Annotated in this window: 24 protein-coding genes and 1 pseudogene; 20 read left to right on the top strand and 5 right to left on the bottom strand. The window is 59.4% G+C overall.

Annotation, left to right across the window (positions count from 1 at the left end; translation table 11 throughout):
• Together BV911_RS15050 and BV911_RS15045 are read left to right on the top strand one after the other, a co-directional pair.
• The coding region (locus BV911_RS15050) for an IS3 family transposase (RefSeq protein ID WP_139840022.1) at window positions 1–201 on the top strand (201 nt) is incomplete at its 5' end.
• Window positions 202–314: 113 nt separating this feature from the next.
• Window positions 315–788: a hypothetical protein gene (locus BV911_RS15045; RefSeq protein ID WP_139840104.1), complete on the top strand. Its 474-nt coding sequence runs from the start codon at window positions 315–317 to the stop codon at window positions 786–788.
• A 459-nt stretch (window positions 789–1,247) separates the two neighbouring features.
• On the opposite strand, the gene BV911_RS15040 is transcribed toward BV911_RS15045, so the two are convergent.
• Window positions 1,248–2,072: an alpha/beta fold hydrolase gene (locus BV911_RS15040; protein WP_086054443.1), complete on the bottom strand. Its 825-nt coding sequence runs from the start codon at window positions 2,070–2,072 to the stop codon at window positions 1,248–1,250.
• 532 nt (window positions 2,073–2,604) lie between these two features.
• Between BV911_RS15040 and BV911_RS15035 the strand changes: the two genes are divergently transcribed.
• From BV911_RS15035 to BV911_RS15015, 5 genes are all read left to right on the top strand, one after another.
• On the top strand, window positions 2,605–3,915 hold the full coding sequence (locus BV911_RS15035) for a hypothetical protein (RefSeq protein ID WP_240512268.1): 1,311 nt from the start codon (window positions 2,605–2,607) through the stop codon (window positions 3,913–3,915).
• A 7-nt stretch (window positions 3,916–3,922) separates the two neighbouring features.
• A complete protein-coding gene (locus BV911_RS15030; RefSeq protein WP_139840103.1) occupies window positions 3,923–4,687 on the top strand; it encodes a hypothetical protein in 765 nt (254 codons plus the stop codon).
• A gap of 501 nt (window positions 4,688–5,188) precedes the next feature.
• On the top strand, window positions 5,189–5,485 hold the full coding sequence (locus BV911_RS15025; protein ID WP_086054441.1) for a PRC-barrel domain-containing protein: 297 nt from the start codon (window positions 5,189–5,191) through the stop codon (window positions 5,483–5,485).
• 47 nt (window positions 5,486–5,532) lie between these two features.
• Complete coding sequence (locus BV911_RS15020) at window positions 5,533–5,790, top strand: GlsB/YeaQ/YmgE family stress response membrane protein (RefSeq protein WP_086054440.1); 258 nt, start codon at window positions 5,533–5,535, stop codon at window positions 5,788–5,790.
• Window positions 5,791–5,841: 51 nt separating this feature from the next.
• The gene (locus BV911_RS15015; protein ID WP_086054439.1) at window positions 5,842–6,333 is read left to right on the top strand and encodes a YidB family protein; all 492 of its coding nucleotides are present in this window, start codon (window positions 5,842–5,844) and stop codon (window positions 6,331–6,333) included.
• A gap of 578 nt (window positions 6,334–6,911) precedes the next feature.
• Here the strand turns inward: BV911_RS15015 and BV911_RS15010 are convergent.
• Complete coding sequence (locus BV911_RS15010; RefSeq protein ID WP_086054438.1) at window positions 6,912–7,814, bottom strand: 5'-methylthioadenosine/S-adenosylhomocysteine nucleosidase; 903 nt, start codon at window positions 7,812–7,814, stop codon at window positions 6,912–6,914.
• A 548-nt stretch (window positions 7,815–8,362) separates the two neighbouring features.
• On the bottom strand, window positions 8,363–8,878 hold the full coding sequence (locus BV911_RS15005; protein ID WP_240512267.1) for a superoxide dismutase family protein: 516 nt from the start codon (window positions 8,876–8,878) through the stop codon (window positions 8,363–8,365).
• A 797-nt stretch (window positions 8,879–9,675) separates the two neighbouring features.
• Here BV911_RS15005 and BV911_RS14995 point away from each other — a divergent pair.
• Both BV911_RS14995 and BV911_RS14990 read left to right on the top strand, forming a co-directional pair.
• Window positions 9,676–14,742: a peptidoglycan-binding protein gene (locus tag BV911_RS14995; protein ID WP_086054435.1), complete on the top strand. Its 5,067-nt coding sequence runs from the start codon at window positions 9,676–9,678 to the stop codon at window positions 14,740–14,742.
• Between the two features lie 70 nt (window positions 14,743–14,812).
• Window positions 14,813–15,001: pseudogene (locus BV911_RS14990) on the top strand (hypothetical protein); the annotation flags it as partial.
• A 453-nt stretch (window positions 15,002–15,454) separates the two neighbouring features.
• Here BV911_RS14990 and BV911_RS14985 read toward each other — a convergent pair.
• Window positions 15,455–16,153 carry an OmpA family protein gene (locus tag BV911_RS14985; RefSeq protein WP_086054434.1) on the bottom strand — a complete coding sequence of 233 codons (699 nt, stop codon included), beginning with the start codon at window positions 16,151–16,153 and terminating at the stop codon, window positions 15,455–15,457.
• Between the two features lie 144 nt (window positions 16,154–16,297).
• Here BV911_RS14985 and BV911_RS14980 point away from each other — a divergent pair, with 144 nt between their 5' ends.
• The 3 genes from BV911_RS14980 to BV911_RS14970 are packed head-to-tail and all read left to right on the top strand — an operon-like array spanning window position 16,298 to window position 21,288.
• The gene (locus tag BV911_RS14980) at window positions 16,298–17,716 is read left to right on the top strand and encodes a TolC family protein (RefSeq protein ID WP_086054433.1); all 1,419 of its coding nucleotides are present in this window, start codon (window positions 16,298–16,300) and stop codon (window positions 17,714–17,716) included.
• A 39-nt stretch (window positions 17,717–17,755) separates the two neighbouring features.
• The gene (locus BV911_RS14975; protein WP_240512266.1) at window positions 17,756–19,972 is read left to right on the top strand and encodes a type I secretion system permease/ATPase; all 2,217 of its coding nucleotides are present in this window, start codon (window positions 17,756–17,758) and stop codon (window positions 19,970–19,972) included.
• On the top strand, window positions 19,969–21,288 hold the full coding sequence (locus BV911_RS14970; RefSeq protein WP_086054432.1) for an HlyD family type I secretion periplasmic adaptor subunit: 1,320 nt from the start codon (window positions 19,969–19,971) through the stop codon (window positions 21,286–21,288). The genes BV911_RS14975 and BV911_RS14970 overlap by 4 nt, the downstream gene beginning before the upstream one ends.
• A gap of 6 nt (window positions 21,289–21,294) precedes the next feature.
• On the opposite strand, the gene BV911_RS14965 is transcribed toward BV911_RS14970, so the two are convergent.
• Entirely contained in the window at window positions 21,295–33,303 is a 12,009-nt protein-coding gene (locus BV911_RS14965) for a hypothetical protein (protein WP_086054431.1), read from the bottom strand.
• Between the two features lie 398 nt (window positions 33,304–33,701).
• On the opposite strand from BV911_RS14965, the gene BV911_RS14960 reads away from it, so the two are divergent.
• The 8 genes from BV911_RS14960 (at window position 33,702) to BV911_RS14925 (ending at window position 43,089) form a co-directional block, all read left to right on the top strand.
• Entirely contained in the window at window positions 33,702–35,246 is a 1,545-nt protein-coding gene (locus BV911_RS14960) for an arylsulfatase (RefSeq protein ID WP_086054430.1), read from the top strand.
• A 98-nt stretch (window positions 35,247–35,344) separates the two neighbouring features.
• A complete protein-coding gene (locus BV911_RS14955) occupies window positions 35,345–36,334 on the top strand; it encodes a MoxR family ATPase (RefSeq protein WP_086054445.1) in 990 nt (329 codons plus the stop codon).
• Window positions 36,335–36,416: 82 nt separating this feature from the next.
• Window positions 36,417–37,322 carry a DUF58 domain-containing protein gene (locus BV911_RS14950; protein WP_240512265.1) on the top strand — a complete coding sequence of 302 codons (906 nt, stop codon included), beginning with the start codon at window positions 36,417–36,419 and terminating at the stop codon, window positions 37,320–37,322.
• Window positions 37,319–37,789: a DUF4381 domain-containing protein gene (locus BV911_RS14945; protein WP_086054428.1), complete on the top strand. Its 471-nt coding sequence runs from the start codon at window positions 37,319–37,321 to the stop codon at window positions 37,787–37,789. The genes BV911_RS14950 and BV911_RS14945 overlap by 4 nt, the downstream gene beginning before the upstream one ends.
• Complete coding sequence (locus BV911_RS14940; RefSeq protein ID WP_086054427.1) at window positions 37,786–38,769, top strand: VWA domain-containing protein; 984 nt, start codon at window positions 37,786–37,788, stop codon at window positions 38,767–38,769. The genes BV911_RS14945 and BV911_RS14940 overlap by 4 nt, the downstream gene beginning before the upstream one ends.
• Window positions 38,766–40,280: a VWA domain-containing protein gene (locus BV911_RS14935; protein WP_086054426.1), complete on the top strand. Its 1,515-nt coding sequence runs from the start codon at window positions 38,766–38,768 to the stop codon at window positions 40,278–40,280. The genes BV911_RS14940 and BV911_RS14935 overlap by 4 nt, the downstream gene beginning before the upstream one ends.
• A complete protein-coding gene (locus BV911_RS14930) occupies window positions 40,277–41,554 on the top strand; it encodes a BatD family protein (RefSeq protein ID WP_086054425.1) in 1,278 nt (425 codons plus the stop codon). The genes BV911_RS14935 and BV911_RS14930 overlap by 4 nt, the downstream gene beginning before the upstream one ends.
• Window positions 41,555–41,745: 191 nt before the next feature.
• On the top strand, window positions 41,746–43,089 hold the full coding sequence (locus BV911_RS14925) for an amidohydrolase family protein (RefSeq protein WP_086054424.1): 1,344 nt from the start codon (window positions 41,746–41,748) through the stop codon (window positions 43,087–43,089).
• Window positions 43,090–43,564 lie beyond the last annotated feature (475 nt).

Below are 43,564 nucleotides of genomic sequence, written 5' to 3'. Positions count from 1 at the left end.
ACGATAAACGGCCTATTCAAAGCTGAGGTCATTCATCGCCGTGGCCCCTGGCGCAGCTTTGAAGCCGTCGAATATGCCACCCTCGAATGGGTCGACTGGTTCAACAATCGCCGCCTGCTGGAACCTATCGGGAATATCCCGCCCGCTGAGGCAGAAGCAAACTTCTATGCTGCTATGGAAAGATCAGATATGGCCGCGTAACTAAGACAATTCAGCCTCCGGCAAACCCGGCGCGGTTCAGTACCATGGTCTGAACAGGTGATAAATTTACAGGGCGCAGTATGAAGCCCGGACAGCGCATTTGGAGGCGAGATATGTTGAGAATTTTGTTGGCCGCATTGATGTCGGTTGCTGCGAGTGCCGCCACCGCGGACGGTTCAGGAGAGGCAATTCTGACAATCGATGGGAGCAGCACGGAGCTTCAGGTCAATAGTTCGCAAAGCGATTGGACTGGGTCTCTTCAATATGCATCCGTCAGCATCTGGTTCGCTCCGAAAGGCGGCAACGGGTATAAAGACGTTGTTTCGCTCTCATTTGATGTTCAGGGGTCGGACGCAATCCTCGAAGAAATCCGGGCAGAGGTTGAGGGCGAAAAATTGTTTGGCAACGAGGACGGCGGTGTGCGCGTCGTCATTGAAGACATCTCTACGGATGGCGAAAGCTTGAAGTTAATAGGACGCGTCGAAGGTCGTGTCGGCCCCAGTGAGAACTACGGCAGAGATATTGATCTGAATGCTGCCATAGCCGTGTCAGGGACGTTCGATGTCCGACTTGAGCCATCCAACTAGGGTGAGGGCTCAGGTGCCGGGTTCGTCTCAGTCAAACCGTTTTTATCAAAGGGATTGATCCGCTAAAGCGATGCGTTCGGTTCTTATCCTGTCTGTCGTTTCGTTTCGTGCGGCCCTAGTCTGGGGCCGTTGGGCCCGTGCGTCGGTCTGTGGTCATCGCGGCTAAGGTACACTTCGCAAAACCGCGGCTTGGTGTCATCTGTTATTGTTCCTTTGCTGGGACTGGGCCGACCGACCAAAACACGCGGGGCCGGTCGCGCACAGGTCTCTTAGGGCAGAATTTGACCAGCTCCTGCTTGTCGGCTTCGGTATCCCGGCATCGATAGCACGCTGACCAACGGTCTTCGCCCTGTCGCCCACCGCTCGTGCCGTAGTCTCAGCCAGTTCATGATGGTCAGAGTCGGACTTGGAATTTTTGCGATTGTCGGTAACGCCGGTAACATCGTCCAACCATGAACCTCATGCCTCAGCGTCGACCGTGCGGATCAACGCGTTAATCTCTTCTGCGATCACCTCGGGAAAATCCTCCGGCGTGAAATGCTTGCCGCCTTCGATACGCCGCAACGGCGCTTTCAGGTCCGCAGCCAGCCGTTCGCTAAATTCAATCTTCTGGAAGTCGTCATCTGCCCCCCAAACGATCCGCGCTGGAATGCCGAGGTTCGGAAGCTGGCCGGCAATCGATTTGGTGTCATTGACATTCAGGGACTGGGCCTGACGCACGAAAGCCTCTGCGCCGCCGTTCTGGTCATAATGGGGCGCATGCGTAGTCAGGGCCGCGTCGGCTGCTGCATCGGTGACATGCCCCTTTGAGAACATCATTTTCAAGAGTTGGTGAAGCGATCCGTCTGGTGCATGTTTAAGGATGGACCCCGCCGCCGCGATCCCTTTGATCAGTGGCACGGGCCATGAATCATAGCAGATTGCGTTGGTAAGAAAGAGGCCGTTCACCATATCGGGATGGCGAACGGCCACCACCTGCACCACGCCGCCACCAAGATCGTGCCCGACGAGGATCGCGCGTTTGATCCCTTGGCTTTGCATCCAAGCAACGAGGTATTCAGCCTGCTTCGCGACGGATATATCCCGTGCCTCGCCCAACGGAATCGATGCAGCGTAGCCCGGCATTTCCCACGCTAAGACACGCCGCCCTTCAATTAAGGGCGCGACCTTACGCCAAAGCGCTGGCCCTGTCGGAATGCCATGAACCAGAATGACGGGGTCTCCTGTCCCGACCTCTTCCCAATGCATCTCCATTCCATCGACGTGTGCAGTATGACGTTTCATGGGCTTGCCTCTCTTTCTGTCGTTGTTTCGCCTCCCAACCCCGCGCGTGTCATGTTCGTTCCAAAGCCGCTCTCCGTCAAAAATGCGAAACCTCAGGCGCACCATGCAAACGCCCGCTAACGATCATCGAGACATGATCGGGAGGGTAAGGCATCCGGTGACCAACTGGGTTGAGGACAAAGAAGGCCGACCGCGACGTCGTGATCGGACGGGCTGGGTCAGTCAAGACGGGCGCGGCTTGTGATCGGCACCACGGCGCATAACGCCTAACCGGAGGTGGCGCTTCGCGGGTTTGGCGGTTGAGCTGTGCCCGGCGCGGGCCGGGTCCGAGATGGCGAAACACTGTTGATGCTCGACAAAACCGACGGCGCTGTCATGCAGGTGACTAGAGACGAGTAACGGCATGTCCGCTTCGCAGGGGGGCCGCTATTCCGACATAAAGTCGGTCAGCCGACAATTTGGAATGCGCGGCGACCGTGTTAAGTAGCTGTCAAATTGCTGCGAGTAGGAGATCAACAGTGCGAGGGCCAATATGACGCTGAGTGACAACGATGTGGAGCCGACCGCAACCTCTCGCGGCCTTCGAAGCGCACGCGAGCTTGAAGGCCATCTGCGGTGGTTGGATACATTCACGCCGGCGGCCCTCGGCGTGCTAGCGACGGCCTCGGGGATTTATACATATCTCGGGGTCAGTACGCTTCTCGAAGCGACGGGATCGATGAAGTTCTTCGCGGCTATTGCCTATTCGATCGCAGTTTCTGTCGGAATTTTCGTCTTCTGGTCCTATATGATGCGCCTGTTACCCGCGATGCGCACCGCGTCCGGTTTTCTGGGTCTGACATTGGCGATGTTTATGGGATCCTTGGCAATCATTGCCATGTCGTCTTGGCTGAATGCGGCGGCGTTGGCTGGCGGGGCTGCTGTGGAACAGCACCTCGCGAGTACCGTACAGGATTATCAGCGCAGCCTTGAGCGCGCCCATTTTGTTGCCGTTAGCGCCCAAGGACTGGAACGGGACGTTGCGCGCGCGCGACAAAGTTTCGAGGATCTGTCGGAGCAAGAACAATCCGGTAACCTGTCTGGCACTGCCGGGCAGGGGGCTGTTTTCCGGCTTCTTAATCAGAAGGCAGACGAGTTGCGCGCGCTTGAATTGCAGATCGCCGCCCAGAACGAGCCAATTGAGCGCGCCTTCAACGAGGGCAATGGTATTCTCAGCCGAATGCGGACGCTGATCGTCGATCCGGGGCCGGTGGATCAGCGGTCGGTTACATTTTCTGAAGAATCCGTACGGCTGGCGGGTGTGATCACGACGCTCCGGCAGTTACAGGTGGCCCAGCTTGTCGTTCGGGCCGCAGAAGATCTGAGTGCTTCGGTTGTTCTGCCTGAACTCGACGGTCGGACAGCGTCGATACGCGGTGATCAGCAGGCAACAATCGGTGCCTTCCTACAGGCGCTTAACAATCGCGCCACAACCTTGCGAGATGCCGCGGCAGAAGTCGCGGCAATGCCGCAGCCAGAAGAATCCACCTATACGCCGATATCAAGCGCAGACGCTGTGATCCGCTATGCGGGGAATTTTGTGCCCAGTTGGGCCGGTGCGATCGCCATCGACCTGCTGCCTGGTGTTCTTGTTTTCATTTTGGCGGTAACGCAGGCAGCGATCAGATCAGGACGGGAAGGAACGGCGGTTGAGGATACAATGACGGTTGCCGACCTGCGCCGCTCGATGGTGGCGTTCTCTGAGATCGAGGCGAGTATGGCCCATAAGTCAGGTAACGTGCCCAAGGCTGTCGAGAGCGGACAAGAGGGACCGACCGTCGTTAAGTCGAATCAGAGCGGCTGAGACCGCAATGGGTGTATTGAACCGGCTTCCGTCAGCGAAATCAGCGATCCGAGGCTGTATGGTCCTGCAGGTGGTCGTCGCTGCGCTGCTGTTCACGGATGATATCGCCAATGTTCTGATCTACGGCACAGACAGACAAGCCCCTGTGACCGGTCCGGTGTCGCCGGGCGACCAGCGGCGCGACTACCGGCCTCGCTACGCTCCGTTCGACCCCGACCGTCGTGGACCCGGAAACCGGACCCAGACATTGCCACGCCGGATGGAGTTCAGCCTTGCCGATGAAGAAAACCCTGTGATCATCGCGTCGGGGCAAATTGATGACGGAGCGGCCGACAGGTTCGTGCAGTTCCTCGCGGACCACCCCGAGGCGCCACAATTGATCGCGCTGAATAGCGGTGGCGGTGAGGTACGGGTGGCACTTGAATTGGGTCGACAGATTAGAGATGGTGGCTTCGCGACGACTGTAAAGTCACAGGCGTCTTGCCTATCCTCCTGCCCTTATCTCCTTGCAGGTGGGACGGATCGAACGGTTTCGCGCGAGGCTTGGGTCGGCGTTCATCAGCACTACTTTGATGAGAACGCGGTCATGCCACTGTTCATCGCCGTCAACGGGATACAACAGGGGCAGGCCGACACGCTTGTCTATCTTGATGCGATGGGCGTCGATCCGATGCTGACCGCCATTGCTATGCGTACCCCGCCTGAAGACATCTATATTCTGGTGGAAAAGGAATTGTTGGACTTTGCTCTTGCCACGGAAGTGGTTGACTGAGCAGCGCGTTTATTAGGGACCATAATCTGCCGGGTGACAGAGAAGACCATTGGCCCGTTGCCGGATCCATCAGGATTTGTCCCGGACCCATTGACCGGTGGCCTTCGAGATGGGCCCGAAAGCTATTCGAACAAGCAACTGAGGCGGAGGTTGCCGCGTCGAGTGCCTTATTCGGCACGGATAAACTCAGGAATGGCTGGGCCAAGTTGGTCCGACATGGACATCTGCCAGAGCGTGACATCCAGACCGGGATTGGTCCGGTGCCCAAAATCATCCAAGGGACTGAGGTCCGCGACGGACGCCGCCAATCGCAGACAGCTGCCTGATCAAGCGTCACCAGCTTTCGTCCATAACTCGGAAAACGCGAACGTCAGCACAACGAGGGCAATCGAAGCCGTGCGGATCAAATACCGGAACAACACTGTTTGGTGATTGGAACTGAACCACCCTTGATGAGGTTGTATTTTCGACTGGAAACTACACCCTAAGTGAGGTCACCCAATGGATCATTCCAAGCATACCCCTCTCCGCGCCGAAGAACTGAACACTGCAACCGCTCAAGGTGCTAATGTCTACGGTCCGGATGATAAAGATATCGGAAACGTGGCCCATCTCCACGGCACCGGCCAGACCGCAGAAGCGGTAATCGATGTAGGCGGCTTTCTTGGTATCGGCGCAAAGCCAGTGGCATTGCCAGTCTCAAGTCTGAACTTCATGCGTGATGAAAATGGCAAAGTTCATGCCACGACCGCAATGACGAAGGACCAGTTGAAAGAGCTTCCAGAGCATAAGCACTGAGAAGTTTTAAAAGCGTCAAAATTCCTCACATTTCAAGGAGAGCAACTTTGGGTTTCATCTGGACCATCTTGATCGGATTTGTCGCCGGAGTGATCGCGAAGTTCGTCACCCCCGGCGCTAACGAGCCATCCGGATTTATTTTGACCACTATCTTGGGCATCGTCGGTGCTTTCGTCGCCACGTGGCTCGGGCAAGCGTTGGGCTGGTATAGTGCAGAGGGCGGTGCGGGTCTGATTGGCGCCGTCATCGGCGCAGTCATCGTCCTGCTGATCTGGGGTGCGCTTCCTGGTCGCCGAAACTCCTAACGTCAATGTCATCAGGGGGGCCTTGAGCCTCTTAAAGAAAGGATATTTATCATGGCACGAGGCGGATTTCCCTCTATGACCGCCTTGCTCGGCCTTTTGGCCGTGGCAGGCTTTCAGAATTGGGACAAAATATCGGAAATTCTGGCAAACCGCGGCGGCTCTACAGGTGGTACGCCAGATAACATCACGGGCAGTTCCGCAGACCGCAGATCGGGGCAAAAGGCGGGGCTTGAGGGTCTTCTCGGCAATGTTTTTGGTAACGCCGGAAGCGATGGGTTTCTCAGAAGCGGGCTTTCAGAACTGTCCGATCGCTTTCGCCAGAATGGTCATGCCGAAACAGTGGACTCTTGGCTTGGGACTGGAACAAATAGGAATGTTGCACCTCGTGATCTTGAACAAGCTCTGGGCTCTGAAACCCTTGATGGGTTGACTGAACATACCGGTCTGTCGCGAGAAGAACTTCTATCACGCCTTTCCCGCGACCTGCCGGGTGCAGTGGATCAATACACGCCCGAAGGGCAGTTGCCCACGCAGACCGGGTGATGCGCATTTGCAGATGACTCAGGGGATGTGCCCTTGGTCCCGCGCGGGGGCTGCCCCGTCTCACATTAAAAAGATACCCACATTATTTGTGGAGCGATCTGGGGATAAGGTTGCTCTCGGCCAGTAAGTATTGGGTTAAATGGGGTCGTCTAAAAAACAGGCAGCTGATCCCAAGACAGCGCTGGCGGCTTAGGAAACGGTGCGGGCGGGCCTAACGGTTGCTGTGCATCGCGACGTCTTGGGCCATCGGAGGCGCTGATCTGCGCGGGAGCGCATCGGGTGGGCGAAATCCGGCCGGCGCAATTAAGGTGGGAACTGTCTTTGATCCTTCAGACCCGGTTTTGGATGCAGAGTTGCAGGTTGGCCCGCCGCAGGAAGGACACAACAAGCCCGTCCGCTTACCCTGACAACAAAAGGGGGCTTGAACGATGGCCTTCCTTTCCTTTCGTACATCTGGATCGATCTGTGCTGCGGCGGTAAAACCGCGACAGCGGCGCACGGGGGCTGGACTGTCTCGTCGGGGACGTGCCCCCCAAAAAAAACGCAGGCCTTTTTGCGGGACCAATCACCGTTTTGGATCAGTCGTCTAGCGCCGCTACAAAACTGCGCATTACAATGGCTGCGTTACTGGCCGCCAAGGACATGAAGGTTTTCATTTCATTGGGACTTTCTCCGCCGCCGGCAAGGTCCGACAGTGACCGGAACGCGATGTATGGTACCTTGTTGGCGAACGCGACCTGCGCGACCGCCGCACTTTCCATGTCTAAGACCTGCGCATCAAACGTGTTGAAGGCGTGCTTTCGCAACTCTGCGTTATCCACAAATAACGCGCTGGAAACGCCATTTCCGCCTACCACAATCGTTGGTGCGCGGCTCAGGCATGCGGCCTCTGCGTTGCAGTTGTCCAAGACGACTGTTGTTGAGATAGTATCGGCAACAGCAAGCAACGTTGGGTCTGCATCGAACCAAAAGCGCCCGTCCGGCTCAGTAAGACCATCGGCGAGAACGCCGTAAGGGATCGTGTAGAACATGCCAAAGTTTGCGAAATCTGATGACATCCAGACCGGCAAAGCATAGTTTTCGTCCTCGGCACGCGCGGCGGCGCCTTGCATGTACTGCCCCCAATGCGCCGACACGACCACGTCTCCGATCGTTAAGTCGGGGTTGACGCCTCCGGCAATGCCCGAAAAAATGATGCGTTTAATGGCGAAATGATCCAGCGCCAGTTGCGTGGTCATCGCCGCATTGACCATGCTTATGCCGGACAGGAACATCACCACGGGTTTGCCTTCAAATTGCCCGGTGGTGAAGGTGACCCCGTTAAGGCTGTAGGTAACTTGGTCGGTAAAGCCTTCTTGCAGCGCGACAATTTCCGGCGGAAAAGCTGACATGATCGCCGTTCGCGGTGTGTCGTCGAAATTTTGCGCAGAGGCGGCGGCGGGGGCCGCGAGTGCGATGAAAAGTTTGAATAGGCGCAGCATCGGATCTCCTATTAACCATCGATTAACATTCGGCTAGCGCCGTTGGCTCGTCAACGGAATTGAGACGGCGAGGCCCTCCTTTCGGTGGTGCAAAGAACAGGTTGTGATGTTGTCGGCGACCCCGGCAGAAACAAAATGCCATGGCGGGTATGGGTAAACTGACAATGGAGAACGTCCATGAAGGAAGTTAGCGCGATTGAGTTGGGCTTGGCGAAGCATGTTTCCAGGTGCATCTGAGCAGGCTGTCATGCCGCAGGCGTTTCCGAGCGTTTTTTTTTAGCGCGCACCCGCATTGTATTGTCGCGATGGCGGCTTGCTTCGGGGCTCATTTTTGGGCCCCGTGACGGGTAACTCGGGCGTCCGGGGAGACCCGTCAGGGTGGGTTCGGTGCAGCTATCCGCACTGCCGTTTCCGCAATCCGGATAGCCGGTATTTCGCCCTACCGTACGGAGCCGTAACCCCTTAGCTTTTTATAGGTCTGGCGGGGGGGGGCGATGCTCTGCTTTTCGATAGTACGGGTGATCAAGAGCAAGCACGTCAGGACAAACTCATTCCGCCGAAAATTCACCACACGCTATGCGGTCGCCCGACGCGCCAGAAGGTTGAGACGTGTAGTCATCCACGCCGGCGTGCAACACGAACGCTGATCCGTCATCATCCAGAATATCTCTGTCAATATCGAGCTGATCTGAAAAAATCTCCACTTGCGTGGCGCCTGCCTCTAATATGGTAATATTGGGCATGTCCCCTGGGTGCGGGCCTTCCGCGCTATCGACGCCATGCTGTGCGTCACCCGCAACGTGACCTCCGGCCGAGCTGAAATCCGAAGCCGAGCAGTCGCCGGTCTCATGGATATGCGCACCGTGTATGCCGGGCGGCAACTCGGTCAACGAAACGGTCAGCAACACTGTGCCAGACGGCGTGGTTTCGGCAGTGACTCCACCGACGATATTTCCGTCTGTATCGCGCACCTCGGCTCGCGCAAAATCTGCCGCCGAAAGCGGCATCGACCCAGTGATCGTCAAAGCGACAAGAGCCGCAAACATTTTCGAAAGTCGCATCATGCTTCTCCTTCAATTCGAGCCGGCGCTTGCTCGTATTCGCGTGAGCCGGGCCTGCGTTCGAATTTCGCAGTCTCGCCCCGGTGGCAGATAGCGCTGGGCCTGCGCCTTGTATTCGGCTTTGGATAACGCGGGGATGGTCACGTTCTTTTTTCCTATACCATGAAAACAAGCAAACCCGTCGTCCGTTCCCTATGAAGTTTCCCCTCGCTACATATGGTCCGTTACTTGAAGGTCTGCCGCGGGACCTCAACTTATCGGGATCGCCTAGCGTCAGGGCCTTTGCGTAACAGCGCGCCGGACTGAGTGGGATATGGGGTGGTAAGTTCCCCGGCCCCGTCCCGTGAAAATCCGAAGGCTTATCGCACGATCCTACCAACATACGTGGAGACTGTCAGTGCGTCGCGATACGGCTGCTGCCCAGCGTTACTTTAAGTGTGCGATAGGCGCGAACGGCATACCCGATCGCGTGATCATCGACAAAAGCAGCGACGACTTCGCAGGCTTGCAAAGGGTGAATGTGATCCTGAAGATCACCGGATCCGTCAAAACCATTGCCGTCCTAAAAGTTACTTCCATCAGTAATATTTGCAGCATGATCAGATACTTATCAAACGAATTAAGGTGCTCATGCATCGCTTGCAGCATAGTCAAGTACGGTTTCAAGCACGTCTTCGACGTCCCTGAAAGTTCGCGGCACGCCCGGAAATATACCTTAATAGAAAATAGCTCTTTGCCGTTACGTAAGCTTTTCTGTTAATCTCTTTAAGATAAGTCGGCTAAGCATCGGAGAGTTTCCCATGGCAATTTCGCCCGGTTCCCGCGCAATCCTTCTTGGTTTTGTCTTAAGCATCAGCTGGCTGCCGACGGCCCCGCAGCGCGCCACTGCACAGAGCAGCCTCGAACAGCAATTGTTGGGGCTGGGGGCGGCGGTGATCCTGAACCAGATAAACAAGCCACAACAGCAGCAGCAACAGCAGGTTCGGCCGCAGGGCCAGGGCCAACCCCAAAGGCAAGCGCCACGGGTGGATCCGGCGCGACAGGCGGCGATGGAGTTGCAGAGCACGCTCAACACGCTTGGCTTCGACGCGGGGCCGGTGGACGGGATGCCGGGGGCACGGACGCGAGCGGCGATCCAAGCCTATCAGGTCAGTCGCGGGTTTTCCCCGACGGGCAACCTGACGCCAATGCAACGACTGGCGATGAGTACCGATATGCGCGCCAATGCCAGCGGTGGCGTGGAGACGGCAGAACTGCGCCGGACCGAGGTGTACGAAGCGCAAGCCTATCTGCAAGAGCTGGGCTATAATCCCGGGAACCCGGATGGGGCCTGGGGGCCACAATCGCAGGCAGCTCTGGACGCGTTCCGGCGTGATGCGGGGCTCTCGGCGTATAACACCCCGCTGGCCCCTAGCGATGAGGCGGCGCTCTATACGCGGGTGCATGGCGTGCCGCCGAATGCGCGGTCGGGCATGGCGCGGGTTCAGACCGCGCAGGCGATGGCCCCAAGCGGAGCGTTGCAGGCCGGGCCAAGCTTTGACTGCAACAAGGCGGGCACGGCAACCGAATGGGCGATCTGCGGCAACACCCGGCTGGCGTCGTTGGACCTACAACTCGCCCAAGCGTGGTCGGTGGCGACCGCTGGGGCCGGGGGAACTGCTGCCTTGCTGCCGCGTCATCAGGCCTGGATGGCGCAACGCAATGCCTGTGGTGCCGATGCCGGCTGCATCGATGCGCAGATGACGCGGCGGATCACCGAGCTGACTGGAATGGCACCGGTGCCGGCGGGTGACTTCACGGGAGGCGGGGGCGGCTTTGCTGCCGCGGGACCGGGTGACGGCAGCGGGTTTGGCAACGGGACCGATGCCGGATCGTCGGGTGGCTTTGCCGTCGCGAGCTTTGGCGCAAACGGGGTCAGCCTACCGGGTGCTGATGCGGGTGCCGCAGGGCCGGGGGGGGCAGCAGTCGACTTTCCGGAGATTGGTCGCGGCGACTGGATGCACATGGCGAACAACCGTTTTCTCGTGGCACCAGACGACATGCCGCGCCAGCTGATGCTGGCCGAACTCAAGCTCGATCCCGAGATCCTGTCGGACGACACCATGGTGCGGCAGTCGCTGACCGCTGACCGCGCCCTGCAGACGGGCGAAACGATTAACATCGTCAACCGCAACCTGTCCCAGCTGAACCCGCTGGAATTGCAGGACGCCATTGCCGCGCAGCGCCAGCGTTTGCTGGAAGAAGCGCAGCGCGTACCGATGCCCTCTGCGGAGCAGCCTTTACCCTTGGCCGTCTACTTAGGCGCGATTGGCGCCAATAGGTATGGTCGGCTTGAATACGTGGACGGACAGGGCATCCGCTTGCGACCGACGCCGGACTTCGCCGAAGCGATCCCGTCAGCGCGGGGCTATGGCCGCGGTTTTGTGGTCAGCGGTGTGCTGCCCGGCACCGACATGCTGCCGATGAGCCGCGACGAAGCGAGCACCTTTCTGAACCAACACGAGGCGATGACGGCCGATCGCAAACGACTGACGCAGGTCGTCTGGGGCAGGGTGACACGGCTGGGAATTGACGAGTCCATTGCCGAATTCGCGAACACCAACGTCTCTGGCAGTGCGGGCATGTATGGGGGACACCGTCCGACGACCTTTGTGCCGATGCGGGTGACATTGCATTATCTCGATCAGAGCGACGGGCCCGGAGTGGTTGGGGCGCAAACACCGGTGCTTTATGAGTGGCCGCTGGATACTGCCCCGGTGCCGGTTGCTGGCGGGCGTGAGGCACTGGTGGTGGCGCGCGAACTGGGGCTGCCGATCCAGGATGGCCATGTGCTGGCGGCCAGTCAGACCCACGACAGCCAGGCCGGATGGGCAACCTTTGGCAATCTGGCCTGGATAGGGGCCAATCCCGACGTGGCGCGCGAAGGCGACAACTTTGCCGCCGTGGCATCATCGTTGCTACCGGACATGCAAAAGCGTGCCTTTTTCGGAGAACAACAGCCGGGCGGTCCCTCTGATCTGGCTGCGCTCTATGACCCTGAGCGCCCACAGAATCTGGCGGGTATTGCCGTTAACGCCTTTCGTGACGAATTTCTGCGAGAAGACGCAAAGCGGGCGTTCTTGGCCAACTATTATGACGGCATACTCGCCCGGGCCCCGCAATGGCCACTGCCGATGTTGCACAAGGTCCAGTTGCGCCTGAGCGAATATGATTTCGACGCGGGCGCCTTTCCGATCCAAAATCTGGAGAACGTCAGTTTCCGGGTGGCGTCGACCCAGCAGCCGCAAGTGGCAGAACGGAGCCGACAGGGGCTCTATTCCGTGGACCGGTTCGGCAATCTTCCCACCAGCCTGCCGATGCCGTCGGATCAGGCGCGGCGACTGCGCGATGCATTGCGGGCCGCCAATCCGTATGGCGACTCGCAGATCACGCTGGCGTGGTGGTCGGACCTAGACTGGAGCAGTGACGCAACCGAGATCGAGAACCTGTTCTCGCCGCGGTATCCGCTGCGGGTTAACGAGCCGCGTCCGGGCCGCGCGACGCTGAAACGGGTGGCTCTGTTCCTCGATCCGGGGCTGAGCCAGCCGCTGATGGAAATCGACCCCAAGGCGGTGCTGATCCCGAACCCCGAGATCATTGGGCCGGACTCAACCACCTCCAGCGCATTGGCCAGAATTGCCCAGGCCGAACGCGTTAGCGGGCCGCGTCTGCTGGCCGCGGTGGCCCGTAATCTTGGCGGCGACGACGCGGTCTGGGAACGGCTGGCCCGCACCCAGACCGCGGTCCAACAGGCCAACGAGTTCGACCGCCCCGGCGCAGTGCGGGACACTGTGGCCAGCCTGAAGGAGCAACCCGAGGGGGCGGTGTGGATTGAGGGCACGGCATCACTTACCGAATATGACCTGAACGCCGGGACCTTTGGCTTTAGGCAAGGGGGGGGCTATGTGCGGTTCAATCTGCGAGGCGACACCGGCCGCACCAGTATCACGCCGACGCTGATCGGGGAAAACCCGTTCCAAAGCCTGCCGGTCGCGCCGGATCTGTCCCGCGCAATTGTCGAATCCGCCGATCCTGGAAAACGTCAGATCGGGTTCCTGATGCGGGCCACGCCCAAGGGTGTCACCGACGAGAGCCACCCTAGACAGGCGGACGAGCAGCCCAGATTCGAGCTGATCCTGCAACCCGAGGAAGTGCTGTTCTGGCACGCCGACGATTATGGCAAACCGAACACTGTACTGGCGACGATGTCCTATGAGGACAACAATGCCGCCCACGCTGACCGTCTGGCCGCCCGCTATGAACCCTCTAAATTCTCGGCCCTTGGCGAGGCGCGCCCATTGCTGGATCCGCATGTGTTCGATCTGCTTCTGGTGCGCAGCTTTGGTCAGGTGCCGGAGGGGGAGGCAGGTGATGAGATGATGTTGTCAGCGTGGCAAAACGAGCGCAGCGCAGGGCCGTTGCCCGGTCCTCGTTTTTTCGAAGCTGACACTGACCGACCACAAGGCCCGGAGGCGGAGCTGATGCGGCCGTCCTTTGCCAGCTACATGCAGGCCAAGGCGCAGGCGCTTGGCGATCAGTTTGCGGTGGACATCCATCGCGGGCGCAACCAGCAGGTGTGTGGGGAGGCGATGGAGGCTGGCGCGATCTACGGCGGGGACCGGAACTTGTTTCAAGCCCTGCCGCAACTGCGCGAGGATGCCAATGATTTGGGCCGTCTGTTGCGCGACACCGGGGGCGCCTTCGACCTGCCACGCCGATATGCGCTTATCCAGCAACGGCTAAGCGCGCGCTATTCCAATTGCGAGCTTTGGTACGGAATGGTGGTGCTGGAAGGGGCTGTGCATGAGGGTCAATCCGCTGGAAGCGCACCGGTCGCACGTGTCGAATTCACACTGGAGGAGGTCAGCCAATTCGCCGGTTCCCACCCGCTGCCTGACGTCTTGCTGCGGGGCAAGGCCGAAACCACCCGGTTGCTGAGCGCAGACGGCACCGCTGGAGAGGCGATCATGGCTGCCTTGCCTATAGAAAAGGCGGACCCCGAGCCAGCGGCAGATCCGCAGCCGGACCCCGTCGCGCAGACGGCATCGATCCCATCCGCGCCGCGGGCACCAAAGGCGGCGGAGGCCGAAGAATTAACCTGGCCAGAGATTGCCGAGTTTGAAATAGGACCGGCCGAAATCGACGTACTTGGTCTGCGCACGGGCCAGAGCATGGAAGAGGCCGCCCGCATTCTTCTGCAGCGCGGTGGCGTGGTGGCAGCCTTTGAGACCCCGCCGGATGTGGCCGATGACACAGGCTCGCCTGCGATGGCATACCGGCGCGTCTACATCACCCGCGATGGCAACGAGGCGATCAGCCTCGGCTCTTATGCGCCGGACGGGCCAGTGGTGGCGCTGATGCGCCGCATGGTCTTGCAAGAGGGCACGCTGCCCTACGACCAGATCGCTGAAGCGCTGGATCAGAAATACGGCGCTCCGGATACCAATGGCTCCGAGATCGGGATGCATGGCCTGTCGGCCTGGCTGGGCGGCGCTACCGGGCCGGGGTCAGAGGTCTGCGGCGCGATCCCTTATTCCGGGCAGGGCTTGCGTGGCTGGACACGTCTGGAGGGCATCGGCACGCCGGACTGGACAGAATTGCGCGCCAGTCGCGGCGCGTGGGCGTTGGGGCTGCCCCATTATCCGCCGGATATGCTGGAATACACCACCGCCTGCGGCGTGGTTCTGACCTATATGGAGGAACGCGCCGAGCAATGGGGCGGGACCTCTGGCTTCAGTGTGATGATGGTCGATTTCGACGCCTTGCGCCGTGCGGAGGCCGCGTTGCACACGCCTGAGGTGCCGCTGGAAATGGACATCGAATTCTGAGGCAAAGCCGCGCGGCCAAAGGGTATCGTCGCGGTTCTTGGCTGGGAGCCGCGACGGCCGCGCTATAGGGGAGCTGTCCCATCGGTTCATCAAACGGATCACCGGCGCCATGGAAGGGTTCAAGGCGTTCCATTCCGCGGTCGACACGATCGTTGGGATCGAGGCGGCCCACATGATCCGGAATGGACAATTCGGCTCCACGGCCTCACCCCGCGCAGCAGTTTGCGGCGCTCGCAGCGAAAGTGTGTCCGGTGAGTAGTCGCCACCGGGATGACTGAAAGCTTGCGAAACAACCCCTTCGGTCGCAGCGCCGTTATCGCCCCAAATATGTAGGATCGGCGTGTTCTTTCCGGAACCATGTGTGGCGATCCCCTCGACCATGCAGCCGACCTGATGAGCGTCCACACGTTCGGTGAAGCCGGCATAGGCCTTCATCAGGCAGCGCTGGAACGGCTTCTTCGTTTCGGGAGCGGGTCCTCCCAAGACGCTAAGTTGCCGAGGTCAGTTCCGCGCAGCTGTGCTGAACCGGATTACGGGGCTTGGCGTACCCATAATCATGGTCGTAAAAATAAGTGTGTCCCGGAAAAGGGGCGATGCGGCTACACCCCGTTGGCACAACAGCGCCCAGCGGCCCCCTAAATGTCGTGCGTTTCAATGTCATCCGGTACTGCGGCCGGTGTTGGCCGGTTGTCTTCTAGGATTGATCGGCAATTCACGCGGGTGGGATCTTTCCTAGAGCGACATCAAGGCGAGCGGCGTTGCAAAAGCAGCGCTGCGCGTATTCCAGTTTACGAAAGGCGCCCATGTCATAGGCGACCGCTATCTCGCAGGCCTCGCGGGTGGCGCCTGCGACCTGAAAGGCGGGTGTGTTCAAGCCATCGGACTGAAATTGCTGAAAATACGTCGTCGCATTAATCAGACGGGTTTGCAGATCATCCTGCAATTCATTTCCGATCGAACTTTGCGAAAGGGGAACGGTCCGGTAACTGTTGCAGGCGGTCATCATCTGTTCGAGCGTGACATTGACCCTGCGGTTGCGGCGCTCAGGAGTGGAGACAGTCACCAGCAGGTCAGTCTCGCCCCGACTTTCAACAAGTCCGACACGGTCGACAGGCACGCCCTGTGCCGTCAGCGCAGTCGCCACCGCGTTTGCGCGCCGCTGGCCGAGCCCGAGGTTGTAGCCGGAATTTCCTACAGCGTCGGTATAGCCGACCACCACGGTCGGCTTGTAGCTATCGATCGTTTTCAATTTGTCCGCAATCTTCGCGATTTCCGCCCTAGCAGTGTCATCAAGTTCGGCGGAGTCGAAGGCGAAATTGACGGTCCCGATCGTTTGCGCCGCTGCGGGCACCGAAAAGCCGGACAGAAGACATAGGACGGCAAGTGCGCGGAGAATATTTGCGATGGACATGTGTTCGAATCAAAGCCCTGTTTGATGCAATAGTGTCGTGGAAAAACAACCACTCACTTAAAATTGTAACCTTCGTTTGACCCTTTGGCGAGAGTCGCACTAAAGGTTAAGGCGAACTGGTCTTCGAGTACAACAAGGAACACCATGAGACTTCGTTACGCTCTTTCAGGTCTGGGTCTTGTTGCCGGAATTTGCCTGTCGCCGTTGCAGGCGTCAGCGCTTACACTGGAAGACGCCATTCGCACCGTTTTGGAAACAAATCCAGAGATCGGCGCTGCAGAAGCCAACAAGCAGGCGACCGAGTTCGAGCTTGATCAAGCCCGATCGTTCCGCATGCCAAAGTTTGAATTGGAGGCCTGGGCTGGGTCGAGTTTTGATGACGGGACCCGGTCTACGGATGCGTCCTCTGCCAGTAATCCGATAGAAGGGTATCGGGTGACAGGGCGCGTCTCGCAGGTTCTGTATGATGGGTTCCGGATTCGTTCCGAGATCGAGCGTCAGGCCTATCGGGTCGATGCGGCTGCTTTGCGGGTGCTGGAGCGGTCCGAGTTCCTATCGCTTGAGGCGATCCGCCTATATGCCGATGTCTTGCGATCGCAATCCATGTTGAATCTTGCGCGACAGAATTTGGATTATCACTTGGATGTTTTCGCCCGGCTCGACAACGCGTTTGGCAGCGGTGCAATCCCGGTGGGCGACGTGCAACAGGCCCGTGAACGGGTGCTGTTCGCCGAGGATACGATGATTAATTTTGAACTCGAAGCCCAAGGCATCGAGAACGAATTCCTGCAAGTGGTCAGCATCGAACCCAAAGCGCTTGGCACTGTGCCAAGCATCTCTTCTCAGGTGCATGGATCGGTCGAACAGGCGCTGTCGGTCGCGCGCCGACAAAACCCGACGATCCGGTTTTCGCAGGCAGATGTCGGATCGGCCGAGGCACGCTGGCGCGTGGCAGACGCGAACCGTGCCCCAACCGTGCATCTGGAGGCGGAAGTCTCTGCTGGCGAGGACGTCGGCGGGTTCGAGGGCCAACTGGCAGATGCCGAGGTTGGCGTCGTGCTGCGGTATGAATTGCAAGGGGATCGGAAACGCGCGCAACGGCAAGAACAGATCCGGCGCATCAGCGAAAGCCGGTCAACGTTGCTGCATCAGACCCGCTTGGTCGAGCGCGAGGTGCGCGACACGTGGGATGATTGGCAGGCTGCACAACGCCGTGTGGGCACCCTGACCCGACAAGCGGACTTGTCGCTGCAGCTGCGCGAGACATACGAAGAGGAATATACCGTTGGATCACGGTCGCTGCTGGACATTTTGAATACCCAAAATTCCTTGTTTCAGTCGCAGGTCAATCTGGTCAATGCCCGGTCGCTGGAAATCTATATCCGCTATCGCCTTCTTGCCGCGACCGGGACTTTGCTGAAAACGATGGGTATTCAGCCCCCAGAGGATGCAACGGACTATGCCCGCCAATTCCAGAACGCCCCTGATGTGGGTTCGGTGGGGGAACCCAAACGGTTTGACGCCCGGTCTTTTACCGATTGGCGACGTTCGGTAGAAAATTAAGACTTTCCGGGTGCGCCTAGCCCGCAGCAGGAGACTGACGTGAGCGAGGGAAACGCCGCTGATGCGGTGAAGCGCAAGATCGAACTGAAGCGGGTCGGATCGAAGAAAGCCAAGGCCGACTGGAATTTTGATCCCGGTTTGACGGATCCGCTTGTGCTGTCCATGGTGGCGGCGATGCGTGAATTGGGCCGCGATATCGCCCCGGTGTCTTTGATCGCCGGTATTGCATTGGGAAACGATGGACGTCTTACTCCGCAGCTTGCGCTGCAAGCGGCCGAACTACAGGGGTTTCGAGCCAAGTTAACATCGCGCCGCGGATTGCGGGACCTTCCGGCGACGGTCCTTCCCGCGATTTTGTTCCTGAACGGGCGCGACGCGTGTGTTTTGCTTCAGATGTCAGAGGACACGGCCCGTGTTATCTGGCCGTCGCGGTCGAATGATCCGATCACGCTATCCCGTGCCGCGTTGGAAGAGGCGTATCAGGGCCATGTGCTGCTTTTGCGCCCTGAAGACGCGCAGGTCATCCGCGACGACACTGCGCCGCGCACGGGGCGTCACTGGTACTGGAGCGTCGCGGCGCGGTTCTGGCCGGAATACACCCAAGTGATTGTGGCGTCGGCGGTTGTGAATCTGCTGGCCCTTGCGACTCCGATCTTCACCATGACGGTTTATGATCGCGTGTTTCCGAATGCGGCGTTGATCACGCTGTGGTCGCTGGTCGTTGGTGTCGTGATCGCAATGGTTTTCGACAATATCTTGAAATGGGTTCGGTCCGCGGTGGTGGACCGTGTCGGACGACAGGTCGACCACGCCGTTTCGTCCACGATCTTCCGCCATGTGGCCAATCTGAAGCTGGACAGCCAAACCCTGTCCAGTGGGGTGCTGATGAATACCCTCAAGGACTACGAACAGGTTCGAGATTTCTTTTCATCGCAGACTTTGGCGACCCTGACGGATCTGTGCTTTGCGGTGCTGTTCATCGCCGTGATCTATTACCTTGGTGGCCCGCTCGCCTTGCCACCAGCTTTGGCGTTGGCCGTCGTGGTCGTGCTGGGCTGCTCAATCCTGTGGCCGCTGCGCACCGCGTCGAATGCCTCGCGTCAGGCGCAGGGCAGCAAAAATGCTGTGGCGGTGGAGGCGGTGACCGAACTGGAAACGCTCAAGGCGGTTTCGGGGCAGGGGCGGATGCAGGCCAGATGGGAAAGTCAGGTGGCCGAAAGCGCACGTGCGCAGGAGCGCAGCAAGGGATTGGCGACCTACGCCACGACGGTGACCGCGTTGATGCAGCAATTGTCGTCGGTGGGGATCGTGGTCATCGGTTTCTACCTCGCGTTGGAGGGACGGATCACAATGGGGGCGGTCATTGCGGCGATGATCTTGTCCGGCCGCGCCTTGGCACCGACCGCCATGCTGGCCAACCTTTTTGTTCGGGCAAGCTTTGCAATCTCGACCATGCGCAGTCTGAACCAAATTATGTCGATGCCATCTGATGCCACCGGGCAGGGGACAGGCATCAACGCTCCGCTCGATCAGGGGCGTTTCGAATTGTCCAACGTCTCACTGAGCTATCCGCAGGCGCAGGTTCCGGCGTTGCGGGATGTGTCGATATCGATCGCGGCGGGGGAACGGGTCGGGCTGATCGGCTCGGTTGGGGCTGGCAAGACAAGCCTCGTTCGGATCATGGCGGGGCTTTATGCCCCGACCGAGGGCAGCGTGCTGCTGGATGGGCTAAATCTGAACCAGCTTGAAACCGCGCGCGTGCGCGGGGCGGTGCAATTGGTGCCACAAGAGGCGGTTCTGTTCTCGGGCACGTTGGCCGAGAATATTGCCTTTGGTACGCCCCATGCGCGGGGCGAGGATATTCTGCGCACAGCGCGTATCGCCGGTGTTGACCGGATCGCCGCACGCCATCCGGCTGGGTTCGCCATGCCAATCACCGAACGGGGGCGCAATCTGTCCGGTGGTCAGCGGCAGATGGTGGCGCTTGCGCGAGCCTTGTTGCCGCGTCCGCGTGTGCTGATCCTTGATGAACCGACCAGCGCGATGGACACGCAGAGCGAGGCCGAGTTCATTCGCCGGCTCGCGGCAGCCCTGCAAGAGCGCCCGATGACCCTGATCGTGTCGACGCACCGCATGGGCCTGCTGCAACTGGTTGATCGCCTGATCCTGCTGGATGGCGGCAAGGTCCTGCGCGATGGCGACAAGTCAGCAGTGCTTGGGTCGTTGCGCCCGTCGGCAGAGGGCGCCAGAAAATGAGTTCAGACAACTGGGACCTACGCGATTTCACGGATGGGGCGGGGAACGCCCGGATGGGACGCAGTTCGCGCGTGGTGACGCTGATGTTGGTCGTGCTGGTGACGCTGGTGACCAGTGGGTTGGTCTGGGCCAGCTGGGCACGGATCGAACAAGTTACGCGCGGCGACGGTCGGGTGGTGCCGTCAGGCCGCGCCCGTACCGTGGAAAGCCTCGAAGGCGGGGTCGTGCGTGGGATTGAGGTGCGCGAAGGGGACACGGTGCAAGCCGGTCAAGTGTTGGTGCGGATCAGTGATGTGGGGTCGGCTGCCAATTTAGGTGAATTGCGGGCGCAACAACGGGCGTTGGAAGCCCGCAACCAACGGTTAGAGGCCGAGGCGCGCGGGGATGAGGTGCTGGATTTTGCGGATATCGACGGGGGGAATGACACGGCGCAGGCGCTGCGAGAGGTCGCGGTGTTTCAATCGCGGTTGGCGTCCTATCTGGCTCAGCGCAACGTGCTGAATGCACAGCTGTCGCAACGCCGCGAAGAGATTGCCGAGTTGCAGGCCGCGGTTCCGCAGGTCGAGGAAACGATGGCTCTTTTGAAAGAAGAGATCGACCTGCGCGCGAGCAGTGGTGTGGTCTCGCGGGCGCAGATCCTGCCGTTGGAGCGCGAGCGGGCAATCAAACGACAAGAACAGGGCGCGCTGGTCAGTAAGTTGGCTCAGGCCCGCTCTGCCGAAGCCGAGGCCGAGGCACGGTTGATTGAACTGGCGTTGAACCGCCGTGCCGAAATCAGCGCCGAGCGCTCCGATACGCTAAACCAAAAAGCCATCATCGACGAATCTATGAAGCGGGCCAGCGACATCGTCGCGCGGGCCAGCCTGCGCGCGCCGGTCGATGGAATCGTGTCGGTTCTGAACGTGAATACCATCGGCTCTGTGATCCAGCCGGGGGAAGAAGTGCTGCGCATCGTGCCCGATGATGATCAGCTCCAGGTCGAGGCCCGGATCGCGCCCAAGGACATCGCTTTTATCCGTCCGGAACTGCCCGCCAAGGTCAAGATCACGGCCTTTGATTTCACCATCTACGGCTCCCTCCCCGGTCATGTTCTGCGCGTCGGCGCCGATGCCGAGCAGGACGAGACCACGGGTGATGTGTATTTCCCGGTGATCGTGGAGACGCAGAGCGACACGTTGGAACATGAGGGACGCAGCTTTCACATACGCCCCGGTATGGTCGTGTCCATCGACATCATGACCGGCGAACAGACGGTGCTGGACTATCTGCTGAAACCGTTCCGCAAGGCCCGTCTTGAGGCCTTGCGCGAACGGTGACGTCGGTTAGATGACGGCGCTTTGCTGGGTGTTCGCGGCGTCTTCAAAAATCACCTGCACCTGATCGGCAAACCCGGTATCGGTGTTCACAATGGCGACTTGGGTGTTGTCAACGCTCAGCGTGCCGGTGGTGTTGTCGTAGGTCACATGATCGGTGACGTCCTCGCCAGCGGCCAGTTGCACCAGCGCGGTCAGGTCAATCTCATCTGTATTCGCGGGCTCTCCGGGTGTTTGGTAGTCCGTGATGACATCGACGGCCAGCAGATCGGTCATGGCAAATACGTCGTCCCCGGCCCCGCCGGTCAGGGTATCGGTCCCGTCACCTCCCGTTAGCACGTCATTGCCTGCACTGCCGATGATTTCATCATTGCCCGCGCCGCCATCCACGGCGTAGCCCGCAGAACTGCCGGACAAGTCGACAAAATCGTCGCCCCCCATAAGCGCGAAGCCTTCGACCCCGGCATATGGCCGGTCCGCAGCATCAAAGACAACAGAATCCGCGGCGTCCGTCGCAAAGGCGATATCGGTTGTGCCCGCGCCGCCAGTGACGTCCGACAGCAGTGGATTGCCGTTCACGATCAGACCGGTATCGACCATCTGCATCGTATTGATCTCTAGATCGGCGGTGGCCTGCGCACTTGCCGGGATGCTTGCATCATCGACCACGTCGTAAGTGAGAACCGGGGTTCCGATAAACCCTTGGGGAACAGTCACCTGCACAGAATTTGCGAGCAAGAGCACGGAAACGTCCGGATCGGCGCTTGCCGGATTTTCTACCGTCAGGGTATCTGAATCGCTGGCATTCGCCAGAAGCGTGGCGAAATCGATTTCAAACGTGGTTTCGGTCGACGCGTAGGTGACCGGCCCGCTGATCTGGGGCTGGTCATTCACATCGACGACGTAGGCTTGCCCCGGCGCCGTGCCGTGGTTTGTGGACACTGTGATCGTGCCGTTAAACCCGCCAGAAAAGCTGTCAGGCAGGGTAACGGACAGAGCGGCCACCGCAGCGGTGAACGTGGCGATGTCCATGCCGCCGCGCGTGAAGGTCAGGGTCTGCCGGCTCGCGTCAAACGTGCCATTTGACGCGATGGTGCCGTTGGGTAACGGGGTATCGAAGGTGATTACCACGTCTTCCAGCCATTCCGACGGATCAGCCTGTTGATCGGTCACAGTGGCGACGATTCCGAAATCCACGGTCAGGGGGGCGCCATCCTGCGCTAGGTCGATGGGCGTCGTGTTGGTGACGGTCAGATCAAGTTCACCGTCGATCTCAATGCTGAAACTTCCGCTCTGGTTGCCGCCTTCGTTCGTGGTGACGTTGATTGTGCCGCTCAACGGCGTGCCATCGGTAGCAAAGTCGCGGGGGAAGATCACGGTCAATGTGTCGAATTCGGCCAGCGATCCGGTGAAGACGAGGTCACCGCTGACGGCTATCGGCGTGCCGCTACCGACCGAATAGGCGGTGCCATCTGGGACGCCGCTGATGGTGTAGGTGACCGTGTCGACCGTTTCTGACCCGTCCACATCGGTGACTTCGATGGTGAAATCCCCGGCAGGGTCATGCGTGACCACGTCGTCGGTTTCCTGCAAGTCGACAAGCGGCGTGTCCACAGTGAGGATCAGATCCGGCGCCACCGCGATATCCAAGTCCAACGTTTCAATTGCAGACTCTTGGGTGTCGACAAACGCGCTGTCCAATGCCGCGTCAGAGGTGACGGCCACCACGTTCAAAGAAACCTGCCCCGCAAAATCGGCATCGGGTACAAAGGTCACGGTGCCGTCAGCCAGAAAACTGGTAGTAAGCCCTGTGCTGGGCCCCGGTGTGCCTGGGACAGTAACGGCGCCGCTCGCATCGGGGATCAGGGCAACACCGTCCAGATAGATCGTTCCGTTTGGCGGGACGTCGATGCGAAAATCGGCGGTCTCATGGGGATCATACACCGTCGCTTCCAACGACAAGGTGTAGGCTTGAGGCTGGTCCTCGGTTCCTGTTGTCGGCGTGATAAACGCGGTCAGGTCGGCTACATCCGCATCCGGGCGCACCTTGACAGAAAAATCCTGTGTTGTGCTTTGGGTATCCGAATTTCCGGTTTCCAATGTCGTTACCGTGATCCGAAGCGGGATGCTGTCAGGCAAGGTCGGGTCCAGCGCGTCGGGGGTGCGGGCGTTTTCAGTGCTCAGCTTGAGTGTGACCTGCTGAAAGGCCGTCCGCGAAATGGTGTAGCTGCCATCGCCGTTATCGATGAACCCAGAACCGGACGGGCCAGAGACCTCCATGTATGACGGGATATCGAAAATCGTGATTGAAATCGTTTCCGATCCGTCCTGATCCGGGGTGTCCACTTCCATCACATCTGCCAGGGTGAAGGCCTGATCTTCGACCATGGTGATGACAGGCGCGCTGCCGCTGGTGTCGACATAAGGCGCGCCGGTGTCCGGATCGATCACAGTGTCGTCAAAGTCGATGAATGGCACATCCGCAACCGGGATCACCTCGACGGTGTTTGAGACTGTGTTGGTCAAAGTGGAGCCGTCGACATCCTCGGACGTGGCACTGACCTTGATGGTCATGTTGCCACTCAGATGTTGGGTCGGAACGACGTAGAGACCGGTAAGGTCCGCAGGCGCGACGGCATAGGTGGTGGAGCCGTCGGCATTGACAGTTCCGGTCAAGAGCGTGCCGCCGGAAGTGTAGAATTGCGCACCATTGTCGCCGCCAATCGTGATCTCGACATCACCCACCAGACGTTCGCCGCCGTCTATGGCTTCGATCGAGAGGCCCAGATCATAGGGCGTGTCTTCGTCAAACGACGTCGCGCCAGCGAGAACGATACCGGGGCCGTCCACCACGGGATTGATAAAAATGCTGAAGCTGCCGCCACCGGTGTCCACGGTTTCGCATGAGGCGTTGATCAGGCGCATTTGATACGTGAGTTCCGTCAGATCGTCGTAGGGATCGTCGGGGCCAAGCGTTTCGGACGGGTCGAACGGGTTTACCGGACTCGATTGTTGCGGTGGCGGCGTATAAAGGATGCTGCCCTCGGTCTGGGTCGGGTCGTTGGGATCGACACCCAGCTTGGCGATGTCCACAACATAGTTGCCCGACGTTGGGTCTAGAAGGACCGCACCGGATGGATCGCTGGACAGCGACGCGCCTTCCGGCAGATCAATGAGCAATGTGAAATTGCCCTGAACCCCGTTGGGTAAGTTGGCCAAATCTCCGATGCTGTCATAGTACCCGGGCACTGCTGTGATCTGCAGCTTGAGGGAAATCTGGGTGTCTTCGTCGCCACTGCCCAACAGCGTCAACTCTGGCAGGGGAAGCTGCATTTCGGGCGGGCAGGGTGTTGGTGGGCCAACGTCGGTTTCTGGCAGGACGACGACACTGAAGTCTTCCGAGACCACCGATCCGCCGGGGAGGGTGTTGATATAGGCAAGGTTCAACAGCGTCGAATTGCCGGGTGGCAGGTCCACAATCTGATCGTCTTCAAGGACGATCGTGTGTAGCGTCATGTTGTAATAGGTGACTTCGGTGACGCCGGAGGGCACAAACATCAAGTTCGCGAGATTGCTATCGGTGACTAGGTAGGTTTCGCCGCTTGCGTCTATGGATTGCCCGCCGATGAAGCTGGTGCTGGGATCGACCCCGGTGATGATGTGATAGATCGTTTCCGACCCGTCATAGCCATCGGGCGGGGCGACAATGATTTCCGTCATCGATGCCGACAGCGGCGTTGCGTCCTCGAACACGGTGGGCGCGGTGTCGAACCCGTTTTCAAGGGCATCGTCGGTCAGCCGCATATTCAGCGCGAACGGGATCTGGTCATATCCGGCATAGCCATAGAGCCGAGTGTAGTTTGCCGCACCGTCCTGAACCTCATCGGGACGATAGGTGCCATCGACCTCGGCCTGCGTGATGCCGCCCGCTGTGGTCGAGGGGTCCTCGTTCTGGACGACCTGATCCGGTGTATCCGCGACACCCTGAACGTTGACTGTGATGGTTCCGGTTTCGACCCGCGTCTGAGTCGGATCGATCGTTTCGTAATATTGGACCTGCACATCGAAGGTCATCGTCTCGTTGGTGTCCTGCCCCGGCAATACCCATAGGTTTGCAGCCTGATTGGGGGTCAGCAAAAGCCGCCCGCCAGACAGGAAGATCTCGGTCCCCCCGTCAGCCGGATCGCCATCAAAAAAGCGCGGCTGGCGGCCTGCGGAATCGTCGCCGACGTTATAGATAACCAAATAGTTCAGGATCGCTTCGGGCGAGAGCGGCGAATTGGTTGTGTTGTCGATAATATTGCCGTCGATCACCACCTGAACGGCGGTATCTTCGCGGGTGCTTGCCGTTTCAGACGGGTCGCCACCGTCAACGACCGGATCTATATAGAAGGGCGTGTCGAGTGTGGTGACGCGGGTCGTGCCGTCGTCTTCGGTCGTGACGATCTGAACGTTCTGGCTGATCGGGCCCGCCCAGTGGGTCGGGATGCCGCGAAACTCCATGTCCAGCCATTCATTGGATTCCAGGCTCCAGGTGTTGAACCCGGGCGGGGAGTCCAACTCTGTAATCAGGGCCGGAATTTTAGGACCGGTCGGGTCCGCAGGATTCGATACAAAGATTGTGACCGCGTTCGGAACGCTGCGCAGAACGATTGCGGTGATCTGTTCTGACCCGTCGCCATCTGGGATCGACACATCGAGCGAAACGGCCCAGACGCCGCCTGCATCGTCAATCACTTGTTCATTGCCCAGAGGCAAGGAATCGATCACGGCGAAGTTGTTGACCGGATCGACATCCACGTCGAGCACGGCGTTTGCCTGTTGATCGTCGGTCGTAGCCGTATTGGCATCAGATACACCAATCGTGATGTTCAGATCCTGACCAAAGAAATCGCCAGCTGCGGTATAAGGATCGCCATCTAGCCGATCGATGTCGTAATCTTCATACAGCGTCGGCTGAAGCAGAATTGAGGCGCCGAATGAGGTGACATCGGACACAAGGGTCAGGGTCAGCAGCCCGGTCGTGTCGTCATAGGTGGCGCTGTCGATCTTGGCGTATTCGCTTGCGGTCAGCGGGCCGGTGCCATCGGCGGTAAAAAACGCAGCCTGATCTATCGTGCCGCCGGTGACATATTGAGCGATCCAATCCGTCGGCACGTTTTCAACCGTGATCGTGCGTAACTCTTCGGAGCCGTCAGTGTCCGGCGTTGCGCCCTGAATGCCAAGATACAGGTCTACCTGTCCACCCGGGCTCGACCCGTCACTCGTGCTTTCCAAAAGTGTCAGGATATCTGCGCCCGAAACCGCCCCATCCTTTACCGTCGCATCCACTCGGGTCGGACTGTCTGCTGCCGCATCCTCATCCACAAGAACGAAGACGCTGGCGGTCAGTTGCGCCTCGGCCACCGGGTTGACGGTTTTGATGAAGCTAAAGTTGTCACTGTTGGTGTTGTCGCTGGCATCCTGTTCCACGTCGCCGGGGTAGGTTGCGGGTGTTGTGGTCTCGTGCCAATCGGCGGTGCCGTCGATGGTCACCACACCGCTGAAATGCTGTGGGAATTCCAACTGGATCGAAGCCAACGCATCCGAGAATTGCTGCGTGGAGGCGCCGTCCGCCGGTTCGAACCGATACGTGACGCTTTTGGCCGTTGACCCGATGACAGACGAATTGATAGAGCCTGCAAGCGCCGGGTCGCCTGACAACACCATATCGGTCGCCGGGTCGAACGCGTCGCTGGCCGTGGCGATGGTGAAGGTAAGTTCAACCGCGTCGAAGACTTCCGAGCCATCGTTGTCTGTCAGACCAAGCCCATTCAGATCCAGATTGAGGTCCAGAACTCCAGAGATGTTTTCATCAACGCTGACATCCGCCACGGTCTGCGTCGCGTCATCGACCACCGCGTCGACATCAACATCAACGCCATCCGTGGCCGTTGCGGTGTCATCGGCCAATCCCGCGGCGGTATCAACAGATGTGACCGTCGCGACCAGATCATTGCCGGTCAGCGTGGCGACATCGCGGTCATCATCGGGCAGGGGCGTAACCCGCAGGGCACCGTCAAAGCTGGTGATCCCCGGCTGCAGGGTAATGGTCAGCGTCGTGCCGACGACGGTCGCGGACGCGATATCTGCCGCGCTGGTTTCAAACAGCGACAGGTCAACGACCCCACCAGTGCTTGCAACCCAACCCACTGGGAGATTGTCGATGGTGATCGTGGTCAGTGATTCCGACCCGTCTTGATCCGGGGTCTCGGCCGCGATCTGCAACAGGAACCCGTTGTCTTCCTTGACGACATAGTTGCCAGCAGCCGGCGTATTCACGGCCGTCTCGGTGTCATCTACGGTTAAAACGATTGTCGGCTCGGCCACCGGGGTCACGTTCAGAACAAAGGCGTCGCTGGTGCCCGTCGAAACGCCTTCATCGGTCACCACAGTCACGGTGATGTCGATCACCCCCGAGAAATGTTCGGGGAACGAGGTCACGCCAAGGGCAGCGAGGTCAGCGGCAGTACCGGTCCAACTGCCCGTGGGTCCGGTCAATGGCGTGCCATCGGTCAGCGTGGTTGGCCCGTTCGTCGGCAGACCGTCGAAGGTCACGGTTATGGCCGTGATGGCCTCTGATCCGTCGATATCCGTGACAGAGGCAGCAATGTTCAATGGGATCGTGGTGCCCAGATCTTCGATCACGGTGATATTCTGGACGTCGATCCGGACATCCGCTTCGGATGCGACGGTGACCGTGAATTCCCGCGTTTCCACACCGTCGTTCGGCCAACTGTCGGTTTCCCCGGCGAGGAGTGATTCATCGGTGCGCGCGGTCACCGTACCGGTAATGTCGGACGTGGTCGAATAATCGTCAGGCAACCGGACCTGTAATGCGTCGTAGTTTCTAGGCGACATCGCAGTAAGACTGAACGTACCACCAGTCACCACGGTGATGGTTTGAAAGCCATCGGTGGAATAGACCGCCCCATCCGGCAGACCGTTCACGGTGACGTCGATACTGGCGACAGCCTCCGATCCGTCCGCATCCGTTGCGACCGCGTCGATGGCATCGCTTACAGTGAAAATAACCGGTGCTGTGGTCGTGCTATCCTCGTCCTGATCGCCGGGCGTGTCGTTTTCTGTCAGCGTGAGTGTGCCGGGTCCATTCAGAACAATGTCGCCTTCAGCATCTACCGTCACCGTTAATGTGCCGACATTGCTGCCATTTTCGTCAGTCGTTGCCACCACATAGATTTTAAGTGTCGTCGCCGGACTTTCGGTGGAATAGTCCTGCGGCACTTCAAAAACGAGGCTTTGATACTCTGCTTGGCTGATCGAAAACCAACCGCTCGCTGGGAAGTCGGTATAGGTCGTCCCGTCGAGGGTGTACCGCAGTCCGGCGGGCGGCTGTAGGATCGCGATCGCGATCTGGGTGATGCTTTCTGAACCGTCTGCGTCGGTTGCCTGCGGCGTGATGCTGTCGACAGGGCGGAAGGTGACAACGGCGTCGGTTTCGGTCAGCGTGATTGCGTTGTCGTTGACGCTGATATCGCCTTCGACCGCGATGTTGAACGGAATTGTGGCGGTTTCTGTGTAGGTTGTCGCGCCATCGTTGATCGTCAGCGACAACGCGCCCGATACAGTGGTCGCTGGGTTCACGGTTGAGAAATCAGTTGGAAATGTGATGGTCAGATCGGCTGGCAACGTCACATCGGTGGGATAGTCATAGGTCAGGGTGAAGGTGCCGCTGCCATCTGCAGCAAGTGTACCGCCGTTGGTCATCGTGCCGTCTGGCAAACCTGTCACCACCAGCGTGCCCGCGATGATGGTCTCACCCGGCGCCGGATCGAGGATGCTGACATAATCCGACAACCGCACCGGCAGTGGCGCATCTGTTTCCTGAGTATCGACCTGACCATCGACATCAACATCCGGGGTGGCGTTGATGGTGATGGTCTGCGGGGTCACGTCCGTGCCTTCCCGTGTGGACACCGTGATCAACGCGTTGATGGTGCCGTTATAGTCGCCGGGAAGATCAAGCGAGAGGTCGCGCGCCTCTGCAACGCTGCCAAACCAGAAGGGACCAAGAAGCGTGCCCTCGGTCGCGACCGTGCCAGCGGGAAGGCCCGAGAACAGAATTCGCACGTTTGCCCCAAACGGGCTTGTCGGGTCCTCGACCTCGGAATTGTCGTGGTCGTCGATCGTAATGTCAATTTCCAGATCGACGGTTACGCCTTGGGTGCTGTTCGCCACCCCGTCGTCTTCGTCCGCTGTGATCTGCGCGGGGGCACTCAGATCAATGTCTTCCTCAAACCCGATGTCGACGATACGTTCGATCGTTTGTTGCCCGTCAACGGGCGTGTCATCACTCAAGTCCTGATCTTCGTCGGTGGTCACGCTTAGCCGGAAGGTCAGGGGCAGGTTTGTGCCACCCGTGCTCAGATCAGAGCGGTTCGCCGTTGAAAAATCTTCGCGCAGAATGAATTTGATGCTGTTATAGGCAGCGACCATGTCAGCGGCAGACGGGTCCACGGTGAATGTTGCCGTATAGGTTCCATCCGGTGCCAGTTCTTGGGTGAGCGACACGTCGGGATTGGTGAAGAAGATCGTGTCGACCGGCAGGCCTTCAACGACGAGAACAATGCTGGTGAAGCTTTCCGATCCGTCCGCGTCGGTCAACGCCGGTGCCAGAAGTGTGCTGGGAAAAACCGGTGTGATCGCATCTGTTTCGTCAGGAATGAGATCGGGCAGCGAACCGTCGATCGTCACGTCGCCCTCTGGCGTGATGCGCAGGCTGACGGGGGCAGATTGCCCAACCGGGTCCTCTGTGGAAGTGGCAGAGAGGGTACCGCTGATGACGCCGCCAGTGAGCAGCGGGCTTTCCGTCGAAAAGTCGGCAGGAAAGATCAGTTGAAGCGCCGCATACTCTGTGCCGGTGCCGTTGAATTCGAACCCGCCGCCAGCCGCCGCGTCATAGGTCACGGTGCCGCTGGGAACCCCGCTGACACTGACACCGGGCGGCAAGTCGTTCAGCGTCAAAGTTACGGTATCGATGGCTTCGCGCGGCAGATTCGGATCGAAATCACTGATCGAAACTTGCCATGCGGTCGATGGCGTCACGATAACTGATGCGTCGGTCTCTTGAGCGGTCAATTCCGTGATTGCGAGGTCTATGTCCCCTGCGGGATCAATGGTGATCGTCTGCTGTGTTTCAACAGTACCTTCGGGGCTGATCGCCCGGATCGTTGAAAGTATTGTTCCGGAATAGTCGCCGGGCAAGGTGAGCGTGAGCCCGTTCGCGTCCTGCCAGCTCCCGGTCCAGCTTCCGGTTGCCATGTCATAGCTGCCTGCCGAAAAGACCGTGCCGCCGGGCAAGTCCGTATATATGATCTCAACGGTCGTGGAGTCTTCGGACCCGTCGATATCGTTCGGTGCAACATCAATGCCAAGCACCACCACAGCACCAGACCCATCCCCGGCGAGGCTGTCTTCGGTTCCTGATAATGTTGCCGGAGCCGAAAGCGTCACGTCAGCTTCGGAATCAATCACGACCACACGAGAAGCCGTCTGTTGGCCGTCCACCGGTGTGTCGGTTGACAGATCTTGGTCTTCGTCGGTGCTGGCCGTCACGGTCAATTTCAGCGGCTGCGAGGTCCCGGTTGTCAGGTCGGTCCGGTTGGTCGTTGAGAAATCCGTGGGCAGTTCAAAGCGGATCGCGGCATAGGCCGTAGCGACATCTGCAATCTGTGGGGTGGACAGGTGGATCGTCATCACAGTTGATCCATCCGCTTGCGCGGCAAAGGTGACGGTGGCACCGTCCGGCAAGTTCAGGTTCAGCGACCCAGCATCCGAACCGCCGGGAAGCCCGGCAACCGTCAAGGTCAGCTCTGTCATCGTTTCCGAGCCATCCGCGTCGGTGGCGGCAGGGCGCAGCAGATCGTTGGGGATAACGAGGGTCGGGGCGTCGGTTTCATCGGCGACGGTATCGGGGAGGGTGCTGTCGATGACGAGGTCGCCCTCTGGCGTGATGCGCAAGGTGACCGCGGTGGATTGGCCGGTGGCGTCTTCGGTCGAGGTGGCGGCGAGGGTGCCGTCGATGGTCAGCCCGTCGGCACTGGGGCTTTCGGTCGAATAATCTTTAGGAAAGCCCAGCTTTAAGGCGTGGTATTCAGCCGCGCTGCCGGTGAAGACCAGAGTCCCGCCCGCCGCCGCGTCATAGGTCACGGTGCCGACCGGGACGCCGCTGACGGTGACGCCCGCGGGCAGGCCGTTCAGGGTGAGGGTGACGCTGTCCAGTCTCTCGGGCGGCTGGCTCGGATCGAAATCGCTGATCGAGACCTGCCAAGCCTCGGACGGGATCACCATGACCACCGCGTCGGTCTCGGCGGTGACCAGTTCGGTCACGCTAAAGTCGATATCACTGGCGGCGGCGATCTCGATGGTCTGGCGGGTCTGGGTCTGCCCTTCCGGACTGAGGGCGGTGATGACAGACGTAATGGTGCCCGCATAGTCGCCGGGTAGAAACAGGCGCAGCGCATTGGCCTCAACCATGCTGCCAGTCCATGTGGCGCTGGCGGCGTCGAAACTGCCACCCGAGAATAGCGCGCCGGATGGCAAGTCGGTGAACACGATCTGAACCGTGGTGCTGTCCTCAGACCCGTCGCGATCGGTGGCCTCAACCACAATCCCCAGATCCACCGTTACCCCGGACCCGTCGCCGCCATTGCCATCCTCGGCCCCTGAAACCAACGCGGGCGCCGCCAGATCAACGTCAAGCTCATAGCCCACCGAGATGTTTATATCGCCCGAAACAAAGCCGCCTTCGTTGGTCCGCGCGGTTATGTGAGCGACAAGTGACGTGGGCGGGTTCTGCGTGGAAAAGTCAGCGGGCAGGCGGATGACCAATTCGCCGTATTCCGCGAGTGTTCCGTCGAACGTGAACTGCCCGGATATTGAGACAAAGCTTGTCCCACCGTCATAAGAGATCAGGGCGCCAGTCGGCAGTCCGGGCAGTGTCAGTGTGACGGTAGTGATATCCTCGGATCCGTCAATATCGGTCGCGCGAGGATTGAGTGCGTCAACGGGTCGAAAATCGATATCGTCATCGGTTTCGGTCAAGGCGATGGTGCCGGGGCCGTCCAGTTCTATATCCGCCTCAAACAGAACGCGGATATTAAACGTATGGCTGGCGGTGTCACCGAAACTCGAAACTGCGGTGACTGTTCCGCTTAGCGGTCCGCTGTCGATATCTGACCGGCTTGTCGTCGAGAAATCGGTGGGAAACGTGATTAGCAGCGCGTTGTAGGCCGCATGACTGCCGGTGAATGTCAGCGTCAGCGTGCCATCTGACGCTGCGGTCAGGGTCCCTTGGGTGACAGTGGTCCCCGCGGGCAACTGTTCGATTCGAAGCGTGACTGATTTGATTGTCTCGCCGCCATCTTCGTAAACCTGAAGCTCTACGAAATCGGAGAGTTGTATGGTCACCACCCCATCGGTTTCCCGCGCAATCGCAGGCCGGATCTGAGCCACTGCCAATCGTGACTCGACCCCGGTGGTGCCGCTCCATTCCCAATCCCGGGTTGGCAGAAACGGGTACTCGGTTGGCGACAGAAGTGGATTGATCGACAGCCCAAAAAGAGGGTCAGGATCGTGGATCGGATGTTCTGAACCTGAACCCTGCTCGCCCAAGCGTTCGATATGCGACTCTGGACTTTCGGGCTCGACAAACCGAATCTGAATGCGGGTTGGGTCTGATGGGACAGGCTCAATCTCGTAGTCCCGGCCATCCAGATCGGTGACGACAATGACCGTACCGTCGTTAAGAACAAGTGTCAGCACCCCGTCAACAAGAGCGTCGGAACCCGCAGTCACCGAACCGTCCAGCACGAGGGGCGCATCGTCAGGTGCCATCAGAACGGTCAGACCCGGAGTATCACCACCCGCCAGCCCGAATTGGATCATCTGCAACAGGTCATCCCGCGTTGGAATTTGGATTTCCGACGACGGGTCGGGCGGTGTTTGATCTGTTGCCACGGGGTCGTCTCCTGTTGTCCTGACTGGATGATATGCCGAAACAGTTCCATGAAAAAGGGGGCATTGCCGACGTGCAACGAGCCAGTATCATGATGGCAGTCAGGCGCTGACTGCTGACCGAAGCATGTGCCCAAAGGACCTCAATGCCGACCGCAGTAAAGATCGGGCGCGCATGCCAAAAGATGTCGCTCTCTTGCGTCGTTGGAAGCAATCGCTATGCGGATAACGTCTTGACCGGGATGGCCCCGGTATCGACGATCTGACCCTTTTGCGTCTCATTAAAAACACCGGGTTACAGGTCGATACTGGGTTCTCGACGCCTAAGAATCTGTTATATTGTCAATTATCCACTAACATTGGAGGCTGGATAAGTGAAACTCTATGGAAGCGCGTTGGCCATGGCGATTGCCTTGGTCGCGGGCGCTGTGACAGCGCAAACCGCGTCAGATAGCTCGGCAGATAAGCCAAATATTTTGGTGATCTTTGGCGATGATATCGGGCAGAGCAACATCTCCGCCTATAGCATGGGTTTGATGGGCTATAACACGCCAAACATCGACCAGATCGCCAAGGACGGTGCTATTTTCACCGACTATTATGCCGAGCAAAGCTGCACAGCGGGGCGCTCGACCTTTATTACAGGTCAGTCCACGTTGCGCACCGGCATGTCGAAAGTCGGCCTTCCGGGTGCAAATGCCGGTCTGCAGGCAACGGATGTGACCCTTGCGTCGGCGCTGAAAGACGAGGGCTATGCCACGGGTCAGTTCGGCAAGAACCATCTTGGCGACAAGGACGAGTTTCTTCCGACCGCGCACGGTTTCGACGAATTTTTTGGCAACCTCTATCATTTGAATGCCGAAGAAGAGCCCGAGAACCGCAATTACCCGACCGATCCCGCGTTCCGCGAGCGGTTTGGCCCGCGCGGCGTCATCAAGTCGTCGGCTGACGGCGAGATCGAAGATACCGGTCCGCTGACCAAGAAGCGGATGGAAACTGTCGACGACGAGACCGCCGCCGCAGCCATCGACTTCATGCAGCGTCAAGTCGAGGCTGGAGTCCCGTTCTTCACATGGTACAACTCCACCCGCATGCACGCCCGCACCCACGTGCGCGACGAGCATCGCAGCGAACCCGGCCTGACCGCGCTAACCGAATATGCCGACGGCATGATCGAACATGACGCGCTGATTGGCGAAATTCTGGGTTCGCTCGACGAGATGGGGGTCGCGGATAACACGATCGTTGTCTACACAACCGACAACGGACCTCATGCGAACACATGGCCCGATGCCGGCACCACCCCGTTCCGCAGCGAGAAGAACACCAACTGGGAAGGTGCATTCCGTGTGCCAGCCATGGTTCGCTGGCCCGGCCACATTGAGCCCGGTACCGTCGTGAACGACATCTTCTCGGGACTTGATTGGCTCCCGACTTTGATGGCGGCCGCCGGTGATACCGACATCAAGGAACGCCTGCTTGAAGGCACCACGATTGATGGCGTTGAATACAAGAACCACCTCGACGGCTACAACCAGCTTCCCTACCTGACTGGCGAGGCCGATGAAGGCGCACGCGACGTATTCTTCTACTTCAACGACGACGGCGAAATGGTCGCTCTGCGTTACGAAAACTGGAAGGTCGTCTTCCAAGAGCAGCGCGCAAAAGGCACTCTGAACATCTGGGCAGAACCCTTCACGAAACTTCGCGTGCCCAAGCTGTTTGATCTTCGCGCCGATCCTTATGAGATCGCGGATGTCACATCCAACACCTATTACGACTGGTTGTTTGATCACATCTTCCTGCTCAGCGCGGCACAAGCCGAAGCTGGCGCATTCCTTTCCACGTTCGAGGAATTTCCGCCCGCACAGCGCCCGGACAGCTTCTCAATTGATCAGCTTCAGGAAGAGCTGAACAAGACACTCGAAGCTGCGACAGGCCAGTAACACCGCCACCCGGCGCGGATCACCCATGGTGGTCCGCGCCGTTTTTTTTACGCCCCCGGCACTTTCAAAAAATCATTATGCGAATGGACATTATGACGATGACACCACGCGAACAGATCGAAGACCTTCGGACCCGCATGGGCAAATCGATCATCGGTCAACGCGACGTCATCGACCGCCTGCTGATAGGGCTTCTTGCCAATGGCAACCTTCTGATCGAAGGGCTTCCCGGTCTGGCCAAAACCCGCGCGATCAAGGCATTGGCCAAGAACCTAGAAGCCGATTTTAGCCGCATCCAGTTTACGCCCGATCTTCTGCCATCCGACGTGACCGGCACCGAAATCTATTACCAGTCCGGCGACAAATCCGAGTTTAAGTTTGAGCCCGGCCCGATTTTTGCAAACATCGTTTTGGCCGATGAAATCAACCGCGCCCCTGCGAAAGTGCAAGCCGCTTTGCTTGAGGCGATGGAAGAGCGTCAGGTCACGGTCGCTGGCACCACTCACAAGATGGAGCCGCTGTTCATGGTCATGGCGACCCAGAACCCCATCGAGCAGGAGGGCACATATCCGCTGCCCGAGGCGCAGATGGATCGGTTTTTGATGCATGTCCTGATAACGTATCCGCCGGTCGAGGATGAGGTCGAAGTGATCCGTCTTGTGCGCGGCGAGGAACATGCCGCGATGGCGGACCAACACGGGCAGGCTGCGACCGACCAGCCCCAATCGATTCCACAAGACGCCATTTTTGCCGCGCGCCGTGAAATCGGTGATATCCATGTCTCGGATGCGATGGACCGCTATATGGCGGATTTGGTCAATGCCACCCGCATTCCGTCAGAATTCGGCCCGGACCTGGCACGCTGGATCGAAATCGGCGCCTCGCCCCGCGCATCTTTGGCGCTTGATAAATGCGGCCGCACCCATGCCTGGCTGGCAGGCCGGGACTATGTCGACCCCATGGATATCCGCGCAATCGTCCCTGACGTGATGCGCCACCGCCTTGGATTGACATTTGAGGCCCAAGGCGAGGGGGTGACCCCCGATCAAGTGGTCGCCGAAGTGGTGAAGCAGGTCGCGCTGCCGTGATGTCATGACCGATCGTGCCGCCCTTATTCGATCTGGTTTGGTCCCGTCTATCGGGACGGCAGAGGCTGACCCCCGGATACGCGTGGATCTTGCGCATTTGCGGGCGCTTGAATTGCGGGCCCAACAGATCAGCTTTCTGCCCCGGCAACCCGCCCGCAGTGTCCTGAATGGGCGTCACGCCTCGCGGTTGCGCGGGCGCGGCCTCAACTTTGAGGAACTGCGCAACTATATGCCCGCGGACGATATTCGAACCATAGACTGGAAGGTTACGGCACGCACCGGGACGCCGCATGTGCGCGTTTACACGGAAGAGCGCGATCGCCCCACCTTGATTGTCGTCGACCAGCGCATGTCGATGTTTTTTGGCTCTGCCCTGAATATGAAATCGGTCACCGCTGCCGAATGCGCCACTCTGGCGGCGTTTCGGATATTTGATCAGGGTGATCGGGTCGGCGGCATCGTGTTCGGCGATGACACGCTTGCCGAAATCCGTCCGGCGCGCAGCCGCAAATCCCTGACCGAGTTTCTGACCGCGTTGGCCGAGGCCAATGGTATGCTGCGTGCCGATGCGCCACCCGTCACATCCATGCCGATGAACCGGGTCTTAGAATCGGTCGCGCGGATTGCACCGCGCAACCATCTTGTGTTGATCTTTAGCGATTTTGACGAGGTGGACGACACCACCCGCCGGCTCATCACGGGCCTGTCGCGGCACAATGATCTGGTGGTCGGGCTGGTCTCGGATCCCTATTCAGATGAGGTGCCGCCAGATACCCGCATCGTTGTATCTGATGGCGAATTGCAGGCCGAGATCAACACCGGCGACAGGTCCGTACACGGACGGTTGAAGGAGATGGCATCAGGGCGGCTGGCGGACATTCTGGATTGGCAGCGACAGCTTGGGGTGCCGGTGATGCCGCTGAGCGCAGCCGAAGATAGCGTCACCCAGATGCGGCGATTGATGGGCCTGCCGAGGCGGCGGCGATGACCGGCGACGCACCCACCTCCCTGATCGAGCTGATCAACGCACTGATCGACCCGATCGAACCTGCGCCAGTGTCGATGGTGCCGCAAACGTGGGGCTGGGCGGTGATCGCTGGTGCGCTGCTGTTGGCGCTTGTCGCGGGCGTGTGGCGGCTGTGGCGGCACTACAGGGCCAACGCCTATCGCCGCGCAGCTTTGCAAGAATTGGGCGTCAGCCGTGATGACCCGCGCGCGATAGCCGACATCCTTCGGCGCACGGCATTGGCGGCCTATCCACGTACGCAGGTCGCCAGTCTGTCCGGTGACGATTGGCTTCAGTTTCTGGATCAAACATCCAGCGGCACGACCTTCACGCAAGGTCCCGGCAGGATCATCGCCACTGCACCTTATACTGGCGCGACAACATCCGAGAAATTGACCGAGCTGGCGGCGCATTGGATCAAACGGCATCGGCCCGAGGAAGTGCGATGATGACCTTGGGCTTTCCGTGGGCGCTGGTGCTTCTGCCACTGCCGTTGCTGGTGTTATGGCTGGTGCCGCCCCACCGCGAACGGGTTCCGGCACTGAGATTTCCGTTTTTTCGCAGGATTGTGGATTCTGCGGGCACCACACCCGGTCCCGGATCGGTGGTATTGTCGCGATCCGCGCTTCAGATGATTGTGGCGGGGCTGATCTGGGTGCTGCTTGTCTTGGCGCTTGCCCGTCCAGAACGCGTCGGGGAACCGGTCGAGATGTCCCGCGCGGGCCGCGATGTGGTGTTGGCGATCGACATTTCCGGATCGATGGACGCCAAAGATTTCGCAACCTCGCCCGAGACAAAGGTCCAGCGTCTTGCAGGCGTTCGCACCGTCGTCGACGGCTTCATCGCGGGCCGCAGCGGCGACCGGATGGCGCTGATTGTTTTCGGTTCAAAGGCCTATGTTCAGTCACCGCTGACCGAAGATTTGCAAACCATTTCCGAATTGCTCGGGCAAACAGAAGTCGGCATGGCCGGTCCCCACACCGCCCTTGGCGATGCGATTGGATTATCGATCCGGACGTTCGAGGCCAGCGACATCGTCCAACGCCTGTTGATTCTGCTATCGGACGGCACGGATACCGCCAGCCGGATGAGCCCGATCAATGCGTCACAGATCGCCGCTGACAAAGACATCGAGATATATACCATCGGCGTCGGCGACCCCAATGCGGCGGGCGAGGACAAGGTCGACCTGACGACGCTCAAGGATATCGCAGCGCGGACAGGCGGAGCTTATTTCTATGCGCAGGACGCAGACGGGCTGACACAAGTATATGACCGGATCGACGCGCTTGCGCCGCGCGAGACCGAAACCCTGTCCTATCGCCCGCGACAAGCGCTGGCCTTTATTCCGCTCGGCATCGCTGCGTTGATCGGATGCGTCGGCCTACTGGCCTTATCATTTGGTCGCCACCGCAGGAGGCGCGTATGACCGATCTGGCCGTCGCCTTTGAGGCCTTTCACTTCATCAGGCCGCTGGTCCTGATTTTGCTTCCGCTGATTGCCGTTATTTGGTGGGCGGTGCGCAAAGGGGCGGTGCGCGACACCCCTGTCGTTGCCGGTTTGGCACCGCATTTGCGCGAGGCCTTGACCTTGGGTGTGGACCAGCGCCGACGCTTGCTTCCAATCGACGGCGTTGCGGCAGTTCTTGGTCTTGCCATTCTCGGGGCTGCCGGTCCCAGTTGGACGCGTGTTCCGGATCCCTTCGTGGCGCAAACCGCACCGCTGGTGATTGTGTTAAAGGTGGCGGAGACGATGGAGGGCACCGATCTTGCCCCGTCACGGCTTGAACGGGCCAAACAAAAAATTCGTGACCTTCTGGAATTACGAGCCGGGGCGCGCACGGCGCTGGTGGCCTATTCCGGGACGGCGCATTCGGTTGTGCCGATGACAGATGACCCGTCGGTGATGCAGCCCTACCTCCAAGGGTTGACGCCGGATGTCATGCCCGAAGACGGTGATGATGCGGTGGCCGCGCTGGCCATTGCGCAGGCGCTGCAAGCCAAGGAACCCTCCCCGGGCGGTATTCTGTTTGTGACAGACGGCCTCGACACCACCCAAATCTCCGCATTGACGGTGGATGATGAGACCAGTCTTGCAGCGTTGGCCATGCTACCTGATGGCACGGCGGATGCAGGGCTAGATGCGGCGCCGTTTCTGGTCGTGCCGGCAACACCGGACGACGCTGACATTCGAAAACTCGATCGCAGTCTGAACGCGGCCTATCAGCGGGCGCTGACCCAAGACGGCGATCAACCTTGGGAAGATCGCGGCTGGTGGCTGGCGGTACCCGCCCTGATGCTGGCGCTGCCGTGGTTTCGTCGCGGCTGGACCATGCGGTGGGCGATCGTTCTGGTGCTGGGCTGCGGGCTCTGGCAACCGGGCACGGCAAGGGCGGACGGCGTGGCCGACTGGTTCTTTACGCCTGACCAGCAAGGGCAGATCGCGTATCAGCGTAAGACCTATGATCGTGCGGCGGACCTGTTCGCCGACCCGATGCGGATCGGCTGGGCGCTGTATCGTGACGGCCAATATGCCGAGGCGGCGAAAACCTTCGCGCGCATCGACAGTGCCGATGCCGCCTTTGTGCAAGGAATGGCGCACATCAAGGCCCGGGAATACCGGGACGGCATTGCAGCGTTTGAACTCACATTGCAGCGTGATCCCGACTTCCCCGGCGCGTCCGAAAATCTGGAAACTGCGAAGACTATTCTCTCCTATGTCGAAGAGGCCCGCGAACAATCCGATACCGGCGAAGAACAGGGCATCGGCGCGGATGACGTAGTCATGGACAACACCGACGCGCGCGGGGCCGACACGGAACTGGAGGGCGGCGACGCGAGTGAGGCTCTGCTCAGCACGGATCAGTGGATGAACACCGTCGACACACAAACGGGCGATTTTTTGCGTCAGCGCTTTGCAATTGAGGCGGCAACACAATGAGACTGCTTGCCATATCATTCGCACTGGTGGTGTCTTTGCTCGCGCCGGCGCAGGCTCAAAGCCCGCTACCGGTCGTCGATGTGCAGATCGACGAGACCGCGGCGATTCCGGGCCAATTCCTGACCCTGCGCATTTCGATTCTGGTGCCGACATGGCTGTCTACCCCGGCTGAGTTTCCGTCCCTTGAGATGCCGAACCTGCGCGTGATACTGAGTGACCGCTCTACCACGCCCCTCAGTAAGCAGATCGAAGGTGAAAATTGGTCGGGCGTCTCGCGACGGTATCTTCTATCGCCGATGGTTCCGGGCCAGTTCAACATCCCACCGCAAGACATTCTTGTAACCTATGCGGGCCCAGATCAAAGCGACCCGATTACAACAACCGTCCAGACCGAGGCGATCGCAATCGAGGGCGTGATCCCCAGCGGCGCCGAGGGGCTGAACCCGTTCATTGCCGCAGAAGACCTAACGCTGACCCAAGAGGTGTCCGATCAGACGACGGGCTTGGCCGCAGGCGACAGCGTTGTGCGCACCGTGACCGCAACAGTTTCCGGTGCGTCGCCGTTCATGTTGCCGCCGCTATTGCCACCAGTCGAGATCGACGGCATCCGCGCGTATCCCGACCATCCTGAGGTGACGGAATCTGAAGATCGCGGCGTGTTGTCGGGGGTCCGCATCGAATCCGAAACGCTGATGGCAGAGGGCGGTGGCAGCGGTCAGGTCGCGCCGATTGATGTGCGCTGGTTCAATTTAAAATCTGGCAAGATTGAGGTCGCGACCCTAGACGGGTTTGAAATTTCAGTTGACGGTCCGCCTCTCGTGTCAGGCCCCGCAGAGCCAAGAAATTGGACGCTGGGCCTTGTGATATTGGTGGGATGTTCTGGCGCCGCATTTATCGGCTGGCGGGCATGGCCCCATGTGACGGGCGCCCTGCAGTCCAGAAAGTCCGCACGACTGGCGAGCAAATCCTATGCCCAGAACGCCCTGCTAACCGCAATTTCCGCGCAGGATTTACCCGAAACGCTTCGGTGTCTTGATGTCTGGGCCAATCGCGCACCCGCCACGCGCCCAGAAACCATGGAACGGATATCAGAGGCCCTGACCGTGATTGGCCAGCATATCTATGGCCGTTCACCGGACAGTGCCGCACCCGAGTTATGGCAAAGCCTTCCTCCCATGATACAGCAAAGCGGGGGCAGACCCCACACGACCGCACAGGGTGCGTTGCCGCCGCTCAATCCGAGCGGGCTTATCAAAAGAACTGCGCCATCGTGACTGAAATGGTCTGGAAAAATCGAACAGCCCGCTAAGATGTATCCGGCGATGACGACAGGAGTCACAAACGACGCAAAAACGCCGCCTTTCGGACACGTTCAAGGCTTGGGCAGACTAGCCAGCGTACCTTAGAAGGCCTCAATAATAAAAAAATTTGCCAAGAAACGCAGTGGAAAAGAAAGAGAATTACTATGAAAAAAGCAATTGGCGTGTTTTTCGCTGCCAGTTTTATGGCATTTGCCGCAGCGTCGACTGGCAATGCGCAGGACGCGCTTCCTGAGACGATTGTTTTCGAAAATGTCCGCGTCTTTGATGGCACGGCGTTGACGGACCCGATGAATGTGCTGGTCGAAGGCAATCACATCGCCCAGATTTCAGCGGATCTGATCGACGCAGGCGCAGAGGCCGTGCATATCTCCGGCGACGGGCGCACGTTGATGCCCGGGCTGATTGACGCGCATTGGCATACGTTCATGGCGCGGCCCTCGATGGCTCTTGCCAGCACGGCGCCCTTCACCTTCATTACGCTATTGGCCGGTGCCGAGGCTCAGGCGACGCTGATGCGCGGCTTTACCAGTGTGCGGGATCTGGGTGGACCGACCTTCGGGTTGAAGATGGCGATTGACAGCGGCGCGATTGCCGGACCGCGCATTTGGCCTTCGGGCGCGATGCTCTCGCAAACCGGCGGGCATGGTGATTTCCGGATGCTGTCTGATTTTCCCGCGACCCCCGATAACCTCAGCTTTCCCGAGCGCATGGGCATGTCGGCGATTGTGGATTCCCCCGATGAGGTCCGCAAGCGCACCCGCGAGCAGTTGCTGCAAGGTGCCAGCCAGATCAAGCTGACGGTCGGCGGCGGCGTCTCATCTCCCTATGGACCTTTGGATACCGTGCAACTCAGCGTTGGCGAGATCCGCGCAGCAGTTGAGGCGGCGGCGAACTGGGGCACCTATGTCACCGTGCATGCCTACACGCCCGAAGCGATACGCAATGCGATCGAAGCCGGGGCCAAGGTCATCGATCACGGTCAGCTTGCCGATGAAGAGGCCGTCAAGTTGATGGCAGAAAACGACATCTGGTGGAGCCTGCAGCCGTTTCTGGGCGGTCATCTTGGGAATGTGCATGCCGATGCCGCGCGGCAGGCGGATTCCGCTAGGATCGCCACCGGCACCGACAGGGCGTACGGATTGGCGAAAAAGTACGATATCAAAGTCGCCTTCGGCACGGATATTCTATTCAATGCACACCGCGCGTCCCAGCAAGGCGCCCAGCTAGAGGTGATGACGCGGTGGTATACCCCCGCCGAGGTGCTAAAGATGGCGACCGCCGATAATGCGGAACTGCTGGCGCTGTCCGACCGGCGCAACCCCTATCCGGGCAAGTTGGGCGTGGTCGAGATCGGCGCACTGGCCGATCTGCTGTTGGTTGATGGCGATCCGGTCGCAGATATCACGCTATTGGCCGACCCTGAAAAGAACCTGCTGGTGATCATGAAGAACGGCCAAATCGTTAAGAACACGCTGACGGCGGACTAACTCTCGCCGGCACATCGCAATTGAGGCATTGCCATAGCCCCCTGCGGCAGTGTCTGAACCGCCATTCTGAAATAGGCACCTGTCAGCATTCTAAGGGGGTACCCTTAGATAAATCGGCTGACAGTGCCACAGACTATCTCGGTCAACAGTTCATCTGGCCGTTCGACGATCCTGCTATCGATCCGCCGCTCTGCGGCAACGACCGCGCCAGCTTAAAGCCGTTCGATGACAGACACGCCGAGCAGGACTGTCTGGGTGCGTCGACGGTCCGCGACACGCTGCTGGGCAAGGGGTTCATTGCAGGGACCGGTTCTTGCCTCGCGACCATGCAGCCTTTCAGATCACGCGTGCGTATTCCGGAACATCCGGCCACCCATTCCGACAACATCCGGCCACCTGTTCCGACGCATTCGGCCACCTGTGACGCGTTGCCGTGAGGCAGCGTTTTTCGGGTATCAGGTTTGGGGCGTTTCGT

The sequence above is a fragment of the Pseudoruegeria sp. SK021 genome, assembly GCF_002119405.1.
Lineage (GTDB): Bacteria > Pseudomonadota > Alphaproteobacteria > Rhodobacterales > Rhodobacteraceae > Meridianimarinicoccus.
Note: the sequence above shows the minus strand (reverse complement) of the source record. Positions and strands in the feature narration are given on the sequence as shown.

Bases quoted from the DNA above. Each gene is read 5' to 3' on its own strand.
- BV911_RS15030 (WP_139840103.1), top strand. From the start codon at position 3,923: ATGGGTGTATTGAACCGGCTTCCGTCAGCGAAATCAGCGATCCGAGGC.
- BV911_RS14945 (WP_086054428.1), top strand. From the start codon at position 37,319: ATGACCGGCGACGCACCCACCTCCCTGATCGAGCTGATCAACGCACTG.
- BV911_RS15025 (WP_086054441.1), top strand. From the start codon at position 5,189: ATGGATCATTCCAAGCATACCCCTCTCCGCGCCGAAGAACTGAACACT.
- BV911_RS14925 (WP_086054424.1), top strand. From the start codon at position 41,746: ATGAAAAAAGCAATTGGCGTGTTTTTCGCTGCCAGTTTTATGGCATTT.
- BV911_RS14935 (WP_086054426.1), top strand. From the start codon at position 38,766: ATGACCGATCTGGCCGTCGCCTTTGAGGCCTTTCACTTCATCAGGCCG.
- BV911_RS15005 (WP_240512267.1), bottom strand. From the start codon at position 8,878: ATGATGCGACTTTCGAAAATGTTTGCGGCTCTTGTCGCTTTGACGATC.
- BV911_RS14995 (WP_086054435.1), top strand. From the start codon at position 9,676: ATGGCAATTTCGCCCGGTTCCCGCGCAATCCTTCTTGGTTTTGTCTTA.
- BV911_RS14980 (WP_086054433.1), top strand. From the start codon at position 16,298: ATGAGACTTCGTTACGCTCTTTCAGGTCTGGGTCTTGTTGCCGGAATT.
- BV911_RS15045 (WP_139840104.1), top strand. From the start codon at position 315: ATGTTGAGAATTTTGTTGGCCGCATTGATGTCGGTTGCTGCGAGTGCC.
- BV911_RS15035 (WP_240512268.1), top strand. From the start codon at position 2,605: ATGACGCTGAGTGACAACGATGTGGAGCCGACCGCAACCTCTCGCGGC.
- BV911_RS15015 (WP_086054439.1), top strand. From the start codon at position 5,842: ATGGCACGAGGCGGATTTCCCTCTATGACCGCCTTGCTCGGCCTTTTG.
- BV911_RS14940 (WP_086054427.1), top strand. From the start codon at position 37,786: ATGATGACCTTGGGCTTTCCGTGGGCGCTGGTGCTTCTGCCACTGCCG.
- BV911_RS14930 (WP_086054425.1), top strand. From the start codon at position 40,277: ATGAGACTGCTTGCCATATCATTCGCACTGGTGGTGTCTTTGCTCGCG.
- BV911_RS14985 (WP_086054434.1), bottom strand. From the start codon at position 16,153: ATGTCCATCGCAAATATTCTCCGCGCACTTGCCGTCCTATGTCTTCTG.
- BV911_RS14955 (WP_086054445.1), top strand. From the start codon at position 35,345: ATGACACCACGCGAACAGATCGAAGACCTTCGGACCCGCATGGGCAAA.
- BV911_RS15040 (WP_086054443.1), bottom strand. From the start codon at position 2,072: ATGAAACGTCATACTGCACACGTCGATGGAATGGAGATGCATTGGGAA.
- BV911_RS15010 (WP_086054438.1), bottom strand. From the start codon at position 7,814: ATGCTGCGCCTATTCAAACTTTTCATCGCACTCGCGGCCCCCGCCGCC.
- BV911_RS14960 (WP_086054430.1), top strand. From the start codon at position 33,702: ATGGCGATTGCCTTGGTCGCGGGCGCTGTGACAGCGCAAACCGCGTCA.
- BV911_RS14970 (WP_086054432.1), top strand. From the start codon at position 19,969: ATGAGTTCAGACAACTGGGACCTACGCGATTTCACGGATGGGGCGGGG.